Here is a 55,775-nt window from a genome sequence, read left to right as displayed (position 1 = left end):
ACAGCTGGAAGGGCACCCCGGCCACGGCCAGCCGCAACGCCAGGTCAAGCCGGCGCTCGCCGGTAACGAAGACGGGCCTGCCGCGCAGGATGCGATAGTCGACGTCCCACAGCCAGGAGGTGTCGCGGCCGTCCGGTCCCTGCGCGTTCACCGACAAGATGATCGGCAGCGCCGGGTCGGCGACGTCGAACGCCTCCAGCCAGCCGGCCGGGTTCTTGGCCAGCAGCAGCCGCAGCGAGCGGCCGTCCCGCTCGACGGTCGTGTAACGCCCGGCGACGGAGGTGACCGCGCGCAGCCGGGGCAGCGCCCGGGCCGGGTCGAGCCCGAGCGTCTCGGCGACCGCCAGCGCGACGGCGGCGTTCGCCCGGTTGGCCTGGCCGGGAAGCTGCAGGTCCAGGCGCCAGTGCTGCCCGCGCGGGTCGGTCACGTACTCCCCGTCGAGCAGCCAGCTCGGCTGGGGCCTGCGGAAGGTGCACTCACGGCACGCCCAGTTGGTGTCGGCCACCTGGGCCGGGGTCAGCCCCTGACCGCCGTTGCCGAACCCGGCGCGGTCGAGCGGGCCGCCGCACTCGGGGCAGCACCAGGAGTCCTCCCGCCAGCGCTGCCCGGCCGCCACCCAGGTGACCCGGGCGGCGGTCGACGCGCCCCAGGTGACCAGTGGGTCGTCGCAGTTGGCGATCACGTGGACGGGCTTGCCGGCGAGCGCGCGCCGCCACTTCTGGGCCAGCAGCCAGATCTCGGCGGCCCGGTCCATCTGGTCGCGGCTCAGGTTCATGAGGCAGACGATGCCGGCGGCGGTGGTGTCGAGAACCTCGGGGAGGTACTTCTCGTCGACCTCGAGCACGCCGTACGGCGCGTCCTTGTTGGAGGCGAGCGCCGACACGTGCCCGGCGGGCATGTTGGCGCCGAACGCGTTCGTCGCCACGTCGCCGAGCTCCTGCAGCGCCGAGGTGATCAGACGCGTCGTCGTGGTCTTGCCGTTCGTGGCGCTGACCAGGACGAGCTTGCGGTCGGCCGCGAGCTTGCGCAGCAGGTCGGGCTCCAGCATGAGGCCGACCCTGCCGCCGATCACCGAGCCGTCGCCACGCCCGGTGGCCCTGGACAGCGTCGCGGCCGTGCGGCCGAGGGCGCTGGCGAGCTGCGCCCGCAACGGAAGCTGACTCATGACGCGATCCTAATGCCCCTCCTCAGGAGGGCGATTCCGCGCAACTGCACGATCACGTACGGCTTTCGCCCAGGCAGACGGGGCACCGCCGCGGTTTGTGCATGATCACGGAAGGTTCGGCCCCAGGTCAGGGGCCATGCGTACGACAACCACACGATCACGCGTCGAAGGTGATCTCGGCGGGGGCGTCGCCGTCGAAGGGCAGCACGAAGCGGTGCGGCCAGGACAGCACGGTCTCCAGCCAGCCCGCGCTCATCGTCTGGGCCACGTACTTGACCCGCTCGCGCGGCTCGACCCCGATGGCGACCGTCGTCACGTCGCGCTGGATGCCCTCGTGCTCGTCGTCGCCCAGGATGACCCGCCACGCCAGCGCGCGGTTGCGGTCCACCTCCATCGACAGCGGGTGGTGGCGCAGCGCCTTGGCGCGGTGACCGAGCAGCTCGGTGCGCACGCCGACCGCGACCCCGCCCTCCGCCGGCGCGGCGCCGTTGACCCCCTGGTGCGGGTACGGCCGGCCGGCGGGGTCGGTGCCGAACAGCGGATACTCCATCGCCGGCGCGGGGCTGCGCAGGTTGGGCGCGGCATGCCCGAACGGGAACAACCTGTCGACCTCGTGCAGCCAGCGGACCTGCGGGATCACCCAGGCCGCGCCCGGCCGCTCGCCCGCCCGCATCGGCGGCTCGCTCTCCGCGCCGTCCGCCTGACCGGCCGCCAGCAGCCCGGCGGCGACCTCGGCGGCCTTCTCGGTGAGCAGCGCCGGGTCGAACCACGTCCGCAGCGACCAGGCGCGGCGCGACACCGACCGCTCGACCAGCGTGGCCAGCAGGCACTCGCGCCGCTTGGCCGGCAGCTCCGCCCAGATGTCGGCGAGCACGCGCGGCACGCCCGGCAGCGACCGGTTCGTCACGAACGCCAGCACGACCGTGTCGGTCCAGATCCGCAGCCAGGCCCACTCCGGTGCCACCGCGAGCAGGTCCGCCTCGCGCAGCTCGACCAGCGTGCACGCCTTGCCCGTACGGCACTCGCGCCCGCAGGCGGCCGAGCGGCGCCCGCAGATGGGCGGCACCGGGCCGAGCGTCTCGCGCTCGCGGTCCTCGCCCAGCGGCACCAGGATGCGCAGCGGCCGGTCCATGCCGTCGGCGAACACCGCGGCGTACCCCGGCTGGAGAGACACCACCTGGCGAGACTGGTCCTCGCTCAGGTTCATCGCCGCGCCGACGAGCGCGCGGTCGTCCTCGGCCGGGAGCCGGTGCACGACCTTGAGCGCGGTGTTCTTCACCACGTCGGAGACGAGCTTGGTCGGGATCTGCTCGGCCACGATGATGCCCTCGCCGTACGCCCTGATCTCGGCGAGCATCCCGGCCAGCAACTCGACGGCGTGCGTGGAGGCCCGCTGGGAGCCCCGGTCGCGCAGCAGCCGGTGGGCCTCCTCGATGACGATGACGTGCCGCAGGCCGCCCGCGCCGTCCTCGCCCCGCGGTTCGGAGCGGGCGCGCATCCGCAGGTGCTCGACGATGCGGATGATGAGCGTGCCCATGAGGAACGCCTTGTCCTCGTCGTTGGCGACGTCCTCGATCGCGAGCACCACGTTGCGCTGGAGCAGGCCGCCGATGTCGGCCGGGTGGCCGCCCTCGAAGAACCGGCCCGCGCTGCCGACGCGCAGGCTGCGCAGCCGCAGGCTGATGAAGCCCTCCACGTCGGCCTGGACCTCGTTGCCGTACCCGATCTCCTGGATGACCTCCAGCGCGTGCTGCTGGAGCTGCTCCAGGGTCGGTACGGCCGGCTGCACGGCGGCCCCCGGGATCCCGCCTCCGGTGACCACGTCCCAGCCGTTGGCCTCGTAGACACGCTGCAACGCCAGCGACATGATCTGCGGGAACGGCTCCTCGGCGTCGAACGCCGCCATGAACAGCGCCCTGACCATGTCGATGTGGGCCTGCACGGGATAGCCGGGCTCGGGCGCGAGCGGGTTGATGCTGATCGGCACGTTGTCGGGCGCCGAGGGGTTGATGACGGTCAGCGGCGCCAGGTGCTCGACCCGGCCGGCCATCGCGGCGTACTCCGACTTGGCCGGCTCGATGGCCAGCCACGGGATGCCCGCCTTGGTGAGCTGTTCGAGCAGGTGACGCACGGTCTGCGACTTGCCCGAGCCGGTGGCGCCGGTGACGAAGGCGTGACGGTTCAGCGTGGCCAGCGGCACCCGGAACGTTCCGACGGCGCGGTCCTGCCCGTCGACGATCGCGCCGAGGTCGACGGTCTCCGCCGAGCCCTCGACCTCGGCCTCGCTGGTCACGTCGAAGAAGCCCGCGTCGAGCACCCGGACCCCCGGCACCTCACGGCGCGGCAGCCCGGCGAGCGCGGCGAGCGCCCCGGCCGTCGCCGCGAACGGCGCGGCCGCGCCGTCGGCCGAGTCCTGCAGGTTGACGGCCAGCGCCTCGCCGAAGCCGTACACGGACTCACAGGTGCCGTCACCGCTGAGGGCGGGCAGCGACATCGCGCTGCGCAGCCGGTAGGGGTGGTGGCTCATCTCCACCGAGCCGACCAGCACCGGCGCGATCTGGCGCAGCTCGTCGGGGCCGGCCGCACCGGCGAGCACCCGGACGTTCCACAGCCCGGCCTCGCGGAAGGCGTCCAGCTCCTGCATCCTGCGCTCGGCCCGCTCGGCGTCGAAGCGCGACCGCTCGGAGGCGTCGCCGTACTGGCGCAGCACGTTGAGCTGGGTGCGCAGGTGGGCCACCTCGGCGTCGAGCAGGTCGGTCGGCTCGGCGACCACCACCCACGCGAACGGCCGGGACATGAGCGTGACCAGCGTCGACTCGAACAAGGTGGGCCGCTTGGTCTCGTCGGGCTCCGGCTCGCGCCTGCCGTACAGCGGCGGGGCCTGACGGCCGGGGCACGGCGTCCAGACGAGGTCGGCGAGATCGGCCAGCCACTCGTCGCCGATCTCCACGCCGCGCGCGCCGCCGGGGAACAGCAGCGGCTGCGGGCCGGTGACCGGCGGTTCGGGCGTGGTCGCCGCCCGCTTCGGCGGCTTCGGCGGCGTGAGCGGTCCCGCGTTCGTGATGAGCTCCAGCGGCGCACCCGAACCCCGCGACAGCCAGCCGATGACGAACGGCCGGTTGCGCTGCGCGGCGGACAGGACCGCGGGGAGCACCGCGACGAAGTCCCACTCCGCGGACGAACTACGCGATGGGGCGGTGATCGCCTGAATCCGGTACCACGGCCCGCTCAGGGGAAACGGCTGCATCAGACCCCTCAGGTGACGACGAACAGGGGAGAGACTCTTTCAACGATCACGCCCGCACACCCCGGTTGACGATGCCCTTACCCGCAACGGACGGTGTCATGGCCGCCTGCGGCGTTGGGACGCGGTCATGACCGCCTGCGCCAGTCGAGGCGGGGCGGCGGGGGTCCCACCGGTGGGAAAACACAGCGGGGAACGTCGGGCAGCGCACCCGGCACGCTCATGACCGCCTGCGCCAGTCGAGACGGGGCGGCGGGGGTCCGAGGTTGGGAGGAACGTCGGGCAGCGCGGTCTCCTCCGGCTCCGGCTCAGGCTCGGGCCTCCTGGGCGCCAGGGCGGCCCGGCGGATCTCCTCGAACTCCCCCAGCGTCGTCTTGGGAAAGGTGAGTATCGCGGGGTTCGCGTCCGCGAGGCGCACCTGGCGTCCCTCCGCCGTCGAGTAGGTGATGATCACGGAGGTCGTGGGAAGCTGCTGGAGCTGGTGCGGCTCGACCAGGAACTCCCGTGACCGCTGCAGGACCCCGTCGGCGACCGTGGGCGCGCGCCGCCCCCACTCGGTCGACTCGGTGATGTCCTCCCGCAGGTCGCCCTCGCCCTTCTCCTCCCCCTCCGTACGGCTCTCGCCGACGGTGGAGGTGTAGAAGCCGCTGGGTCCGTTGACCGCCGAGCTGAACGTCTCGGTGAGCTGGGCGAGCTCCAGGCGGTGTTCGGTGCCGACATGCTCGCTGGCCACCCGGGCGTCCTCGGCGTTGCCCAGGCGCATGAACGCCACCGCCGCGTGCCCCCGGCCGAGCCGCTCCCGCACCGTCGGGGTGAGGCTGCGATAGGTCAGCACGAGCCCGGTGCGCGAGGTCTCGCAGGCGTCCATGAGCCGGTCGAGCACGTCGCCGCGCAGTTTGTCCGCGCCCGCCACGATGATCGTGTGATACCAGGGCCGCTCGCTGGCCGGCGACTGGCGCAGGATGTGCGTGAGCGCGGTCGCGACGTACGTCCCGAGCACCCGGTTGCCGAAGACCCCCGCCTGCCGGTCCATGCTGACCACCCGCAGCCGCGCGGGCGGCAGCCGTACGGCCTCGGAGCCGAGCGTCTCCAGCTTGCGCAGCTGGGATTCCAGCGCCCACGCCCGCTCGATGACCACACGGTCGGCCACGCCCCGGCCGAACAGCGTGCCGATGCGTTCGAGCTGCGACGCCGTGAGCAGGCCGCACCTCATGTCGTCGCGCGGGTCGCCCACCTGCGCGAGCGCCCGCAGGGCGGCGGTGACCTGGCTGATAGTCGCGTTCTCGCCGAGGACCTCCAGCACGCGCTCCAGGATCGCGTTGTCGAAGCCGATGTCCCTGCTGGTCTCCTCGCTGACGCTCACCACGTGGGCGAGCACGTCGGCGAACGCCTCGGGCTTGAGCGTGGCGCCCAGGTCGAGCCGGGGCAGGTCCACCGGGAGCACCCAGACGAGCGGATCGTCCCCGCCCCGGCGCGCCAGCTCGATCAGGTCCTTGGCGATCGCGCCCTCCGACAGGTCGAGCACGGTCAGGTGGCCGCCGCTGTAGAGGCGGGTCGCGCCGATCAGCGTCACCAGCGCCGACCAGCCGGTCAGCGTGCCCCCCGCCACGTCGACCCGGTCGATCTCGTCGGGCACCGCCACGGCGTACCAGGTGATCTGCTGGTCGAAGCGGCTCTTCTTCTCGGCCCAGTCGCGATATTTCGCGGCGTGCTCCTCCTGGGCCGTGACGATCTCCCGCTGCCGGCGCTCCTGCTCCCGCAGCGCCTTGCGGCGGCGCTCGTCGAGCCGCTCGTTGACCGTACGGTCGCCCTGCCGGATGGCGTAGGTGCAGATGGCGGCCACGCCGCCCGCCGCGACCAGGCCGAGCATCACGAACGACCAGGTGAGCAGGCCGGTCACACCCAGGACCAGGATCCCCGCGGCCACCACGGCCATGAACGTACGGAAGATCTTGACCGGGCGGTTGAGCAGGTCCTTCTGGAGCCGCTCCCGGTGGACCCACTCGGTGTCCACCGCGGGCTCGGTGACGTCCTCCCTGGCCGGTCGCTTCGGCGGCGGCCCGGGATCCGGGTACAGCAGCGCGTACTGCCAGCCCAGGTAGATCCGGTCCGCCTGCAACTGGGCATGCTCGGGGTGCGGGTCGCCCACGGGCCCTCCATGTCCGCCTCCGTCACAGCGTAGGAGCTGGAAGCCCTGTCAGCGCGGGCTTCTCGCCATTCGGACGCATTTCCGCACGGGGGACGAACCATTGCGACCAATGGGGCAAGTGAGGTCGTACTACCATCGCTTGCCATGACGTCATCCCCCAATGGCGCCCGCCGACGACGCCCGGTCCTCGTCCCGGTCGCCTCCGCGCTGGCTGTGGTGGGCATCGGCGTCACCGCCGCGTTCGGCGGTTTCACGGAAGCACCGGAGAAGCCCCCGCCCACGGCCTCGCCGGGGGAGACGATCGACCAGGGGCAGTTCCGCACCCAGTTCATCAAGGCGATCGACACCACCGAGCAGGGCGACTTCGGCACCACGAAGCGCTATCTGGAGCTCGTCCTCAAGGTCACCAACATGGGCAAGGAGACCGCCTCGGTCGGCATCATGCCCGAGCCGGGCAAGGGCTTCCGCCAGAGCACGACCTTCGCCAGCTCGCTGCTGCGGACGCGCCCGGAGATCAAGACCAAGTACGGCCCCCAGGTCTCGGTGTTCAGTCTCGGCGTCGAGAGCCGGCAGCTGCATCCCGGGATCACCACCACGGTCGTGGTGAAGTACGAGCTCGAGCCCACCGCGGCCGCGCCGCCGGAGATCAGTCTCGATGTGGGCTCGTTCGAGTACCAGAAGATCGGCTTGCGCGACCAGACCCACTACTGGATGCTCGCGGGCGAGCGCGAGGACGACAAGGGCGCCTTCGAGCCTGAGGTGGCCGCGCGGATCACCCTTCCCGTACGGAAGGAGAGCGCCTGATGGCGGTCACTCAGGCGGAGAGCCGCACGGCGCGGCGCGCTGCGCGGGAGAAGCGGCCACGGCGCGGCGTAGGGCGGCGTATCGCGGCCGGCGCGGCGGGGATCGTGCTCGCGGCGGCAGCGGTCTACGTACAGCAGAACTTCTCGATGTCCTTCGAGCAGCGCACCTCCTACCTGACCTACAAGGGCCGGATCGGCGAGACGGTGGAGACCAAACGCTTCAGCGTGAAGGTCCTGTCGGTCGCGGCGGCCCATGCCGTGGACACCACGGACTACTCCAACAAGGTGACCAAGGTGGCCACGGGCAACCTGTTCCTGCTGGTCGACGTCTCGGCGACGAGCACGCGCGAGCCCATGCGGCTGAGCGAGTCGAGCCCTCCCCTGCTCCTGACGGCGGACGGCCGGCGCTACAGCCCGACGGACAAGGTCAACACCGCGCTGACGCTGTTCAACAAGTACATCCAGCCGGGATTCTGGTCCAGCGGACTACTCGTCTTCGAGGTGCCGAAAGACGCGGTGCCGGGCGCCGGCCTCGTCTTCATCCCTCCCAACAACGCGTTCGTCCACGACGCCTACGCGCCCGAGGCGCAGATCGACCTGGGCCTGTCCGGCACCGCCGCCGACCGGCTGATCTCGCAGGCGGAGGACTACCACTCACTCGTGAGCGTGAGCCGATGACCGAGACGCCCATGGACGGAACCCCGCCGAGGAACGACCCGGACGCGCGTGACTGGTTCGCTCCCCCGGCCGAGCAGCCCCCCGACTTCACGGACATCACCTACAGCGGGCCGGTTCCCCCGCCCATGCCGACGGCGCCGCCGTCGGTGCCCATCCCCGGCACGCTGGCGCCGCCGAGGGACCTGCGCGTGTGGCCGCCCCTGGAGCCGGAGGAGCAGGACAGGTCCACCCAGCCGTTCCCCGCCCTCCGGACGAACCGGCAACCCCCGCCCGCGGCGCCGGCGCTCCCTCCCCTGCCGCGGGAGGCGGCCCCGGAGCCGCCCGCCGACGTGCCCGCGGCGCCCGCACGGCGGAAGGGCCTGCTGGTGGGCGGAGCCGTGCTGTCCGTGGTGCTCGCCGTCGGCGCCCCCACGCTGTTCGGTTATCAGGCGTTCAGGTACGGCAGGCCGGACTACACGGTGCACATCGTGCCGCGTGGCCAGGCGGGCGTCTGGCAGCACGTGTCGTGGCGGGTCACCGTGGAGAAGACCGAAGACCCCAACGGCAAGCCGGAGCGGTCCGACCGTCAATGGCTGAAGGTCGTGGCCACCAGAACCGCCCTCGACGCCGAAGGCGCCATGCGCCATGGGCAGCCGGCAGAGGTCAAGTTCACCGACCGGGCCGGGCGCACGTGGCAGGTGGAGAGGGTGAGCGACGAAACGCCACCCGACGTCAAGGACAACAAGATCGGCACGCCGTACCGGATCGAGATGATGGGGGTGGTCCCGCCTCCCGTGGCCGACGAGGTCGAGGTCACCCTCCGTCCGAGCGGCTACCGGGACGTGCCCGATCAGTCCGCCGAGGACTTCATGAAGGATGCCTTCACCTCGACGGAGAAAGACGATCACGTTCTCCGGTTCCGCCGGTGAGCCTGCGGCGAGTCGCGGCGATGTCGAAGGTGGCGGCGATCAGGCACATCGTCACCAGGGTCACGACCAGGTCCACCACGTAGGCGAGCGGCTCACCGGTCGCGAACCACAGGTAGGGCTCCTCGCTCGCGGTGAGGTAGCGGCCCGCCCTGAGCAGATAGTCGCCGCCGATGTGCAGGCCGACGTAGCAGAGGGCGAACAGCCCGAACAGCGGGGCGCCCCCGTGCACCGTCAGGCGCAGGGAGTTGAGCAGCGGGATCCAGCGGGCGGTCCAGCCGGCGCTCAGCTTGGCGAGCGCGAGGCGCGTCCAGTTGTGGGTGCGCTCCAGGTGGACCGCCGCCTGCTCCAGGGGGGTTCCTCTGATCGTGGTGCGGGTGTCCTCCGCGTACGCGCCGTAGACGAGGATGCCGACGGTCAGCCACACGAGCGGGACGGCGAGGGCGTCGATCACGTGCGGCCAGACCTCACCCAGCCACTCCGAGACCTGTTTCCATCCCGGGACGTTCTCCTCGGCACCGGCCGCGAAGTCGTGCCAGGCGGCGACGGCCGACCGGTGGCCGATCCAGTCGGAACGTGCTCCCACGGCGGCGGCGACCGCGTTGAGCCCGTAGAACGCGAACGCGAGCTCCCCGAACGTGGCCAGCATGCCCGTGAAACGGCCCTCTCTCTCCTCGTGGCGGCGGCCGAAGTACCACTTCACCACGTAGGCGACCACCATCGCCCCCAGGGAGACCTTCGGGTCGAGGTCGAGCAGCCCGCGCGCGACCCCGCTGTTGTCGCCGCTGAAGGCGTCCACCACGAGCCGGTCCGGCTGCCGCAGGATGTCGATGTCGGCGAACTCCCGGGCGTCGTCGGCGACGAACCCCCAGCTCGTGTAGATGCCGGCGAAGACGAGAGCGGTCCGGTTGAGGGCGTTCGGCAGGCTCTCCTTGGCCTCGCCGCCCGCGCGTCTGGCCCGGGTCTCCAGCAGCGCCTCGCGGACGACGTACAGCATGCCCACGGTCGTGGCGAGGGACGTCATCACGACGAGTGTGAACAGGAACATCACCAGGACGAGGCGAGCCTGGTACCACGAGCCGTGCGAGACGGTCGCGGCCAGCAGGAGCAGCGCCCAGCGCACCAGCCGTCCGGCCGAGAACCAGAGGATCAGCGGGAGGGCGCACTTCGCGAGGATCCGCAGGGCGTTCAGCGGCAGCGCGTACGGCGACAGCGTCCAGGAGGCCCGGCGCGGCGCGGCATCCTGGCGGGGGGCGGCAAGTGCGGGCGTTCCGGACACCTGCCGCATGTTATCGGCTCCCGCCCTCCCTACGGTGCGATGAGCTCGACTGTGGGGAAGTAGGTCCGATACCGGGCGGTGTCCCGGGTGAGCAGCCGGTATTTCCGCACGGCAGCGTGCGCGCCGATGAAGAAGTCGGGCAGCGGCGACCTTTTCCCGCCACCGCGCCTGCGATAGGCGAGAAAGGCCTTGCCGGCCAGGAAAGCCGCCTCGAAGGGAACGTCCTCACGCTCGTAGTCCTCGGGCGGCAACGCCTCGTCGAGGCTCTCGATGCTCTCGTAGCCGACCGACACCTCGGAGTACACGACCGGATTGACGATCAGCCGTCCTCCGTCCAGCACCCGAGCCAGGGCGTCGGCGGACCAGGCCCCCCATTTGGGATCATCGGTGGCGACGTCGAGCAGAACGCAGGAATCCACGAGAGTGACCTGCTCGCGGACGACACGCAAGGTGTTACTCGTCACGCAGCAGTCCCATGATCTCGTCGGTGGTCATGGACGTCGTCGCGCTGCCCCGGAGTCGCTGCGCGGCCCGCTGCCCCCGCGTGCTGCTGCTCTCCCGGCGCACGATCCGCAAGGTGTTGCCCACTTCGATCACGTCGACCTCGTCGCCGGGGTGCAGGCCGTACTTCTCGCGGATCTCGGCGGGAATGGTTACCTGTCCCTTGCTGTTCAGTCGCATCGCGCTCGCCCCCATCACGTATTACATGTAGCACGTAATACTAGCTGTCCACAGGAAAACGCAGAAGGCCGGTGCGTTCGCGGGAACGCACCGGCCTTCTGGTGGAGCGACTGGATCAGACGGCGACCGAGATCTGGGCGACCTCGCCGAGCTTGGCCTCGACGGGGACGTCCTTGGTGACGCCGCCGCCGGCGATGATGCGGACGGTCCACTGACCGGGAGCGGCGAAGAAGCGGAAGATGCCCTCGTCGGAGACGACGACCTCACCGGTGAACTCGCCGCTGTGGTCCAGCAGACGGGCGTACGCCGTGCCGGCGCCGGAGACGACGCCCTGGATCACGGCCTGGTTGGACAGGTCGATGCCGGCCGGCAGCGCGACGGTCTGCTCAGGAGCAGCGCAACCCTGGATGGTCATCAGCGGGCCTCCCCCAGCTCGATCGGCACGCCCACGAGCGAGCCGTACTCGGTCCACGAACCGTCGTAGTTCTTGACGTTGGGCTGGTCGAGCAGCTCGTGCAGCACGAACCAGGTGTGCGCGGAGCGCTCGCCGATGCGGCAGTAGGCGATGGTGTCCTTGCCGAAGTCCACGCCGGCACCGGCGTAGAGCTCCTTCAGCTCGTCGTCCGAACGGAAGGTGCCGTCGTCGTTGGCCGCCTTCGACCACGGGATGTTGCGGGCGGTGGGCACGTGGCCGCCGCGCTGCGCCTGCTCCTGCGGCAGGTGGGCCGGGGCGAGCAGCTTGCCGGTGAACTCGTCGGGCGAGCGCACGTCGACCAGGTTCTGCTTGCCGATCGCGCTCACCACGTCGTCGCGGAAGGCGCGGATGTCGTTGTTCGGCTCCGAGGCCACGTACTGCGTGGCCGGGCGCTCGACGACGTCCTTGACCAGCTCGCGGGACTCCAGCTCCCACTTCTTGCGCCCGCCGTCGAGCAGCTTGACGTTGTCGTGGCCGTAGACCTTGAAGTACCAGTAGGCGTAGGAGGCGAACCAGTTGTTGTTGCCGCCGTAGAGGACCACGGTGTCGTCGTTGGCGATGCCCTTGGCCGACAGCAGGGCCTCGAAGCCGGCCTTGTCGACGAAGTCGCGGCGGACCGGGTCCTGCAGGTCGGTCCTCCAGTCGATCTTCACGGCACCGCGGATGTGACCCTTGTCGTAAGCGCTGGTGTCCTCGTCGACCTCGACGAGCACGACACCCGGCGTGTCGAGGTTGGCCTCGACCCAGTCGGCGTCCACCAGGACGGCGGAGCGGCTCATTGGATTCTCCCAGGTTGTAGACGGCGAATGAGCAGGTACGTTTCGCAGCCCAGGCAGAAGCCGAACGCTGCGTTGAGGAAGGCGGCCAGCAGTGCCGCTGCTGTCGCACCCAAGGCCAGTGGGGTGATCCCCGCCGCGAATCCGATCAGTCCCACCACCGCGAACCCCAGCCCGGCGGCCTGCGCGAACCGCGGCGCCGCCGCGTCCTCCGTCTCCGCCGGCGGGCCCAGCCTCGGCCGTACCAACCGGCGGAAGACCAGCCCGTACGGCGACGCGTCGGCGGCGCCGAGCGCGAAGACGATCGCCTGTGCGGCGAGCAACCAGGGGCTTTGCGTGACCAGCGCAACCGCGAGGACCACAGTGGTCACCGCCGCGCCGAAACGCGGGCCACGAGGGTCGATCTGCATCGTGGGGATGCTCCTGAAGGATTCTTGGAACGCGGCACGAAGCCGCAGGAATCACCCTCAGGCCATGCGACAGAGCGAGGTCGCGACGCGGCAGAAGTCCACCGCGCGCCGCTTCGTGAGCAGCTCTGTCGTGGGAGTCATGACCATGACAGTACCTTCCGTCTCGGCATCTGTCACACCTTGTCCGCTGGGTGAGACGGCCCGTGAGACGCGCCGTCCACGGCCGCGCCGAGGGCGGCGATGACGTCCACCTTGCGCGGCTGGCCGGACGCCCGCTTCACCACGTTGCCCGCCCCGTCGAGGACGAGCACGGTGGGCGTGCGCAGCACGTCGAAGCGCCTGACCAGGTCCAGGCGCGACTCCGCGTCGATCTCCACGTGCCGCACACCGGGGACCAGGCCTGCCACCTCGTCCAGGATGCGGCGGGTCGCCCGGCACGGCTGGCAGAACGCGGTGGAGAACTGGACCAGCGTGGCGCGCTCGCCGAGGTCCGCGCCGAGATCCCCGCTCGTCACCGGGACGTGTTCCACGGCCCGTATCCTTCCGTCGCGCCGTTTCAGGAGCAGCCCGAGGAGCACGCCCGCAACGAGCGTGGCCACGAGGGTTGCGATCCCTGCCATCACCGACTGCAACCGTACGCCGGGCACGGCCGATTCCCGCGCCGGCTCACGACGACGTCACAGCCAGGTCACAGCGTGGCGGTCACCAGGATGCGGCCGCCCGAGTCGGCGAGCTCGAACCGGTCGATCTGGCCGAGGCGCAGCTTGGTGGAGCCTTCGAGGACCATCTTCTGCCCGCGATACTCCCCCCTCCCCACGGTCCAGCTGCCGATGGTCGAGGCCGTGCCGTTCTTGGCGACGGCGCGCAGCGTGCAGACCGTGCCGGCGGGGACTCCGGCGACCCTGGCGACGATCTGCGTCCGTCCGCCCTGCGGATCGAGCCGTACGGCCATGGTCACGTCGCCGTGGCGCCCGCGTGCCTCGGGCGCCGCCGTGACGGTCGCGTCGGCGGGCGGCGGCTGGACCTTCCTCGCCACCGCTCCCTTCGACGGCGCGGGCGAGGCCGGTGCGACGAGGGGCGCCACGGGTGCGTCCGTGCCCGCCGGCTCGGCCTGACCCGCCTGAGCCTGGTCCGCCCGGTCTTCGGCCGTCCGGCCTTGGCCGGCCTCGTCCCGCATGGCACGGCTCGCCTGGTCGGGGGCCGCGGCGGCGCCCGCCACCGTCGTCTCACCTCCCGGCGCGTTCTGCGCCGCCGACAGCCACGCCGTACCGCCCACCGCCGCGACGACCACGGACGCGGCGAGCGCCAGCAGCACGCGGGAGCGGCGTCCGCGCCCGGCGGGCGTCACGGCCGGACCCGCGGTCGATCCACCCGCTGAGCCGCCGGTTGAGCCACCGATTGATCCCCCGGCTGATCCCCCCGCGACATCCGCGACGACACCGTCGAGCACGGCCCGCGGCGGCGCGGCGGCGCGCTCGATGTCCTCGGCGGACACGAGGGCCAGCAGCGGCGGCAGACCGGACAGCTCGTCCAGCTCCTCCCGGCACGCCGCGCAGGTTTCCAGGTGGGCCTCGACCTCGGCGGTCTCCTCGGCGTCGAGCGCCCCCAGCACGTGCGCGCCGAGCGAGATCCGCACCTCCTCGCAGGTCATGGTGCCAGCCCCCGTTCCTCCAGGGCGAGTTTCAGTGCCCGGAGGGCGTAGTAGGTCCGCGACTTCACCGTTCCCGGCGGAATGCCGAGGATCTCCGACGCCTCCTTCACCGATCTCCCCCGGTAGTACGTCTCCAGGAGCACCTCGCGGTGCTCCGCCCTGAGCGAGGCCAGCGCCTCCGCCACCCCCCATGACTCGACGGCCCGTTCCAGCTCGTCGTCGGCGGGCAGCACGGCGAGCGCCTCGTCCCCCATCTCCTGCGGCCTGGACTTGCGGGCCCGATGCTGGTCGACGACGAGATTGCGGGCGACGGTGAACAGCCATGCGCGAACCGGGCGTCCCTGCAGCCCGGAGGGGTGCCGCCAGGCCCGGAGCAGCGTCTCCTGCACCACGTCCTCCGCCCTGCCCGGATCACCGGTCAACCGCAGTACGTAGCCGTACAGCGGCCCTCCGTGATCCTCCCAAAGTGCGCGTATGAGCTCCTCGTCGGCGGTTCCGGCTGGACTCACACCCTCATCACGTACGCCGCGGCGCGACGGTTCATCGGAGGGGGACATCGGACGCGGTGCCCTGGACCGCGAGCCCTTCACTCGTCGACTTCACCCGGGTGATCCTGAGGTTGAGCGGCAGGTTCTTCACCGGCACCGTGAACGAGATGAGCCGTTCGGGGTTGGGCACCGGGATGGCGCCGGCGAGCTTCACGCTCTTGGGCGTGAGACGGATCCCGCCCTGCACCACCTGGATCTTCATGTCGGCGGTGACCGGCACCTGGTTGCCGAGCACGGTCACGTTGCCCGAGACGCGCAGCGCGTCGTCGCCCGCGCCCTCGACCTTGATGCCGCGCGGTGCACGGGCCGACAGGGTCTCCCGGGAGATGACCACGGTCCCCGTCACGCGCTCCGCCCTGATGTCGGTGGCCGCGGCGTTCTGGATCAGGTCGGAGAGCGGGGCGGTGACGCCGTACAACGTGGCGTCGATGCGTTCGAGCCGGATGCCCTCCCGCTCCACCTGCCCGATGCCGATGGCGATCTCCCCGTACCGGCCGGAGACGGCCTGGGTGAGGAACGGTATGCCCTTCACCTGCACCGACGGCGTCTGCGACAGGTCGTACTTCGCCTCGATCTGCCGGGCGATCTCACGCTGCACCCCGACCACGGCCACCCGGTCGAGCACGACGAGCAGGATGGCCAGCAAGGCCACGGCCACGACCAACTTGCGCATCCGACCCCTCCGAAGGCGCCTTTGCGATCAGGGTAGTGCCTTGACCGGCAAGATTTGCCTGATTGACGGGAGAGGCACTTGGGCCTCATCCCCCGGCGAAGGGGGGTAAAACCTCGACAACGGCGCCCTCGGGAAGGTCGATCGTCGCCGGGTCGCGCGTGCCCACCGGGGCGCCGTCGACGAGGAAGGAGCACCGGCGGAGCACACGCTCGACGGCCGGGTTCCGCGAGACCCGCGCGAGCAGGTCTCCCAGCGTCTCGGCGTCGAACGCCTCCTCCGGCAAGCCGGCGGCCTCCTTGGCCGCCGCCCAGTAGCGGATCGTTCCCCTGGCCATGACGCGCCGCTCCCCTCGATCTTCCGTCACCCTTGGACAGCTCTCCGTCACCGTCACGTTACGGTGCCAAACCACGTGACGTGTTGTTCACACGGGTGACGCACATTGGACGCAAATCTCGTGTGGGCTACCCTACGAATCAATGGACTCGGGCGATGTGGCCCCCGGGTCCTTACGTGTTTGTACGGCTGTCGCGGTTTCCAGTGCTGCAAACGGCGCCGAGCCGACATGGTGCGAGGAGGCTCACATGAGCAATCTGCTCCTGTTGACCAACGCTCTGGAACCGTCGGCTGAAGTGCTCCCGGCACTCGGACTCCTGCTGCACTCGGTGCGTGTCGCTCCCGCGGAGGCCTCCGCGCTGATCGACACGCCCCCTGCGGACGCCATCCTGGTGGACGCGCGCCGCGAGCTCGTGCAGGCCAAGAGTCTGTGCCGGCTGCTGCGCACGACCGGTGTCACCTGCCCCCTCATGGCGATCGTTACCGAGGGCGGTCTGGCGGCGATGACGGCCGAGTGGGGCGTGGACGACGTGCTCCTCGACAGCGCGGGCCCGGCCGAGGTCGAGGCCCGGCTGCGGATGGCGGTCGGGCGGCTGTCGCTTGCCGCCGTGGAGGAGGTTCCGGACGAGATCCGCAGCGGCGACCTGTCGATCGACGAGGCGACCTACACGGCCCGGCTGCGCGGGCGCACGCTGGACCTCACGTTCAAGGAGTTCGAGCTGCTGAAGTATCTCGCGCAGCACCCGGGCCGGGTCTTCACCCGGGCCCAGCTGCTGCAGGAGGTCTGGGGCTACGACTACTTCGGCGGCACGCGGACCGTGGACGTGCACGTACGGCGCCTGCGCGCCAAGCTGGGCGCCGAATACGAGGCGCTCATCGGAACGGTCCGCAACGTCGGCTACCGCTTCGTCCCCGACCGGGGTGGCGAGCAGCAGAACGAGGCCGAACCCGCCAGACACTAGTGGCCCGTCCCCGAGGGGGCGGGCCACTGCTTTTCGCGTGATCACCTGATGAGATTGATCCGGCCGGTGGCCGGCGGCTCGATCGGCGAGTGCGCGCCCATGTAGGCGACGAACGCGTCTATGTCCAGCGGGCCGCTCCACAGGTCGGTGCCCTGGGTGAAGACGGTGAAGCCGTCGCCGCCGCCGACGAGGAAGTTGTTGGCGGCCACCCGGATCTGCTGGGTGTCGGTCACCGCGGCGCCCTTGATCTTGATGTCGGAGACGCGTGAGCCCTCCGGCTTCGTCGTGTCGAAGGTGTAGGTGAGCGACGAGGACGGCTGGAGGATCCGCTGGGTGATGCCGCCGGTCACCGGGTCGACCTTCCAGATCTGCTGCTCGAGCAGCGCCTTGAGTTGGGCCCCGGTGAGCGTGACGACCTGCATGAGGTTGTTGAACGGCTGCACCTGGAAGGCCTCGCCGTACGTCACGACGCCGTCGCCCTCCGAGCCGCTCTGCGGGTAGGTCAGGTCGGTGCGGACGCCGCCCGGGTTCATCAGGGCGATCTCCGCGTTGCCGCCGTCCTCGGTCGCCTCGAGCTGCGCGTCGGCGATGAGGTCCCCGAGCGGGGTCTCCCCGACGTTGCCGCCACGTCCGATGCTGGCCGTGATCTTGCCGATCGGCCTGTTCGCGACGGTCGAGACCCGCTCCTGCCAGGTCTTGATGTACGCCTCGGTGTCGGCGTCCGGGGTGACGGTGCGGGTCACCACGTTGTTCCTGGCCGCGACGCTGGAGCGGACGACGTCCTTCGTCTTGAGGTCGACCCGGAAGTCGATCTGCGTGATCGCCCGGCCGAACGACGAGCCCTGGGTGTAGACGCGGTCCTGACCTGCCGGGTCCTTCACCTTGCAGACGTACGCCTGGTGGCTGTGGCCGCTGACGACCAGGTCGACCTGCGGGTCGAGCCCCGTGGCGATCCGCGAGCCGTTGCCGGGGACGACCGGGCACGAGCTGGGGTCCTGGTTCGGGGTGATGTTGTCGCCCTCGTGGACCAGCACGACCTGGGCCTTGACGCCCTGCCTGGCGAGTTGCTTGGACACCTTGTTGGCCGCCGCGACCTCCTCGGTGAACTGCAGGCCCTTGATGCCGGCGGCGGTGACGATGCTCGGGGTGGTCTGGGTGACCAGGCCGATGAAGCCGATCTTCACCCCGTGGATCTCCTTGACGAAGAAGGGCGGCAGAGCGTAGTCGCCGTCGCCCTCCTTGATCACGTTGGCCCCGAGGTAGTCGAACTTCGTGCCCTTCCACTGACCCGCCGGGGAGCAGCCGTCGACCGGGTGGCAGCCGCCGTTCATGATGCGGTTGAGCTCGTCGATGCCCTCGTCGAACTCGTGGTTGCCTGCCGAGGAGGCGACCAGGCCGAGCTTGTCCAGCAGGGCGGCGGTCGGCTCGTCGTGGTAGGCGGCGGACAGCAGCGGCGAGGCGCCGATGAGATCGCCCGCGGCCACCAGGAGGGTGTTGGGGTCGCGCAGCCGCTTGAGGTGGGCGGCCAGGTAGGACGCGCCGCCCGCGATCGAGTACTTCGCTCCGGCGATGCCGGTCAGCGAGCCGTCGGTGTCGGTGTTCGCGCCGTTCGGGTCGAGGATGCGGGAGCTGGACCCGGTCGGGGGCTCGAGGTTGCCGTGGAGGTCGTTGATGGTCAGCAACCGGACGGGGACGGAGGGGCCGGGCTTCTTGTCGTGCTTGCCGGGCTGGGGCTCGCCGGGCCGGTGTTCGCCGGGCCCGTGCTCGCCCGGCTGGGGCGTGCCGGATTGGGGAGCGGGAGATGCGGCGGCCGTGCCCATCGTGAGGGCCGCGGCGCCCACCACGGCGGCGCCGGCGACGGCCAGTCGCGTCAGTGTTGCTCGGGTCATGACCTCCGACAGTAGAGCGGGGATCTGAGCGGGAAATGGCGCAAAGATAACGATTCAGGGAGCGCACCCCTGGCGTGTATTGCCGAAGCCCGGTGCGGGAGACCGCCGGATGCTCACCTATCGTGCCAGACATGGACGTACGCGCGGAGATCACGGAACGGCTCGATGACGAGCAGGTGGCGGCGGTGCTCGCCCTGGTGGAGGCGGCCGCCGAGGCCGACGGTGTCGGCCCGGTCAACGAGCACGTGATGCTCCAGGTGCGCCACGGCGCCGAGCCGGGTGCGAGAGCCGTACTGCTGTACGAGGACGGGCACGTCGCGGGCTTCGCGCATCTGGATCCGGCGGACCCGGAGGAGGGACCGAGCGGCGAACTCGTGGTGCATCCCGCCTTCCGCCGGCGCGGGCTGGGCCGGCAACTGCTCGGCGACGCGCTGGAGGCGAGCGGAGGCGGGCTGCGCCTGTGGGCGCACGGCGACCTGCCCGGCGCCGCGCGTCTCGCCGCGAGCGCCGGCCTGACCCGGGTGCGGTCGCTGTGGCAGATGCGCCGCCCGCTGTCCGAGCCCGTGCCCGCCGCCGTCCTCCCCGACGGCGTACGGCTGCGCACGTTCGAACCGGGACGTGACGAGAAGGCGTGGCTCGCACTCAACGCCCTGGCCTTCGCCACCCACCCCGAGCAGGGATCCTGGACGATGGACGACCTCGAACTGCGGGAGCGCGAGTCGTGGTTCGACCCCGCCGGCTTCTTCCTCGCCGTACGGGGAGACGCGCTGGCGGGGTTCCACTGGACCAAGGTGCACGACGGCGACGAGCCGATCGGGGAGGTCTACGTGGTGGGGGTCGCGCCCGGCGAGCGCGGCACGGGCCTCGGCCGGGCACTGACGCTCGCCGGCCTGGAACACCTGCGCGCGCTCGGCCTCGCCCAGGTCATGCTTTACGTGGACGAGGAGAACGCCGCGGCGGTCCGGCTCTACGAGTCGCTCGGGTTCACCCGGTGGAACACCGACGTGATGTACCGGCGCTGAAACGCCAGACGGGCCGGTCCCCATGGGGGCCGGCCCGTTTTCGTATGGGGGCGTCCTCTATCCGAGGATGAGGTTGAGGATGTAGTAACCGATCGCGGCGGCGATGGCCGCGGCCGGGATCGTCAGGACCCACGCGGTCACGATGTTGCCGGCGATGCCCCACCGCACCGCCGACAGGCGCCGCGTGGCGCCCACGCCCATGATCGCGGAGGTCATGGTGTGCGTGGTCGAGATCGGGGCGCCGAACCCGATGGCGGCCGTGTAGAGGACCGACGAGGCCGCCGTCTCGGCCGCGAAGCCGCGTGGCGGGTCCAGGTGGATGATCCGCCTGCCCATCGTCCGCATGATGCGCCAGCCGCCGGAGTACGTGCCGAGGGAGATGGCCGTGGCCGAGGCCGTGATGACCCACTCGGGGATCTCGCCCTGCGGGGAGGCGTATCCGCCCACGACGAGCGCCAGGAAGATCACGCCCATCGTCTTCTGCGCGTCCTGCAGTCCGTGGCCGAGCGCAATGGCGGCCGCCGAGATGGGCTGCACGTAACGGAACCCGCGGCTGGTGCGGTGCGGGTTGGACTTACGGAAGATCCACAGGAGAATCGTCATGATGATGCCGCCCAGGACGAACCCGATGACAGGCGACAGGACCATGGGGATGACGACCTTCTCCACCACCCCGGACCAGTGCACGGTCGCGCTGGCGGCCAGGGCGGAGCCGACCAGCCCGCCGATCAGGGCGTGACTGCTCGACGACGGCAGGCCGAAGTACCAGGTGATGAGGTTCCAGACGATCGCCCCGATGAGAGCGCCGCCCACGATGATGAGCCCGTGGGCGCCGTCCGGAGCGTCGATGATCCCCTTGCCCACGGTGTGGGCCACCGCGGTGCCGAGATGGGCGCCGATGAAGTTCATGACCGCGGCGAGGAGCAGCGCGATCCGCGGCGTCAGCGCGCGGGTGGAGACGGAGGTGGCGATGGCGTTCGCCGCGTCGTGGAAACCGTTCGTGTAGTCGAACACCAGCGCGATGACGATCACGCCGATGACAAGCGCGAGCTCCACTTAGCTTTCCTTGACCGCGATCGTCTCGATCGTGTTCGCCACGTGCTCGAAGGCGTCGGCGGCGAGCTCGAGCTGCTCGATGACCTCGCGCATCTTCATGACGGTCAGCGCGTCGTACTCGCCGCTGAACAGCTTCGCCAGCAGCCTGCGGTAGACCTGGTCGGCCTGGTTCTCGAGCCGGTTGATCTCGATCCAGTACTCGTTGAGATGCTGCATCGAGCGCAGGCGCGGCATCGCGTCCGCGGTGAGCTCGGCGGCCCGTTCGAGGACCTCCACCTGGCGTACGACCTCCTTGGGCAGGTGGTCGATCTGGTAGAGGACGATCAGGTCGGCCGCGGCCTCCATGTAGTCCATCACGTCGTCGAGATTGGACGCGAGACGGTAGATGTCCTCGCGGTCGAAAGGCGTGATGAAGCTCTCATTGAGCCGGTTCATGATCGCGTGAGTGCGCTCGTCGCCCGCATGTTCGCAGGCACGCATCTTCTCGGCCAGACCCTCCCGGTCCGAACCGTCGCTGATGATCTCGACCAGCAGCCGCGATGCGGTGACGAGGTTGTTCGCCGAGTCGGCGAACAAGTCGTAGTAGCTGTCCTCACGGGGCGTGAGACGCAGGCGCACGTCGTTTCTCCAGATGTGCGGGGACGGTCCGCAGAGAAGAGTACGGGTTACCAGTGGAAATGCGAAGTTCAGGCCACGCAGGCCCGCTTGTAACCTACTCTTCCCCTTCCCGCTGCCCAGAACGTCTCCCGTGACACACTTGTTGCCTGAGCCGCTTCAGATCTTGGTGCGGTGGAAGTTCAGGAACGACCTACTCGGAGTCGGCCCCCGCTGGCCCTGATAGCGCGAGCCGTACCGGTCCGAGCCGTACGGGAACTCGGCGGGCGAGCTGAGCCGGAACATACAGAGCTGGCCGATCTTCATCCCCGGCCACAGCTTGATCGGCAGCGTGGCGACGTTGGACAGTTCGAGCGTGACGTGCCCCTCGAAGCCGGGGTCGATGAAGCCGGCCGTCGAGTGCGTCAGCAGGCCCAGCCGGCCCAGGCTCGACTTGCCCTCCAGTCGCGAGGCGATGTCGTCGGGCAGGCTGATCACCTCGTACGTGCTGGCCAGCACGAACTCCCCCGGATGCAGGATGAACGGCTCGTCTCCGTCCGGTTCGACCTGCCGGGTGAGGTCGGGCTGCTCCGTCGCGGGGTCGATGTGCGGATAGCGGTGGTTCTCGAACACCCGGAAGTAGCGGTCCAGGCGCACGTCGACACTGGACGGCTGGATCATCGCCGGGTCATAGGGGTCGAGCTTCACCCTGCCCGACTCGATCTCGGCGCGGAGGTCACGATCGGAAAGCAGCACGGGTGCAAGGCTAGTAGGCCATTTCAGCGGCGGGTGTCGCGGATCTTCGCGTCGGGGCTGCAGGACCACGCCCCGGATCCGCTACAGTAGGGGCAGCGACGGGCACCACAGCCGGTCACGCGGGTGTAGTTCAATGGCAGAACATCAGCTTCCCAAGCTGACAGCGCGGGTTCGATTCCCGTCACCCGCTCCACCCACGAAGGCCCAAGTCAACGAATGTTCTTGCCATGGTCGAGCCTCGTGCGTCTCAGTTCGACCGGTGAGAATGCCTTGGGCGAGAACTCGGGCCAAGGTCACCAATGGCAGCCGCAGTGTGCGGGACCGTGCCCGCACACTGCCATACAGCAGTTCCCTCCACCAAGGCAGCATGTAGGCCAAGCCGGTGCTCGGGACAGGTAGGCCACACTCCCCAGATGTGCTCCATGACGACGTCCTGAACCGCGTCTGCGATCTCCACAAGCGCGACGCCGGCGTCTCTACCGCTGCTCGGCCAGACGTGAGGGCCGCCACAACCGCCGCAGCACCCCACCCTCGCGCAGCCGCTGTCATCCCAGTCCGGGATCGTTAGGTCCAGCACTGCATCGATACCCGAGGCGCGGACATCGCCTTCCACGACCTTCACGGCTGTCTCCAATGTGGCCCACAGTCGATCGAAGCCTGTCAGCGTAAGCAGGTCCCGTCCGAGCTGGGCCACTTCCTCAGGTGTCAGCTCCGCTGCCGGGCGTTCCAGGATCTCCCTCACCGGAGGGCAGCCTGAATCGAGTTCCCCTATCAGACATGCGAGCTCGACCACCGGCTCGGTGCCAAGGTCGCCCTCACGCAGCCCCCGGTAGATCTGGGCGGCGAACCGCCCGGCGTCGCTGCCGTCCTGGTAGATGGAGTACACGTCAGGGATTGTCCCCTGCTCGGCTCGAACGACCAACGCGAGCCCAGATAGAGCAGCGGCCAGGACACGACCTTGATCACGTGCCAGTGATGTCATCGCGGGCAGGCGGTACGAGGAGGCGCGCCTGGCTCGGAAACCAGGCCCCAGGCCATGTATAGGCGAGCGGGCACGGGAGGCACTCACAGCCGTCAAAGTGGGCACCCGGACCCCAATCGGCGACAGCCACCGTGAAATCCACCACCCCCTGACCGGCGATATTCAGGCAGGCGAGGCCTTTACCCTCCGCCTCGATAAGCCCAATGGAGCGAGTCAGGCAGTCACCGAACCCAACGCGGCCCCGTAGTCCCTCCCGTCCAGGAGACAAACCGAACCGCAGCCCTCCACCTCCATCCGCTTGATGTGCACGGCAGGGGTCTCATCGCTGCTCATAGACGCGACGCATAGAGTTCGTCCGCGACAATTTCGGCTACTCGGCAGGTCGGTCGTTACCGGGCACGGGACGCGCTTGGTCCCCGAAGAGACCCACTTGTCGTCACGGATCACTTATCCGCGGCTTACGGGAATGATGTCCTTGCCCAGCGGCATCAGTGAGATCGGGATCATTTTGAGGTTCGCGATCCCCAGCGGGATGCCGATGATCGAAATGAACAGCGGGATCGCGGTGACGATGTGCCCGATCGCTAACCAGATCCCGGCGACGAGCAGCCAGATGACGTTGCCGAGCACCGACCACGCGCCGGCGGACGGCTTGTCGGCGACGGTCCTTCCGAACGGCCACAGCGCGTAGCCCGCGATCCGGAACGACGCGATGCCGAACGGGATGGTGACGATGAGGACGCAGCAGATGATCCCCGCCACGACGTAACCTAATGCGAGCCACAGGCCAGCGAAGATCAGCCAGATGACATTAAGGACGGTGTTCATAGTGCTCACTGTCCCATCCGGCCGGCTCAGCAGGTAGTGGACCGTCCTTGAACCTCGATAGTGACCGCCTGGCGGTCAAGGGGCACGCGACGCGCGATTAGCGAACTCAGCCCTCCGGTGGAGGCGCTCCGGCTCCGGGGTGATCACTGGGGCGTGCTCACCGTGGCCCGGCCATCGATGGCTGAGGTAGGGGTCCGATCACCCGCCCGTCATCGGGTCGGGACAAGCCGGGCAGACCAAGGCCGCTACCCTTCGGGCGGGTCGACGGCACACGGGGTGATCAGGCAGGCGTAAGCGCGCGCGACGCGCATACTGGCGGGCTACGAGCACTGGCCGACCATCTCCGCCGGTCCGCTTCCGGACACTCGAAACAGACAAAGAGGTACATTGACCCTGCATCGCCGAGCATGATGTTCCGTGCAATTAGCGTGCAATTCACTAGGCGGGTACTCGGTTGGGTGGCTCACGCTGATTTTGATCAATTCCGGGTTAGCCCAAGCCAAGGGAAGGAGCGGCCTCAACTGGTGGCTTCTCTCGCTACTCCTTGGACCGATCGCAACCTTCCTGATCGTCTTCCTTGATTCACTCAAGGAACCACGACCATAAGGCCGCGATTGGGATATGCCTGGAACGAGCTCGCCTCGCATGAGCTCGTTGTACGCCTCAATCGCGGACCAGGGCGCTGGAAGTCGAAACCCTCATGCCCTGTAAAAACCGTCAGCAATCGATACAGCACTTACGATCGCCTGTCGTGGGCGAGATGTGCGCGTCCGCGCCGGGCCATGTATGGGGCTGTGGAAAACGCCCACCGGCCGGTAGGGTCGGCCGCGTGGATCTTGACGACATCGCCGCCCGGCTCGGGGTGCCCGTCGAGGACGTCGATCGCGTGCACCGGCTCGCCGGCGACCTGCCGTCGGCTCCGCTGCCTGCCAAGGCCGACGCGCCCGCGATCCTCGACCGGCTCGCCGTACGGCCGGACGACGCCGCCGAGATCATGGAGGGCTGGCCCGACCCCGACTCTCCACTGTGGACTCCAGAGCTGCGCTGGCTGCTCGACCGCTCGATCGCCCTGGTCCGCGCCGATCTCGGGGGCTATGACTGGCTGCCGCCCGGGCCGGAACTGCCGCGCGAACGGGGCCCCGCCTGGCGGCATCTCTACGTGTACGCGTATTTGGCCTTGGTCGACGTCGTCACGAGGTACCACCGCGCCCACGGAATCGCCGATGCCGTGTCGTGGGCGACCCTCGCGGACCTGGGCCGCAACCTCGCGATCGACCGGCGGATGCACCGCGAGGGCTGGCCGGTCATGCAGAGCTGGCTGACGCTGCACGCGCGCGGCGGCCTTTACGAGCTGGGCCGGCTGCAGCACCAGCGCGGCGACGACGCCATCGGCCTGCACATCCCCGATACGGGGCCGTTGACCCCTGAGGCGGTCGCGGCGTCGCTCGACGAGGCCCGCGCGTTCTTCCCGCGCCACTTTCCCGACGAGCGTTACACGGCGTTCTCCTGCGGCTCGTGGCTGCTCGACCCGCAGCTGCTGGAGTACCTGCCCGAGGGCTCCAACATCGTCCGGTTCCAGCAGAGGTTCGAGTTGGAGCCCTACGAAGAGCCTGAAGGAATTGACGCCGACGTCGAGGTGCTGCGGTTCGTGTTCCGCACCCTGACCACGCCGCTCGACCGGTTACCGCGCCGCACCGTGCTCCAACGCGCGATCGTCGACCACTTGAAGGCCGGCCGCCACTGGCACTGGCGCCGCGGCCGCTTCCCGATCTAGTGCGGTGACCGCACACGTTCAACGGGTCGGGTGATTACGCGACATGAGTAGCTGATCGCCCCCAGCAGCCCTGCAACGGGTGCCTCGGGGTCAAGAAGCACAAAGGCATGCCAATCGGCGAATGTCGGCGCGGATCGACCACCGCAGCAACCATCTCAGCGCCGGCTCAAGCGACTTCTCAGAGGTCACGCGCGGGGTGACGCGCACGTGGAAGGTGAAGCGGCACCGCTCCTCGCCGAGCGACTCGACCAGCCTGCCGCCCTCGGCGTCGATCCCCGAGGTGGTGCGCCAGGCAAACGAACGACCCAGCTCCACCTGGATGACCTCGCCGCCGTTGCGATAGGTCCGACCCGCGAACCGCATCACCTCAGCAGTGGTCGTGCCCACCTGGACGATGCCTTCGGGTCGCGGCGCCATCGTCTTGACGCCCTTCCGCCAGCGTGGATCCTGGCCGTAGTCAGCGACGATCGCCCACACCAGCGTGGCCGGGCAGGCGATTTCCCCGTCCTCTCGAAGCTCGATCATCCGGCAATGCTAGAAGGCTGGTCGAGCGACAACTGAACCCAGTGAACGTTTGCGGTCACCGCACTAGCCACGCCGCTGGGTTCTGCCCCGCCGCATCCTCGTACGCCCGCGCGATCATCACCGTGCGGTCGGCGGCGTCGATTGGCGCCTTCGCTGCCACCATGGCCACTCAGGGGAGGCATACGGGTCCGGCGACGTCCGGGAGAGAAACCGTCTGTCCAACGGCAGAACCAAGGAGTACAGGTAGGGCCTGGCCCATCGCGGCAAGGCCGTGAGGGCTTGTTCCAGCCTCCAGCGTGGGGCCACTCCGCGGCATTCGGGGCATATACACGTCGGTGCGATCCGGTCGGCGGTTCCGGGGGTCACTGCCTGTGTCCACGCGAGCAACGCCTCCGCTACCTCGCCTGGCCGCATTCTGGTGTGTTCAAGCCTGATCACCGCGGCCATGGGACGACGGCCGAGACCAGGGACCTGATGGATCGAGACTCTGTGAGTTCCGCACACCGACCCACGTGCACGAACCCGAGAGGGGCGCCTACGCGGCATAGCCCTTTCTGATCGACGTCATAGTCAGGATGATCGCATCCGCGGGCCCCGTTATTCCACATGCCTCGGCGTGAGACTTCGCGATCGACGCGATCCCGATCATCACGTGATCGCCGGGGATTTCAAGGGCCGGCGGGGATGACCGCGGCCCGGCCCGCGGTCTCGCGGTGCCGGGCTGCGGGTGAGACTGGTTCAGACGGTTCTGAGCGCCTCTGTCGGCTGCATGCGGGCCGCGCGCAGCGCCGGCAGCAATCCGGCGATCGCGCCGATGAGAACAGCCGAGCCGAGGCCGCCTCCCCAAGCGATCGGCGGCACGACCGTGGCCCATCCCTTGATGAGGGCGTAGACAGCGGTGACGGCGACGCCGAGCACGACTCCGGCGATGCCGCCCATGGCGGCCAGCAGGACCGCCTCGGACAGGAACTGCAGGCGGATGTTGCCCCGCGTGGCGCCGAGCGAGCGTCGCAGCCCGATCTCCGAGCGGCGTTCGAGCACGGAGATGACCATGGTGTTGGCCACGCCGATGCCACCGACGAGCAGGGCCACCGCCCCGAGCCCGAGGAACAGTCCGTTCAGCGCGGACTGGGCCACGGCGCGGGCCTCCAGCGCGGCCGAGGGCTGACTGACGACGACCTCGTCCGCGTGCTCCGGGTAGGCGGTGGCGGCCAGCACCTGCTGCACCGCTTTGACCTGATCGGTCTGGGCGCGGATGTATATCTTGGTGGGATGGCCGTCGAAGTGCAGGTATTTCTCGGCGGCCCCGTACCCGACGAGAACCGACTCGTTGATCTCCTGCACGAGGCTCGCCTTGTCGAGTATCCCGGCGATGTAGAACCACTGTCCGCCGATCCACAACCGGGCACCCGGGTGGACCTTCGAGATGCCCAGCCTGCCGGCGGCGGTCCAGCCGAGCACCGCGACCGGCTGGGCGGCGGTCGCGGCGTTCAGGTACCTGCCCTGGGCCACCTTCATCCGCAGCGCGGCGGGCAGGCCGAGGCTCGCGGCGCTGACCGTGAGCGCGTTGGTGTTGATGCTGGGGATGTAGGGCGAGCGGTAGACGCCGGCCGAGGTCTTGCCCGTGCTCTCGACCGAGTCGACCGGTCCGATCCTGGCGATCATCCCGGGCGCCTCGCGGGGGAGCTTCGAGTCCTTCCCCGTCAGAGTCTGGCCTGGGGTGACGGTGAGCAGGTTGGTGCCCAGCTTGTCGATCTCGGCCAGCAGTCCGGCCTGCGACGAGGCGGACAGCCCCAGCACCGCCACCATGGCGGCGACGCCGATGGAGATGCCCAGCGCGGACAGAAGGGCCCGCATCCGCCGGGTACGCAGGCCGACGGCGGCGGTCCTCGCGATGTCGGCCGGGTGCATCCGGGTGGAAGCCGTCATGGTGGTCACAGCAGGGCCTCCTCGTCGGCGGTGACCTGAGCCACGATGTGACCGTCGAGCACCTCGATGCGGCGGTGCAGCCGCGCGGCCAGCGAACGGTCATGGGTGATCATGACGATGGTGGCGCCCTCGCGGTTGAGCTCCCGGAGCAGCTCGAAGATCCCGCCTCCGGAGACGCTGTCGAGGTTGCCTGTGGGCTCGTCCGCCAGCACGATCGCGGGATTGCCGGCCAGGGCCCTGGCGATGGCGACCCGTTGCCGCTCTCCTCCGGAGAGCTGGGACGGGCGGTGGTGAAGGCGGTGGCCCAGGCCGACCCGTTGGAGCGCGGTCTGGGCGGCGGCGAGCCTGGCGCGGTGACGCGCGCCGCTGTACAGCAGCCCGTCGGCGACGTTCTCCAGCGCGGTGGCGTGCTCGGCGAGGAAGAACTGCTGGAACACGAAGCCGATCCGGGTCGCCCTGACCTGAGCCAGCGCGCGGTCGGACATGTGAGCCACGTCCTGTCCCACGATCCTGACCCGTCCCGAGGTCGGGCGGTCGAGCGTGCCCATCACCTGCAGCAGCGTTGACTTGCCCGAGCCCGACGGGCCGACGATGGCCACCAGTTCGCCCCGCCTGATGGTGAAGGTGGCCCTGTCGAGGGCCACGACCGGCGACGCGCCCGGGTAGACCTTGGTCACGTTCTCGAGCTGGATGACCGGCTCGCCCACGTGGTGCCGGTCGCCCGCGGCCGTCGTCCGCGCCTCCTGGCTGGTCATGACGCCGGCACCACCACGTTCTGGCCGACCCGCAGCCCATCGCCGCGCACCTCGACCGTTCCCGCCGCGTCGTCGAACAGGCCCACCTTCACCGGGATCAGACGGCGGGCGCCGTTCGCCTCGACGACCTCCAGCGCGTACCCGCCGCCGGCCAGCGCGAGCAGCGCGTTCACCGGCACCGACAGCACGTCGGCGGCGGTGTCCGTCACGATCGACACCTGGACCGGCGCCTGGTCGAGCCGGCCGGTGTCCTCCGGCTTGGCGGGTTTGATCCGCACCGTGATGGTGGCGCTGTTGTCGCTCTTCTCCACCGCCACCTTCCCGACCGACGACACCACGCCCGGCGTGGTCTTGCCGGTGGGCAGCGTGATGAGCACCCTGTCGCCGGTCGCGACGTCCGACTGCTGGTAGGCGTTCAGCGCGACCGTGACCTCCCGGCGGGTGGAGGAGCCCTCAAGGACCACCGAGCCGGGCATCGCGGGCGTGCCGCGCACCCCGGCGACCTTGGTGACCCTGATCTTCCCGGCCGGCAGGAACAACGCCTGCCCGAGCGGCAGCGTGCCTGTCTGCTTCAGGCCCGTCTTCTTCTGCAGTCTGAGCAGGGCGTAGTAGGTCCGCGCGCCGAAATAGTCGGACTTGGGGCTGAGCTTCTTCTTGTTCGCGTACTTCAGCGCCACAAGCGCGGCGTTGAGCTGCCGCACGTCGGAGCCTTCCATCCCCCACTTCAGCTCCCGGTACGCGGGGGTGACCGTGCCCTTCAGGAAGATCACCGGCTTGTTGTCCAGCCGGTAGAGCGGCTTGCCCTGGCGGATGATGTCGCCCACCTCGGGCAGCCGGGTGATCGTGCCGCTCGCCTTACCGACGATCCGGTATGTGCCGGCGTAGCCGAGCGTGCCGTTCTCCATGGTCCTGGCCGACAACGTGCCCCTGGTCACCTGGGCGAGCCCGGTCGGCGGGGTGTTCCGGATCGTGCCGCCGGCCGCCCGGTGGTCGAACGGCTTGACCACGGCGACCGTCACGCCGGCCGCCGCGACGACGGTGACGACGATGATCGCTGTACGCCACCCCCTTCTCCCGCGAGCCGCGGGCGGAAGGGCGGCGGGGGGACCGGCGTCCAGGGCCTGCCTCGGCATCTCGGTCGTGCTCATGAAGCAGCGCCTCCCTGCGCAGCGGGTCCGCCGGGGCCGGCGGGACCGGGCTGCCTGAGGTTCTGGGGCTGATATATCGCGCAGGCGCTCGATGCCTGCCGGAACTGCGGCGACTGCGGGTCGATGCCGCTGTCCCGCATGAAGGCGAAGCCGCCGTTCTTGTCGGGGTCGGGGAACTTCGGGATGCCGTTCTCACGCATGCACTGGGCGTACTTGAGCTTGTCGGTTGTGGACCAGCCGGCGTTCGGGTCGGCGTCGTTCTTGGCGTCGATCCGCGGGCCGGCGGGAACGTACTGCTTGCACTTCTCCTCGGCCTTCTTGAAATCCGGAGACTGCGGGTCGATGTCACCGCCCTCGGGGAAGGCGATTCCCCCGCCGGGCTTCGGGTCGGGGAAGTTCGGGAGGCCGTTGTGGCGCATGCAGTCGGCGTACGCCACGATGTCTCCCGCCCCCGAGGGCTGGGGAGTGCCATTGCCGCCGCCGCTGTCGCTGACGGAACTGCGGCCGGCCACGGCGCGGGCCTCCGGTTCGCCCGAGCAGGCGGTGGAGAGCAGGGCGACGGCCGCCGTCGCCAGGACGACCGGGACAGCCCGGTAGAGACGCCCATTCAGGTCGTTTCGCCGACCGGCACGGCTGGTTATAAGGGACATTGAATACTCCATAACTCGCGGGATTTCCCAGTAACCCCATTCCTAACGGGTGAGCGGTTTCGACGGGGTTTCGTCAATACGAGTCGAAACCCCGGAGGTCCGTTTGGATGAAACGTTGCGGAAACCGCGACTGGACGATGATGGAGGGACTTGTCAAGGTTGAATCGCCTGACAGGAAACGGGGATGGACGAGTGCGAGTGCTGGTGGTGGAGGACGACGAGGAGATGGCGCAGACCGTGGCCGTCGGCCTCCGGCGCGCGTACATGGCGGTGGACGTCGCGCTCGACGGCCCGTCCGGCCTGGAGCGCGCCTTGTGGCACGACTACGACGTGATCGTGCTGGACCGGGACCTACCGGGGATGCACGGAGACCAGGTGTGCGCCAAGCTGGTCGAAGCGGGCTGCCGGAGCCGGGTGCTCATGCTGACGGCCGCGGCGACGACGGAGGACCTGGTCGACGGCCTCAACCTCGGAGCCGACGACTACCTGCCCAAGCCGTTCGACTTCCCCGCGCTGCTGGCCAGGATCGGGGCGCTGGCACGGCGGTCGCACCCGGCCGTGCCTCCGGTGATCCGCCATGGTGATCTCGTGCTGGACACCGCCAGGCGCACCGTGACCAGGAGCGGCCGGATGCTGGAGCTGGCGCCCAAGGAGTTCGGCGTGCTGGAGCTGCTCCTGGTCTCCAGAGGTCGGGTCGTGTCCGCGGAGGAACTGCTCGAACGCGTCTGGGACGAGGCCGCCGACCCGTTCACCAGCGCCGTCAAGATCACCATCAGCCGGTTGCGTACGAAGCTGGGAGACCCGCCGATCATCCGAACCGCGGCCAAACACGGCTATCACATATCGGAAAGTCCATGAGTGGAGTTTTCGGATTCGCCCGGCGGGTGGCCCTCAGGTACCTGCCGCGCCGCACCGTCCGGCTGCGGCTGACCTTCCTGTACGGCGGCCTGTACCTGATCTCGGGGGCGGCGCTGCTGGCCGTCACCTACATCCTGGTGCACCACGCCGTGTCCGGCCAGGTCGTCTCGGGTCAGACGCTGCTCGCCCCCCACGACGGCGGTGGTCTCCACCCGAGGGACGCGCCGGCGCCGGGGCCGGGCAGCTCCGGGGGAATGGTCATGGAGATGCTTCCGCCTGAGGCGGCGGAGGCGATGGAGCGTCAGCGTTCCAACCTGCTCTACCAGTTGCTCGTCCAGTCGGGGATCGCGCTGGGGATCATGTCGTTGATCTCGCTCGCGCTCGGCTGGATCGTCGCAGGCCGCATCCTGCGCCCACTCCGTACGATCACCGCGGCCGCCCGCGACATCTCGGCGACGAGCCTGAACCGGCGCCTGGCACTCCCGGGCCCGAGCGACGAGCTCAAGGAACTCGGTGACACCATCGACGACCTGCTGAGCCGGCTTGAGGCGAGCTTCCAGGCGCAGCGGCACTTCGTCGCGAACGCCTCGCACGAGCTGCGGACGCCACTGGCCCGGCAGCGAACACTGGGCCAGGTCGCGCTGTCGGATCCCGAGGCGAGCGTGGAGTCCCTGCGCGCGGCGCACGAGCGGATCCTCGTGGCGGGTGCCCAACAGGAGCGGCTGATCGAGGCGCTGCTCACGCTGACCCGCGGCCAGGCAGGCATCGAGGTGCGCCAGCCGTTCGACCTGCGGCAGCTCACACAGGAGGTGGTCGGCTCGCGCACGCAGGAGGCGGCGCTGCGGTCGGTGACGCTGCGGGCGAGGACCGAGCCGGCGACAGCGGCCGGCCACCGGAACCTGGCCGAGCGTCTCATCGTCAATCTCGTCGACAACGCGATCAAGCACAACGTCGAGGACGGCTGGGTGGACGTATCGCTCCGCATGGTGGCCGATCAGGCGGTGCTCACGGTCGCCAACAGCGGGGCGATCGTGCCGCCCGAGGCCGTCGAGCGCCTCTTCCAGCCGTTTCAGCGGTTCGGCACGGCCCGTACGGGCGGGCGACGGGACGGGCTCGGCCTCGGGCTGTCGATCGTGCAGGCCATCGCGGCGGCCCACAAGGCCCGCCTCACCGTGGTGGCGCCACCCGAGGGCGGCCTGGTCACCACGGTCTGCTTCGCCGCGGCGTCGATGCAACAATGCGAATCATGAATTCCGAGGGGGAAGGAAATCGGGGCGTCCCAGGCCTGATCCTGATTACGGTCATCTGGCTGGTCGGCACACCGATCCTGGCCTGCCTGGCCTTTGTCTTACTCATGGGCAGATCGGTTTGGGACAGCACACCAAGCAACCCGTCACTCGCACTGCCGCTGTTCATAGCCATCGCCGCTCTCGGCTTGGGCATGCCTCTGATCGGGTCGTTGGTGGCCTTGGCATGCGGAAGAAGGATTGTCGCCGGTCTTTTCGCAGCGGCCCTGATAACGCTCCTGATCGCCGCGGGAAGTGCCGGACTGCTTCCGGTTGGGCAGATCTTTTCGTTTCACACGTCTCACGAACCGGAGGTCTGCACGGCACCGCCTGAAGCCTCGCAAGGCGTGCCCGGGTGTTAGGTCGTGTCCCGTTCCGCTCGTCCAGAGCGCGGGGCCACTTCGCGGCATTCAGGGTACACAGAGATCAAGGCGGCGCCAGGGCTACCTAGAATCCACGCATGACACGCACCACACCCGCTCCACCCGTCGACGTCACGAAGAAATTCCCGGAGCTGGTCGAATACGCGCGAACCACCGTACGGTTACACCCCCGGCCCGGAACACCGGCCGTCAGGGACAGCCACATCGGCGGCCCGCTCCTATGGCCGGCCGGCGAGGCGTGGCCCACGTGCGACGCCCCGATTCTCGACGTCGCCGGGAATCTCAATCAGTGGCGTCCGGATTCCCCCATACCTCTGGTCGGGGTAGCCCAGTTCTTCAAGCGAGACATCCCCGAGATCCCCTTTCCCGAGGACAAAGATCTCCTTCAACTGCTTTGGTGCCCGAACGAGCACCAGCAACACGACATCTCGGGCCCGGCCATCCAGCTCATCTGGCGGCGTACGGCCGACCTCATCGATGTCGCGACCGGACCCATCGGCCTGGACATGCCAGCCATCGCCGAGAAGGACTATCTCCCCCGGCCCTGCGTTCTGCACCCCGAACGGGTCACCGAATATCCCTACTCGGAGGAACTTCCCGAGGATATCGAGGCGGCTGTCGACGAATGGGATGAGGAGACCGAGGGCCACTATCAGTCCCTGCTCTCCATAGCTCCCGGATGCAAGATCGGCGGATGGGAGTCCTGGCACCTCACCGACATGTACGAATTGCCGTGCCCCGTCTGCGGGACCGAAACCGAACCGCTGCTGAAACTCGCCAGCTCCGAATGGGACGGCGGCAGCGGCCCACGGTGGCAGCCCTGCGAAGAACGCCACCTCGTCTCCGGCGAACCCGAATACCGGGACGCCCACGAGCCCACCGCACTGAATCTCGGCCGATGGGGCGATCTGACCATCTTTGTCTGCCCGATGTCCTCCGAACACGGCTTCCGCATGACCATCCAGTGAAAGACCGCTGCGGCCGAGCCGTAGGGCCAGGACCCGACGGCAGACGTGGCGATCAGGTCGCGGCCAGCGGTGCGCCGATCTGGATGTCGAGATACGCCACCAGATCATCGCCGTCGACGGCACCCCGGCGCGCGTCGATGATCACGACCGTCCCGGCCACGATGCCGGCGAAGCCGGTGCCGGATCGCCGGGACTGTTCGATGCGCTCCGTGACCGGGCCGCGAACCGCCTCGGTGAGAAAGGTGAGGCCATGCGGGAACTCCTCGCTGAGCAGGTGGCGTTGCCGCCCCGACTCGATCAGGCTGCCGATGCCGAACTGGGCCGAGACGATCTGATCACCACGGAGTGAGACGCGGAAGTAGCCGTTCGACCGGGTGCGGTCGCAGCTCTGCTGAGGTGGATAGAAACAGTCGTACCCACCGGCCAGAAGATCGTCGACAGCCGAGCTCATCGTGGTCGCGTAGTGCTCGGAGCCGAACGGCCAGCGCCGCACGGAGGTGCCTCGGGCGGTGACGACAAGTCCGTTGTGCGCGTCGTAGCCGTAGTCCGCGTGCGTGTCCCGCCACCTTGTCCGGGGGATGTCGTCGGTCCGCCGCGTCGTACGGGCCTGGAAGTCGTCGATCTCCCGCCGCACACGATCACCGGCGTCGGGCCAGATCGCGGTCAGCGCCGGCGCCGCGGCCTCGGCGACCTGATCGTCCTCGTGATCCGCCTGGGTGGACGGGAACCACGCCCAGGCGAGCCGGTCGTCGCGGTCGAGCAGGAACTGCGCCACCTGCGACTGGACCGCTTCCGCCTCGTCGCGGCGACCGATCCGGCACCACACGGCGCGGCCGTCCGCGTTGGCCCGGACCCGCGCGCAGAACCAACCTGCCTGCCGCAACGGCCGGGTGAGATCCCCTGCCGCGCCGTCGGCCGGGGCCGGCTCGGCCTGCGAGTTCTCACCCGCCGCGTCATGCTCGTACACACCGGCGGGCGGCAGCGACGGCGGTTCGTCCGATTCGGTGCAGCCCGTCAGCGCGAGCGAACCGAGGCACATGACCATCACGACGATGACACGCGCTCGACGAATCGGCCGATGTCGGTATGCGGGCGCACCAGAAGACACGGAGGCCATAGAAGCCGCTACCTCCTGGGTCGGCAACTTCGGGCCGGCTCAAAGATCCCCGGTCTTCACAGGCGCTCTTCGTCCCAGCCGGCGCGATCTCGCCGCGGTCCGCCGCGCGTACGAGACCAGATCGTCCAGGCTGTCGGCCGCTAGCTCGGCGCCGGCGTCAGACCAGGCAGAACTCGTTTCCCTCCGGGTCGGCCATCACCACGTGATCGGGCCTTCCCCGCAGGTCGTCCTGACGAATCACTGTCGCGCCCGCGGCGGTCAAAGCGAGTGCCCAGAACCTCGCCAGCTTCGCCGGCTGCCCGCAGTCGATCGTCAGACTCCATCTGGCCTCCACGGACTCTCCTCTGTTTCTCAGGTCCAAAATTGAATCTTGTACAGCTCGACCTGGGCGACCGCTGCGGGAAAGCCGGCTTCCCGCTCCGTCTGAAGAATCTTGGTGACCACCCGTACGGACCAGGTCGTATCGGCTTGCCCCAGATCGAACTCCACATCGTGCGGATAGCAGGCCGCCCAGGCTTCGACGCCGACCAGTCCGGATTCGAGTCTGAGCCGGCCGGTCCACAGTTCTTCCCAGGTGCCCATTGGTGGAGGCCCGTCCCACCGCTCCAACCGGCCATGAACCGTATAGGACTCGTAGGGGTGTGCCGTCTGGATGATGAGCCCGTCGTGACCAGCGGCGACCCTGCCGCCTGGCGGTTCCATCCGCCCATCGGCCGCCGAACCTGTCATGGCGCCGTCAACGACGCCGGCCACAGCGAAGAGTCCGTGTTCGGGCCGCACCGCGTCCGTGACCGCACGGAGGATACCGCTCATCGTTCTGCCTTTCTCGACGAACTCCGTGGGTCCCATACGGTAGAAGAGCGCACCGACAGAACGAGATGCCCGCTCTACCGATGCTGATCCTCCTTTCGCTGATTCAGGTGTTCAGCCGGAACCTGTGGAGCAACCGTGTCTCATCCCCCCTTCGACCCGCCGGGGCACCCACCCATCGACAACCCGGCCCGTTCTGTCCCGGCTACCTTCCACCGGCCCAAGAACGTGAATGCCACAATGCGCAGGCTGACCGATCGGGGGCTCGCCGATTTGAAGAAGCTGGCTCCGCATGCAACCGGCACAGTGGTCGCCTTCTACGGCGACCCGAGGGCCAAGGATATGGTCATGATTCTCGGCGTGTCGGCTCCCGTCTCCGACCCGGGCGCCACGAGCAAGGGATTCGCCGCCGGTATGGGCACGAAAGTCGGCCGCATGAAGCGGGTTCAGCCGGGACCGCTCGGTGGCGTCGCGCAATGTGGTGATGCCACGTTCGTCGCGAACGTCACGAGCGGCGTGTGCACCTGGGCCGACGGCGACACCAGGGGCATGATCGTCACGTACTACGAGTCCGGCGACCGGGCCGCGAGGGATTTCGTGAAGATGCGGAATGAGATCGAGCGGCGCGGCTGACCCGCCGGGAGTCGCCGGTGGAGTGACCGGAGAAGCGGCCGGGTCGCGGCATGCCCACGCCGCTCACCGTCTAGTGCGGTGACCGTTCACCCGGCTGCCGTACGTGGCGAGCGATGATCTGCGCACACGCCAGGGACTCGGTGCGCGTGGTATCCACTTCCAGGTCGTAAATCACACCTTCGTGAACCACCTTCGCCTGTGTCACGGCCATTCCCGGGGTTCGGTCTCCCCGAGCCCTCTCGCGCTCGGCGGCGATCGCGCCGTCACATCTGACGCCGACCCACAGGACGTTCACTCCGCCGAGGAAACGCTGCCAGCGTTGCTGGGACGCCGATCCACCCAGGAAGACGTCATCGACGATGACCCCGGCTCCGGCGCGCGCCATCGCGGCGATTCCCTGCATCCACGCCGCCTGCAGCGCGTCGAACTCCGGCCCGACAGTCACACCGCCGTCGGGGGCGAACTCGACTCCCGCGTCCGACCCCTGCATCGACCGGGGCATCGCCTCGATGAGTGAGTCGACCCCGAAGGCGAGCCACGGCTGTGGCAGGACAGCCTGCAGGTGCCGGACGATCGTGGACTTGCCCGCACTGGATCCACCGTTGAGCACGATCATCTGAGTCGTCACGGCGTATACGGTAGAGGGTCGGGTTCCACAACGAGAACCCATTTCCGGCCGACGCTTCCCTATGCGGACGCCGAAGGTGAGAACGGGGCAGGTGGCTCGGCGAAGCCTAGACTTGCGCCATGCCGATTCACCTGAGCCTGCTCGACGGCGTGCGGTGGCGGGGGCGGCCGGTGGTCGGCGAGAGGGCTCAGGCGCTGCTCGCGGCCCTCGCGCTCGCCCGCCGGGCCGTGAACGCGGACCGGCTCGTCGCGGAGGTGTGGGGGGACGGCATACCGGCCAACCCGGCCAAGGCGCTGCAGGTCCTGGTGTCCAGGACCAGGTCGGCCGTCGGCCCGGAGGCGCTGGTCACTGAAGGGGGCGGCTACCGGCTCGAGGTCGCGCCCGACCGGGTCGACGCCGACCGGCTGCACGCTCTGGCGGACCGGGCACGGGCGCTGCTCGACGAGAACCCCGCCGCGGCGGCCGCGGCGGCGGAGGAGGCCCTCGCGCTGGGCGTCGGGGCCCTGCCGCCCGAGGGCGGCGGCCCGCTGGCAGAGGTGCGCCGGCGCGCGGGACGCGACCTGGCGTCCGCGCGGGTCGTGCTCGCCCGGGCCCGGAGCCGCAGCGGTGACCACGGCCCCGCCCTGCCCGAGCTCGAGGAGGCCGTGCGCGTCCGTCCCGAGGACGAAGGGCTGCTCGCCGACCTCCTGCACAGCGAGGCGGCGGTGCGCGGAACGGGCGCCGCGCTGGACCGCTTCGAGCGCTACCGGTCGGGCCTGCGCGACCGGGTCGGCGCCGACGTCGGCCCGGAGCTGCGGCGGGTGCATCGTGAGCTGCTGGCGCTCGACAACCCCGTGCGCGTGGGTGTCCGGTTCGACGCGACGCCGCTGCTCGGCCGCGACGATGACCTGCGGCGGGTACGGGCCCTGCTCGCCACCTCCCGGGTGGTCTCGATCCTCGGTCCTGGCGGGCTCGGCAAGACCCGGCTCGCCCATGCCGTGGCCCGCGAGGCCCCGCAGCCGGTGGTGCACTTCGTCGAGCTGGTCGGCGTGACCGCGTCCGAAGACCTGGTCGGCGAGGTCGGGTCGGCGCTCGGCGTCCGCGACTCGGTGACCGGACGCCGCACGCTCACCCCGCAGCAGCGCGCCGACGTCCGGGCCCGGATCGCCCAGCAGCTCGATCTGGCCCCGGCGCTGCTGGTGCTCGACAACTGCGAGCATCTGGTGGAGGCGGTCGCCGACCTGGTCGCCTATCTGGCCGCGACCACACGGGAGCTGCGCGTCCTCACCACGACCCGCTCGCCGCTGGCGATCGCCGCCGAACGCGTCTATCCGCTGCCCCAGCTGGGAACCGGCGACGCCGTCGAGCTGTTCCGCGACCGCGCGACCGCGGCCCGGCCCGGTGTGCACCTCGACGAGGACGACGTACGCGCCCTCGTGGCCCGCTTGGACGGCCTGCCGCTCGCCATCGAACTGGCCGCCGCGAAGGTGCGGGTGATGTCACCGGCCGAGATCGCCCGGCGGCTGGAGGACAGGTTCGCGCTGCTGCGCGGCGGCGACCGGAGCGCCCCCTCCCGGCACCAGACGCTGCTGGGCGTGATCGACTGGTCCTGGAACCTTCTGGGCGAGCGGGAGCGCCGGGCCCTGCGGCGCCTGTCGGCCTTCCCGGACGGTTTCGCCCTCGACGCCGCGGAGGAGGTGCTCGGCGACGACGCTCTCGGCGACGTCGAGGAGCTCGTGGAGCAGTCCCTGCTCACCGTTGTGGAGACGGGGGGCGGCGTCCGGTACCGCATGCTCGAGACGGTGCGCGAGTTCGGCCGGGTGCGGCTGGACGCGGCCGGCGAGACCGACGAGGCGCGGGCCGCCGTACGCGCGTGGGCCGTCGGGTACGCCGGCCGGCACGGCGCCCGGCTGTACTCGCCGGAGCAGGTCGACGCGATGGACCGGTTTCGTGCCGAGGAGACGAACCTCGCCGACATCCTGCGCGAGGCCATCGCCGACCCCGACCCCGAAGCGGTCGTGGTGCTGTTCTCCGCTCTGGGCGGCTACTGGACGATCTGCGGAGACCACCCGCGCAGCATCGTTCTCACCCCCGCCGTCGCCGCCGCCCTGGACGGCTGGACGCCGCCGCCCCGGCTCCACGACCGGACCCGGGCGGCCCTGAGCATCGCACTGTTCAACACCATGATCGTCCCTATGGACGAGTCGGGGACGTTGGCGCGGATGCTGTCCGGGCTGGGCGCCGACACGGCGAACCCCGACGTCCGTGCGACGGTGACCGCCCTGCTCGCCTCGGTGTCGGATCCCGAGCACGGCCTGGACAAGCTGACCGCCGATCCCGACCCGAAGATACGCCGGATCGCGCTGCACTGGCTGAGTCACGGCCGGGAGAACGCCGGCGACCCGGTCGGCGCGGTCGAGGCGGCCCGAGCCGCCCTCGAACTCGTCGGCGACGACGGCGGCCCCTGGCACCGAGCGGTGCTGCACACCCAGCTGGCCGGCCTGTACGCGCAGCTCGGCGACTCCGCGGCGGCCTCCCGGCATGCCGTCGAGGCACTCCCGGTGCTCGAACGCCTCGGGGCGGTGGACGACGCCGTCCAGATCCGTGCCACCTGGGCCATGACGGCGCTCGCCCAGGGGCGCCGCGACGAGGCCGCACGGATGCTCGAGGACCTGGAGGCGCTCGCCCCCGAGGGCACCTACGGCGAGGTCATGTCGGTCGCGGCCGGCAGAGCCCAGCTGGCCCTCGTCGACGGCGACATCGCCGAGGGACTGCGGCGGCACCGCGAGACCGCGGAGGCGCTCCGGACCCTGCGCGTCCCCGGCGCGCCGGACGGTTTCACACCGTGGGCCATCCTGGGCGAGGTCATCGCGCTCTCGGCGTTCGCACAGTACGGCGAGGGCGACGACGGCGCGGACCTCTTCGAGTCGGTGCGGGCCAAGGTCCGGATCGCGTTCACGCCGGACCGCACGTTCCCTGACTTTCCGGTGATGGGGATGGTGCTCGCCGGGCTGGGCATCTGGGGCCTGCGGAAGGGGGCGCTGCCCGCCGAGGAGGCGGTGCGGCTGCTCGTGCTCGCCGACCGCTTCGCCTACAACCGCTTCGTCCCGACGTTGCAGTGGTCGGTGCTGTCCGCGGACGCCGAGCGGATCGCCCCCGGCGTCATGTCCCGGATCGAGGCCGAGTACGGCGAACGACGCGGCCCCGACCTGCTGGCCGAGGCCCGTACCGTCCTGAGACGGCTGTCCTGAAACTGCCGTCCTGGCACCGCTGACCTGGCACCCGCTACATCTTGCGCGAGTACGAGCGGACCGCCAGCGGAGCGAAGACCGCGACGACGGCCGCGCAGCCGATCACCGCCCAGCCCACCTCGGCCGTCACGGCCCCGTCGTTGAGCAGGTCGCGCACCGCGGAGACGACGTGTGACACCGGGTTGACCTTCACGAACGCCTCCAGCCAGCCGGGCAGCGTCTCGGCGGGAACGAAGGCGTTGGACAGGAAGGTGAGCGGGAACATGATCATCATCGAGATGCCCTGGACGCTCTGCGCCGAACGCGCCATCGTGCCCAGCCAGGTGAAGATCCACGCCAGCGACCAGCCCGCGATCACGGTGAGCGCGACACCGCCGACGACGCCGAGCACGCCGCCGCCGGGACGGTAACCGATGAGCAGGCCGGTGACGACCGTCAGCACCGACGCGATGCCATAACGGATCAGGTCGGCGATCATCGGGCCGGCCAGAGGGGCGATCCTCGCGATCGGCAGGGACTTGAAGCGGTCGAAGACCCCCTTGTCCATGTCCTCACGCAGCTGCACGCCCGTCGCCATGCAGACGGTCAGGGCCGTCTGGGCGAGGATGCCGGGAATCAGCACCGGAAGGTAGTCCGACACGCTGCCGGAGATCGCGCCGCCGAAGATGAACGCGAACATCGCCGTGAACAGCAGGGGCTGGATGAGCACGTCGAAGAACTGCTCGGGCTTGCGGCGCATCTTCTTCAGCGCTCGCCATGCCATCGCCAGGATCTGGACCCAGGTCTCCTGGAGCGAGCTGCGGGACGTGGTGCGGGCGACCACGGCGGACGGGTCGACGCGCCGGGGGCCGCGGGTGGCCGGGGTCAGGGTGCCTGTGGTCATCGGGCCGCCTCCATCTGGGGCTTCGTCTGGGATTCGTCGTCGGCGCCGTGGCCGGTCAGCGCCAGGAAGACCTCGTCCAGCGTCGGCTTGGCGACGCTCATCGAGGAGATGCCGAGGCCTGCTTGTCTCAGGCCGATCAGGACGTCCGCGGCCCGGTCGGGGTCGGGAAGGGGGATGTTCATGCGTCCCGACTCCGGAGTCAGGACCGGCTCCTCCCCCAGCAGCCGGCGTACGACGTCCGCGGCCAGGGCGGTGTCGGAGCCCTCCGCGAGGTTGAGCTGCAGCGTCGAGTCGCCGACCTGGGTCTTCAGGGCGTCGGGGGTGTCCTCCGCGACCTTCCGGCCCCGGTCGATCACCGCGATCCGGTCGGCCAGCTGATCGGCCTCGTCCAGGTACTGCGTGGTGAGGAGGATCGTGGAGCCGTCCATGACCAGCTCGCGAATGGTGTCCCACATCTGGCCCCGGGTCCTCGGGTCGAGACCGGTTGTGGGCTCGTCCAGGAAGATCAGGGGTGGGCGGGTGATCAGGCTTGACGCCAGGTCGAGGCGGCGGCGCATGCCACCGCTGAACTGGGACAGGGGACGGTCGGCCGCCTCCTGGAGGTCGAAGCGTTCGAGCAGGTCACCGGCGATCGTCTTGGCCCGGCTGCTCGCGAGACCCTGCAGGCGGGCGAACAGCCAGAGGTTCTCCCGGGCGGTCAGGTCCTCGTCCACGGAGGCGTACTGGCCGGTGACGCCCACCAGTTGCCGGATTCTGTGGGGTTCCCGCCGCACGTCGACGCCGAAGATCTCCGCGTGGCCGCCGTCGATCGGGAGCAGGGTGGCGAGCATCCGGAGCGTGGTGGTCTTTCCCGCTCCGTTGGGGCCCAGGACTCCGAAGATCTCGCCTTGCCGCACGTGAAGGTCGATGCCGTCCACGGCCCGGAAGTCCCCGAAGCTCTTGACCAGACTGTCGGCCCGGACGGCACTGAGGTCCGCCATGACGCGTCTCCTCTCTCCGCCGGGTACCTCCCGGCGTACGAGAAGAGCGTCCGCGATGGCGGCTTCATCGCGGCTTCACGCCGGTTTCACCCCCGATCTGGCGGTTTCACCGGCGGCTCGCGCGAGGATCCCGGCGACACGGCGACCGGCCTCCAGCGCGTGCCCGTCGGTGGCCGGAACACATCGCCCCAGGCCGGGGTCGTACCGCGTCATCACGATGCCCGCGTGATTCGTCTCCAGCTCGTGAAAACGCACGGGCCAGGAATGGTCGCGCAGCACCTCGGCGAACTCACGTGAGTGCTTCACGTCCACCCGTTCGTCATCGGTTCCGTGCAGGAGCCAGAAAGGAACGGGGTCCAGGTCGCCGCGCGCCACCGCTTCACGCGGCACGCTCGCGGAAGTGAGAGTCGGCCGGTCGAAGCCCGTCGCCAGGCACGCCACCGCAGAAGGCCGCCAGCCGTCGGCGGCGGAGACATCCACGGCCACTCCCGACGCCGCCCGCGCCCCCAGCGACCACCCCGCGAGAAGCACGCGGTGTGGATCTCCGCCGAACGCCTCAGCGTGGGCCCGCACGAAGGCGATCGACGCCAGCAGATGAGCGCGTCCCCCGTCCGGGGCGTCAGAGCGCCAGTCGGGCACGAACACCACCACGCCGAGCACCGCGGTGGCCCGCGCCAGCGGCTCCAGGACGGTCCGCTCATCGGGGCCCCTGCCGTGCCAGAGCAACATCACCGGGTCCGACTCCGCGTTCGCGCGGCGGTAGACGTCCACCGATTTGCCCGTCGCCTCGTAAGCGATTCCGCGATCGATACGAAGAGTCACATCACCAATCATGGCGCGGTTGTCCCCCGTGAGAGCTACCCGCGATTGTCCACCGCGCGGTGACGATTCAAAGCCGCGCAATCCCTAACGTTTCTCCACGTAGCCGCGGCGCTCCGGTCGCGGAATCTCCCAGCGGTATTTCCAAGGAGTCGTCATGCGGCTGTTGAAGCAGTTCGTGCCTGTCGCGCTGGTCGCCTTCGCCGGCAGCGCGATCATGGGCGCGGTGCAGGGGAACGCGTTCCTCACCCTGATCCTCGGTGTCGCGACAGCCGTACTCGCGATGGTCGTGTTCCGCTGGGCGGTGCGGTGGTCCGAGCGCCGCGCGCCGGTGGAGGTGGCCGGACAGGGCGCCGTCCCCGCCGTCGGCCGGGGGCTGCTGATCGGCGTCGGGATGTTCGCGGCCGTCATCGTGAACCTCGCTTTCCTGGGCTACTACCGGGTCGACGGCCTCGGCTCGGTGACGGGCGCGGTCGGGCTGCTCGGCTTCATGGCCGCCGCCGCCGTGACGGAGGAGCTGATGTTCCGCGGCGTGCTGTTCCGGTTCGTCGAGCAGTGGGCCGGCACGTGGATCGCACTGGTGCTGACCGGCCTGGTGTTCGGCCTGATGCACCTGGCCAACGAGCACGCCACTCTGTGGGGCGCGATCGCCATCGCGATCGAGGCCGGCGGTATGCTCGCCGCCGCCTACGCCGCCACCCGCACCCTGTGGCTGCCGATCGGCCTGCACTTCGGCTGGAACTTCGCCGCGGCCGGCATCTTCAGCACCGAGGTCTCCGGCAACGGCGCGACGCAGGGGCTGCTGCACAGCGTGACGTCGGGCCCGGCCCTGCTCACCGGTGGCGATTTCGGGCCGGAGGCGAGCCCGTACGCGGTGGTGTTCGGCCTGGCGCTGACGGTCGTGTTCCTGTGGCTGGCCCGCCGGCGCGGCAACCTGGTCCCCATGCGGCGCGGCGCCCGGGCGGACGTGACCGCTACGCTCGCCCAGTGATCGACTTCAGGCGGGCCACCGACCTGTGGCAGCGGTGCGACGTCGTGGTCCGGGACGCGCCGTTCGGGCTGCTGCTGGCCGCCGTGTCGCTGATGCCGGCGCTCTACGGCAAGGGGACGCAGGTCGGGGACATGCCGACCCGCCCCGTCGACGCACTGGCGCTCGTGGTGATCGCTCTGGAGTGCCTTCCGCTCGCCGTGCGCCGCCGGTGGCCGGCCGTGTGCCTGGCTCTGGTGACGCTCGGCTTCGTCCTCGACCAGATCCGCGCCTACCACGTCTTCGCCAGCAACGCGATGTCCGTCGCGCTGATCAGCACGGGCGCCCATCTGGAGCGCCATCGGCGTGCCACCGTGATCCTCCTCTCCATGGCGTACGTGCCGCTGGCGGTCGCGCTCGACCGGCTCGGCGCGACGGAGAAGGTGGAAGGGTACGTGGTGTTCTACCTGACGCTGGTCCTCGCGTGGGGCATCGGGGCCTGGCTGCGCTCCACCCGGGCCGCCGAGACCGAACGCCGCCGCCACATCGCCGAGGCCACCCGCGCCGCCGAACGCACCCGCATCGCCCGCGAGCTCCACGACGTCGTGACCCACCACGTGACGGCCATGGTCGTACAGGCCGAGGCGGCGCGCTACCTGACCGCCGCGCCCGATCGCCTCGACGCGGCCCTGAGCGCCGTCACCGACACCGGCAGGCGGGCCATCGCCGACCTGCGGCACCTGCTCGACCTGCTCAACCCCGACCACTTCGACGTGAAGATGCCGTCCGTCGGTGAACTGCAGACACTGGTGGAGCAGACCCGCCAGGCCGGGCAGCCGGTGGATTTCGCCGAAGAGGGAACGCCGGCGGAATCGGGCGGCAGCGCCGAATTCGTGGCCTATAGGGTCGTGCAGGAGTCCCTGACGAACGCTCTCAAGTACGCCCACGGCAGCCACACCGTGGTCCGCGTGCGCTATGGCAAGGAGATCATCGTGGAGGTCAGCACCGACGGTTCCGGCTCGCGGGCCGGCTCGCCCGGCGGGAGCGGCCGTGGCCTCGCGGGGCTCCGCGAACGGGTGAACGCCCTGGGCGGCGAGTTCACCGCCGACCGGCGGCCGGGCGGCGGCTTCCTCGTGCGGGCGCACATCCCCGCGGGGAGCCCGTCGTGAACGCGCCGATCCGGGTCCTGGTCTGCGACGACCAGGCGCTGATCCGCACCGGCTTCGCCACGATCATCGACGCGCAGCCCGACCTGGAGGTGGTGGGCGAGTGCGGGGACGGTCGCGCCGCGGTCGACCTCGCCCGCCGGCTGAACCCGGACATCGTGGTGATGGACGTGCGCATGCCGGTGCTCGACGGCATCGAGGCGACCCGCCTGCTGGCCGGCGCCGGGGTGGAGCATCCCGTCAAGGTGCTCGTGGTGACGACGTTCAACCTCGACGAGTACGTGTACGAGGCGCTGCGCGCGGGGGCGAGCGGGTTCCTGCTCAAGGACGCCCCACCGGCGCAGCTGCTGCACGGCATCCGCACCGTCGCGTCGGGCGCCGCGCTGCTGGCGCCCGAGGTGACGCGGCAGCTCGTCGGCAGGTACGCGGCCCGCATTCGTCCCGCCGAGGACACACCGGACGACCTCGCGCTGACCCCGCGCGAGCTGGAGGTGCTGCGCCTCATCGCCGACGGCCAGTCCAACAGCGAGATCGCCGCGACGTTGGTGATCAGCCAGGAGACCGTCAAGACGTACGTGTCGCGCATCCTCACCAAGCTCGGCCTGCGCGACCGCGTCCAGGCGGTGGTCTACGCCTACCGCAGGGGCCTGGTGACCTGAGGCCCACCGGCCCGCTCGGAGCGCGCGGGCCGGCCGGGCGACGCCATGAGGTCAGTGCGAGTGGCGCGGCGGGGCGCTGCCGCTGCCACCGGTGAGGAAGTCCAGGTCCGCGCCCCTGTCGGCCTGCAGGACGTGCTCGCTGTACAGACGTACCCAACCCCGGTCGGCGGCCGGTCCCGGGGGCTGCCACGCGGCGCGACGGCGCTCGAGTTCCGCCTCGTCGACCAGCAGGTCCAGACGCCGCGCCGGCACGTCGAGCCGAATCACATCACCGGTACGCACGAGTGCGAGGGGACCGCCCACCGACGCCTCGGGGGCCACGTGCAGGACGCAGGTGCCGTAGCCGGTGCCGCTCATGCGGGCATCGGAGATGCGCACCATGTCGGTGACCCCTTCGGTGAGCAGCCGCCGCGGCATGGGCACGTTGCCCACCTCGGGGAAGCCGGGGTAACCGCGTGGCCCGGCGTTCCGCACCACGATGACGGTGTCGGCGGTGACGTCCAGATCGGGGTCGTCCGCCACGGCGACATAGTCCTCGATCCGGTCGAACACGAGCGCCGTTCCGGTGTGCCGGAGCAGGTCGGGCGAGGCGGCGGAGACCTTCAGCACGGCCCCGGACGGCGCGAGCGACCCGCGCAGCACGACGGTCCCCGACCCGGCGGGCTGGAACGGCTCCTCCATCGTGCCGATGACCTCCCGGTTCCAGCACTGGGCACCACTGACGTTGTCGGCCACGCTCTTCCCGCTGACGGTGACATGGTCCAGGTGCAGCAGGGGGGCGATCTCCTTCATCACCGCCGGGAGCCCGCCCGCGTACGCGAAGTCCTCCATCAGGTATGTGCCGGAGGGCATCAGGTTCACCAGCATGGGCACGTCGGCGGTGAGCGTGTCGAAGTCCTCCAGCGACAGGGGGACGCCGAGGCGCCCGGCGATCGCGAGCAGGTGCACCACGGCGTTGGTGGAGCCGCCGATCGCGGCGTTCACTCGGATGGCGTTCTCGAAGGCCTCCCGGGTGAGCACGGTGGACAGCCGCTGGTCCTCTTCGACCATGGCCACGATCCGGCGCCCGGCGGCGTGCGCGAGCGCGTACCGGCGGGAGTCGACCGCGGGTACGGCGGCGGCCCCCGGCAGCTGAACGCCGAGCGCCTCGGTCACGCAGGCCATCGTGGAGGCGGTCCCCATGGTCATGCAGTGCCCGCGGCTGCGGGACATGCAGACCTCCGCCTCGGCGCAGTCTGCCGCGGTCATCCGGCCGGCGCGCTGCTCCTCGGTGAAACGCCACACGTCGGTGCCCGAGCCGATGTCCCGGCCGCGGAACTTGCCGTTCAGCATCGGGCCGCCGGTGACCATCAACGTGGGCAGGTCGACACTGGCCGCGCCCATGAGCAGCCCGGGCGTGGTCTTGTCGCAGCCGGACAGCAAGACCACCCCGTCGAGCGGGTTGGCCCGGATCAGTTCCTCCGCCTCCATTGCCAGCAGATTGCGGTAGAGCATGGTCGTCGGCCGCATCAACGGCTCCCCCAGGCTCATCGCCGGGAACTCCAGCGGCAGGCCGCCGCTCTCCCACACACCGCGCTTCACCGACTCGGCCAGGTCACGCAGATGGGCGTTGCACGGCGTCAGCTCCGACCACGTCGTGGCGATGCCGATCACCGGCCGGCCGTCGAAGACGTCGTCCGCGAACCCCTGGTTGCGCATCCACGATCGATGGATGAATCCGTTGCGGCCCTCCGCGCCGAACCACTCCTGACTGCGCAGCGGGCGATTCGTCATCGACATCGGCACACCTCTCATTTCGATTGACTGCTGGACGACCGGCCGCGGCTACCTCAGGCCTCCGACGGACAGTCCGCCGCGCCAGTGCCGCTGGAGGGTGAAGAAGGCGATGATGAGCGGGATCACCGAGATGAGCGCGCCCAGGATGATGAGGCTCCAAAGAGAGGTACTACCCGCGTTGTTCGCCGAGGCGATTCCCTGCCAGAGGCCGAGCCCGACCGTGACGGGGAAAAGCCGGTTGTCGGAGAGCATGGCGAGGGGCAGGAAGTAGTTGTTCCAGGACGCCACGGCGGACAGGAGCAGCACCGTGACCACCGCGGGCCGCATCAGCGGGAACGCGACCTGGAGGAACGTCCGCAGTTCGCCCGCGCCGTCGACCCGCGCCGCGTCCAGGATCTCGTCGGGAACCGCGTCGCGCGCGTACACGTGCATCAGGTAGACCCCGAACGGGTTGAGCAGCGACGGGAGGATCACCGCCCAGATCGTGTTCGTCAGGCCGAGCCCGGAGAACATCATGAAGGTGGGGATCACCAGGGCGGTCGCGGGCACCATCAGGGCGCCCAGCAGGACCGAGAAGCTGAAGCGCCGGCCGGCGAACCGGTATTTGGCGAATCCGTAACCGGCCATGACGGCCAGGATCGTGGCGCCGATCCCGCCCGCGAACGCGTACAGCGTGGAGTTGAGGATCCACCTGCCGTAGATGCCGCCGTCGTAGGTGAACAGTCGCTGAAGGTTGCCGAAGTAGTCGACCTGGTCGGCGAACCACAGGGTGTTGCTCCCGCCGAACAGGCCGGGAGCGTCCTTGGAACTGTTGACGATGACCCACCAGAACGGCACCAGGAAATACACGACCAGGAAGCCGAGGAAGATCTGCAGGGGGAGGTGGCGCTGGGGACGGCGGCGTGCGCCGGCGCTGCCGGTCATCAGAAGAAGCTCCTCCGCTTGCGGGTGAAGAACAGGAAGGCGTAGACGCAGACGAACACGACCCCGCCGAGGGCGAAGGAGATCGCCGATCCGTAGTTGAAGTTCGCGAGCCCGAACGCCTGCTGGTACGCGTACATGTTGGGAGTGAATCCCGGTGCGATCGTGCCGGCCGCCAGGTATCGCAGGATCTGTGGCTCGTTGAAGAACTGCAGGGTGCCGATGAGCGAGAAGACCAGGATCAGGAGCAGCGCGGGGGCGATCAGCGGAATTTTGATCCGAAGCGCGATCTGCCATTTGCCGGCGCCGTCCATGCGGGCGGCCTCGTAGAGCGACGGGTCGATGCCCTGGAGCGCCGCATACAAAATGATCATGTAGTAACCGGCCCACTGCCAGGTGACGACGTTGATCAGGCCGTAGAAGATCAGGTTCTTGCTGAAGAAGTCGGGCGCGGGAGCGCCGAACAGCCCGAAGATGTCGGTGAGCGGCCCGAAGCTCTTGCTGTACAGGAATCCCCACATGACCGCCCCGATGACCGTGGGAATGGCGTAGGGGAGGAAGATCATGAGGCGGGAGAAGCGGGTGAACAGCGAGGTCACGGCGTCCACAATGAGGGCCATCGCGAGCGCGATGAGGATCTGCAGCGGGATGGCGACCAGGGAGAAGCGGACGACGAACCACACCCCGGAAAGGAACGTCGGGTCGGTGAACGCCTTCACGTAGTTGCCGAGGAAGACGAAACTGGTGCCGCCGATCAGCTTCTTCTGCCAGAGGCTGAGGTAGAGCGCGTACGCGAGCGGCGCGATGAGAAACGCCAGGAAGACGAGCCCGAACGGCCCGACGAAGAGCCACCCCATCAGGTGCTCACGGAGGCGCACCTTGCCGCGAGCCTTGTGCGCTTTCTCTTGAGTGCTCGATGCACTCTCCTCGATCAGGAGGGTCATTGTGGGCTCCGCAGAGTCGATGCCGGGGGTCACGGGTGGGCCGGCCGGAGACGCCCGGCCCACCCGTTGTTGTCACTGAACGGTGAACCCTTGCTCCTTGGCGTAGCCCACCACGTCCTCCTGAAGCCGGTCGGCGGCCTGAGCACCGGTGACGGAGCCCTCGATGACCGCGCTGACCTGCTTCGTCATGGCGTCGAAGTAGTACTGGCCGAACGGCGCGTAGGTCATGCCCGTGTAGGCGTTCGCCGCGGGGACGTAGACCTCCTTGTTCGCCTGCTGACCGTCGAAGAATTTCACCTTCAGATCCACGAACTCGGGACTGTTGAGCGCCTTGAGGTTCAGCGGGAAGATGATCTGGTTGGTCCAGCCGTCGGTGAGCGACTCGTCATCGGCGTAAAGGCCGTAAGCCACCTTCGCCGCGAGTTCGGGGTTCTTCGCCTGGCTCGTCACCGAGAAGGCCGACCCGCCCCAGTTCACCTGCACCGGATTGCCGGGGTCCCACTGCGGGAGCGGCGCCACCGCCCACTTGCCGGTGTCCTTGCCCTTGCCGACGCCGGCGCCGGTGAGGTATCCGGGCGCCCAGGCCGCCGAGATGTACGTCGCGTACTTACCGTTGACCACACCGGCGATGTATTCCGGTGTGAACTGGTCCTGCGTCCCGACGAGGCCCTTCTTGGCGAGGCCCCCCCAGTAGTCGAGCACGTCCTTGGACGCCTGGTCGTTCAGCTTGATGCCGATCGACTCCGGCTTCGCCGGGTCGTAGGTGAACGGACTCGCGCCCTTCTGGATCTGCAACGCCATCAGGACGGCCGGCACGTTGGCGCCCAGGTCGCCGAACAGCGGGCCCCCCGCGTCCTTCACCTTCTGCGCCGCCTGCTCGTACTCGGCCCACGTCTTGGGCGGTGTGATCTTGTACTTGTCGAAGATGTCCTTCCGGTAGATCATCGCCATCGGGCCGCCGTCGACCGGCACGCCGTAGACCGCGCCACCGATCGAGACGTCCTTCCACGCGCCGTCGCTGTAGTTCGCCTTCACAGCGTCGAAGCCGTACTGCTTGATGTCGACGAGCGCCTTCTGGATCTGGAAGGTCGGGATCCGGTCCGCCTCGATCATGATCACGTCGGGCGCGCCGGTGCCCGCCGAGATGGCCGTCTGGAACTTGTCGTACTCGTCACCGCCCTGGCCGACGTTGGTCCAGCAGACCTGCACCTCGTTGTTCTGCTTGTTGAAGTTGTCGACGACGAGCTGCATGTTGGGGTACCAGCCCCAGAAGGTCACGACCGGCAGGTCCTTCTTGCTGATCGTGTTCGTGCAGTTGCTCGCGTTGTTTCCGCCTGCGTTGTTTCCGCCCGCGTTGTCCGCGGGCGCGGCGCTTCCGCCCGCTGCGCTTTCGCCCGCTCCCGCGTCGGGGGCGCAGGCGGCGAGCGCACTCGCGGCGGCGAGCATGGCTGCCGTGACAAGCAATCTTTTCGTCTTCATTGACATGTTTTCCCCTTCGGGGTCACAGCGCACAAGGGTCCATGCGCCGCCGCTGAGGCCGAGTGCTGTCGGCCGGGACGGGGCGCGGATGACACGTTCCGCGCCCTGTCCCTCCTGCCGATCCTCGTGTGAGCGCTCACACGCTCACGTGCGTGGCGAGCATCACCGGGACGGGAACCCCGGGAAACCGGTGGTGCCGCCTTTGACGGGCCTGATCAGCGCTTGAACAAGCGCGGCGCCAGGTCGATGAGGTTCTTCTGCCACACGTCCCAGCCGTGCGGTCCGGGCGTGACCCCGTCGAACTCGTAGTGGACGCCGAGGTTGTCCATCGTGGTCAGTCCCGACATGAACGACGGGTAGACGAAGTCGGTCACGTCGCCGACGTACATGCGCAGCAGCTTGGTCCCGTTGTTGATCGCCGCCACGTCGACGCCGGTGCCTCCGCCGAACCCGGCCGAGAACGCCGCGATGTAGGCGAACCGGCCCGGGTACGCCTTGAGCATCCCGATCGTCTGCCCGCCACCCATCGAGAGGCCGGCGAGGGCCTGCTGCGACGGGTCGCTGGAGACGTTGTAGCGGGCGTGGACCGCGGGGTCGATGTTCTCCAGCAACTCCTTGTTGAAGTTGGACACGTTGCCGTTGCTCATCACCACCACCATCGGCACCAGGTTCCCGTCACGGAAGTGGTTGTCGAGGATCTGCTTGGCGCGTCCCATCTCGGTCCAGTCGGTGTAGTTCTGGCCACCACCGTGCTGGAGGTAGAAGACGGGGTAGGGCTCCGCGCGGTTCGGGTCGTAACCGGGCGGGGTCCAGACCAGCGCGGTCCGGTCCGCGTTCGCCACGTTGCTCCGGTACGTCAGGCTCTCGACCTTCCCGCCCTGACCGGCGGGAACGTCGGTGAGCATGCGTGCCCTCTCACCGGGGACGAGGAAGGTGCTCCAGGCCGGCTCGGAGGTCACCTTCGTCGGGTTCGACGCGTCCTTGACCGCGACCCGATCCACGATGAGCCGGTAGTAGTAGAACCACGGCGCGAACGGGCCCACGGTCGCCCGCCACCGGTCGCCCTCACGGGACAGCGGGACGCGCAGCCAGCTCCCGCCGGGAGCGATGTTCGCCCACACCGTGACGTGCTTGGCGTCCTTGAAGTCCGTGGTGGTCTCGAAGGTGACGAAGCCGTCCTGCACGAACGGCGTCGGCGTGGTGCCGGGCGCGGGCGGGGTGAACTCGCCCTTCAGCGGCCCGTGACCGGCGCTCGGACCGTGGTCCGGCGCCGCGCGGAACAGCCGCGGCAGGAAATCGATCAGGTTCTCCTGCCAGGCGTTCCAGTTCGCCCCGCCGTCGGGGTTGACCCCGTCGAACTCGTACCTGACACGGGCGCGGTCCAGCGCCTTCGTCAGGCGGACGGTCGCGTTGTACGCGGGATCGGTCACGTTCCCGGTGTACAGACGCACCAGCTTGACACCGGGGGCCGGTGCGGGACCGGGCTTCCCGCCGGAGATCTCCGTGAGCAGACCCGAGAACGAGCCGGCGTAGGCGAACTGGCCCGGGCCGCTCAGGGCCGCGCGCAACGCCTGCGACCCGCCCTCGGACACACCGGCGATCGCCTGGTGCTCCCGGTCGTGATGGACGCGGTAAGCGTCCCCGACCGCCTTGCGGAGGTCCTTCAGATCCTTGTCGTCGTCCGGTCCGCGACCGTCGGTGATCACGACCACCATCGGCTCGATGGCACGGTCGGCCGACAAATTGTCGAGGATCTGCTTGGCCCGGCCGAGGTCGAGCCAGTCGGTGGCGCTCCTGTCCGTGCCGGACTGCAGGTACAACACCGGATACGGCTTGCCGCCCTTGGCCGCGTACCCCGGCGGGGTCCAGACCAGAGCCGACCGCTCCTCCTTCTTGACCCGGTAGGTCAGGGTCTCGATCTTGCCGCCCTGTCCCTGCGGCGCGTCCGCCAGCAGGCGCGCGGAGTCGCCGGGAACGAGGAAGGTGCTCCACAGGGGCTTGGACGCCACGGTGGTGCTGTTCGTCGGGTCCTTGAGGCCCTTGGTGTCGTCGCCCGTGACCTGGTAGTAGTACAGCCCCGGCTTGAGCGGGCCGAGGGTTCCCGTCCAGGCGTTGCCCCCGCGGCTCAGGCCGAACTCCACCCAGGTGGAGGAGGGGCCGAAGTTCCCCTCGATGACGACCTGGGACACCTGGCCCATGTTGGCCTGGACGTCGGCCGTCGGAACGCTGAACGACGCGTAACCGTCATCCGAGACGCTCAGCCACGGCGTGGCCGCCGCAGCCGGCCGCGGCGCGAGTAACACCGCCGCGAGCGCCATGACTCCGGCGACGATCATCGCCGAGAGCCGTCGTGCGTCCATGGGACGCGACCTGCCGTGATACAGTAAGGTCATACTGAAAACTCCTTGTGATGGTCGGCAGCGGGTAGGGCCGCTCAGCCGACCTAACTTGGTGCATGTGACGCGGTCTTTTAGCTTTACCTCCGTTCGTCACTGGTTCGATGTGTTTTCCTGAGCGCCAGGTGCATCTGGGTGGTGCACCTGTGCGTCGTGTCAGGCTCTCGTTGTGATCTGCGGTGTCGTGATCCGCGGTGGCGCCGTGGAACCGCGGGCCAGCAACCGGGTCGGAAGCAGTATCTGACGGGGGCCCTCCCACTCGCCGGTCACCAGCGACTTCAGCATGCGGGCGGCCTCGTATCCGAGGCGGTACATCGACTGGTCCACCGTGGTCAGCCCCGGCTCGGCCAGCGCCGACTCCGGAATGTTGTCGAATCCCACCACCGACAGATCGCCGGGAACGCCGAGCCCCAGTTCCCTCGCGACCTCCAGAACCTTCAGCGCCATTCCGTCACTCGCCGCGAAGATCGCCGTCGGCCGGTCCGGCCTTTCCAGCAACGCGCGCGCCAACGGGATCGCGGACTCGGGATTGAAGTCCCCTCTGCCGATCAACGTCGGATCGACCGGAACTCCCGCCTGGGCCAGCGCCGTACGGTACCCCTCCTCACGCGACCATGCCGCCGCGAGGCTGGAACGGCCGGCGATGAATCCGATGCGCCGATGGCCCAGGCCGAGCAGATGCTCGACCACCCGGGTGGCGCCTCCGAGGTTGTCCGCCGTCACGGACGGCGCGGTCGAGTCCCGCACCGGATCGATGACCACGACCGGAGTGCTGCTCCGCACCTCGCCCCAGGGCGTGACCACGATGCATCCGTCCGTGAGCGTGCCCGACAGGCGGGTCAGATGCCGCTGCTCCCAGCCCTCCGAATACGTGCCGTAGACGTCGCTGTTGGCATAGATGATCAAATCGAAGCCCGACTGGGTCAGGGCCTCCATCACGCCCTTGAGCACCTCGGCCGTGTAGGACTGGAAGCTGTGGGTGACCAGGCCCAGGACGTTGGTGCGGCTGCGCCGCAGGCTCGTCGCCACGAGACTCGTCTCGTAGCCCAGCCGCTCGATGGCCGAACGGACCTGCGCGATGGTGCTGGCGCTGACGCCGTAACGCCCGTTCACCACCCGCGACACCGTCGCGGTGGAGACGCCCGCCAAACGCGCGACATCACTCATCGTCACCGGCGAACCGCCGTCGGCCATGCCACCCTCTCTACGTTGCAATCGTTATCGGTTACGTTTCCAACGCTTAACGTAGGCGATAACGAATGCCAACACAAGACCCATTTCGGCCTCGCAGCACGCCGACCAAATGCCCGAAAAGGACATGGCCGGATCGCGCCGATCCCCCACTCCACCTGCGCGGAATCACGGCTACGACTCCACGGCCGCCGACGGCACTTCCCTGACGCTGACCGTGCCGGTGTAGGCCTTCGGCACGTTCGGCCGGCGAGCGTCGCCGACGACGGTGAACGTGCCCGCGAGGGTATGGGCGTCGGAGGAGAAACCGACATACACCTCAATATGTCCGGCTTCCACGATGTAGTCCATGTTTCTGTCGTAAAAGCCGAGCTGACCTGTGGGCAGATGGAACCGTAGGGCTATCCGCTGCCCCGGACCGGCCGGCACACGGGCGAAGCCCTTCAACTCGAGCACGGGCCGGGTCACCGTCGCCTGCGGATCCCGGATATAGAGCTGGACCACTTCCTCGCCGGCTCGATCGCCGGTGTTGGCCACGGTGACCTCCACGGCGACGCTGTCCCCGGCGGCCACTTCGGTGCGCTCCAGCGTGGCCTGTTCGACGACGAACGGGGCGTACCCCAGTCCGTGACCGAAGCGGTATCGCGGGCTGACGGGCGAGTCGACGTAGTCGCCGTGCCAGTGCGACCGCCCGCCGGACACCTTGTGTCCGTAGAAGACGGGTATCTGGCCCACGGAGCGCGGGTAGGAGATCGGCAGCTTCCCGCTCGGGTTCACCTCGCCGAGCAGCACCTCGGCGATCGCCCGCGCCCCGGTCTGCCCGGGCAGCCAGGCCATGAGCACCGCGGCGCACTCCTCGTGCAGGAAGTCGCCGCCGACCGGCCGGCCGGCGACGAGCACCGCCACCACGGGGGTACCGGTGGCGACGACGGCACGAACCAGGTCCTCCTGGACACCCGGGAGCTCCAGACTGGAGCGGTCCCGCGACTCTCCCGTCGTGGCTACGGGCGTCAGCCCCGAGCGATCTCCCAGGACCAGCAC

Annotated in this window: 54 protein-coding genes and 1 tRNA gene (2 of these 55 only partly in view); 16 read left to right on the top strand and 39 right to left on the bottom strand. The window is 69.5% G+C overall.

Going from position 1 to position 55,775, the window contains the following annotated elements:
- The 3 genes from ACQPZZ_RS05315 to ACQPZZ_RS05305 all read right to left on the bottom strand — a co-directional run.
- On the bottom strand, nt 1-1,165 hold the 5' portion of the coding sequence (locus tag ACQPZZ_RS05315) for a MurT ligase domain-containing protein (RefSeq protein ID WP_432929496.1). It extends 110 nt beyond the left edge of the window; the window shows 1,165 of its 1,275 coding nt (coding positions 1-1,165); it begins with the start codon at nt 1,163-1,165; its stop codon lies off the left edge, out of view.
- A gap of 157 nt (nt 1,166-1,322) precedes the next feature.
- Nucleotides 1,323-4,412, bottom strand: coding sequence for an ATP-binding protein (locus tag ACQPZZ_RS05310; RefSeq protein WP_432929494.1), 3,090 nt, complete (start codon nt 4,410-4,412; stop codon nt 1,323-1,325).
- A gap of 217 nt (nt 4,413-4,629) precedes the next feature.
- Nucleotides 4,630-6,558, bottom strand: coding sequence for a hypothetical protein (locus tag ACQPZZ_RS05305; protein WP_432929492.1), 1,929 nt, complete (start codon nt 6,556-6,558; stop codon nt 4,630-4,632).
- A 144-nt stretch (nt 6,559-6,702) separates the two neighbouring features.
- On the opposite strand from ACQPZZ_RS05305, the gene ACQPZZ_RS05300 reads away from it, so the two are divergent.
- Genes ACQPZZ_RS05300 through ACQPZZ_RS05290 form a run of 3 tightly spaced genes read left to right on the top strand, consistent with a single transcriptional unit; the run spans nt 6,703 to nt 8,947 of the window.
- Nucleotides 6,703-7,362: a hypothetical protein gene (locus ACQPZZ_RS05300; protein ID WP_432929490.1), complete on the top strand. Its 660-nt coding sequence runs from the start codon at nt 6,703-6,705 to the stop codon at nt 7,360-7,362.
- Entirely contained in the window at nt 7,362-8,039 is a 678-nt protein-coding gene (locus ACQPZZ_RS05295; RefSeq protein ID WP_432929488.1) for a DUF4352 domain-containing protein, read from the top strand. The genes ACQPZZ_RS05300 and ACQPZZ_RS05295 overlap by 1 nt, the downstream gene beginning before the upstream one ends.
- Nucleotides 8,036-8,947: a hypothetical protein gene (locus ACQPZZ_RS05290; RefSeq protein ID WP_432929486.1), complete on the top strand. Its 912-nt coding sequence runs from the start codon at nt 8,036-8,038 to the stop codon at nt 8,945-8,947. Before ACQPZZ_RS05295 ends, ACQPZZ_RS05290 begins: the two co-directional genes overlap by 4 nt.
- Here ACQPZZ_RS05290 and ACQPZZ_RS05285 read toward each other — a convergent pair.
- From ACQPZZ_RS05285 to ACQPZZ_RS05235, 11 genes are all read right to left on the bottom strand, one after another.
- Nucleotides 8,901-10,223, bottom strand: coding sequence for a hypothetical protein (locus tag ACQPZZ_RS05285; protein ID WP_432929484.1), 1,323 nt, complete (start codon nt 10,221-10,223; stop codon nt 8,901-8,903). The genes ACQPZZ_RS05290 and ACQPZZ_RS05285 overlap by 47 nt on opposite strands.
- Before the next feature lie 29 nt (nt 10,224-10,252).
- Nucleotides 10,253-10,687 (bottom strand): type II toxin-antitoxin system VapC family toxin, encoded by a 435-nt coding sequence (locus tag ACQPZZ_RS05280; protein WP_432929482.1) that lies wholly within the window; start codon nt 10,685-10,687, stop codon nt 10,253-10,255.
- Nucleotides 10,677-10,904 (bottom strand): AbrB/MazE/SpoVT family DNA-binding domain-containing protein, encoded by a 228-nt coding sequence (locus ACQPZZ_RS05275; protein ID WP_169987366.1) that lies wholly within the window; start codon nt 10,902-10,904, stop codon nt 10,677-10,679. Before ACQPZZ_RS05275 ends, ACQPZZ_RS05280 begins: the two co-directional genes overlap by 11 nt.
- A gap of 115 nt (nt 10,905-11,019) precedes the next feature.
- The gene (locus ACQPZZ_RS05270; RefSeq protein WP_363641983.1) at nt 11,020-11,319 is read right to left on the bottom strand and encodes a DUF1416 domain-containing protein; all 300 of its coding nucleotides are present in this window, start codon (nt 11,317-11,319) and stop codon (nt 11,020-11,022) included.
- Entirely contained in the window at nt 11,319-12,158 is an 840-nt protein-coding gene (locus ACQPZZ_RS05265; RefSeq protein WP_363641985.1) for a sulfurtransferase, read from the bottom strand. Before ACQPZZ_RS05265 ends, ACQPZZ_RS05270 begins: the two co-directional genes overlap by 1 nt.
- Nucleotides 12,155-12,565 (bottom strand): DUF4395 domain-containing protein, encoded by a 411-nt coding sequence (locus ACQPZZ_RS05260; protein ID WP_432929479.1) that lies wholly within the window; start codon nt 12,563-12,565, stop codon nt 12,155-12,157. Before ACQPZZ_RS05260 ends, ACQPZZ_RS05265 begins: the two co-directional genes overlap by 4 nt.
- Nucleotides 12,566-12,738: 173 nt before the next feature.
- A complete protein-coding gene (locus tag ACQPZZ_RS05255) occupies nt 12,739-13,164 on the bottom strand; it encodes a thioredoxin family protein (protein ID WP_432929477.1) in 426 nt (141 codons plus the stop codon).
- 89 nt (nt 13,165-13,253) lie between these two features.
- Nucleotides 13,254-14,216: a zf-HC2 domain-containing protein gene (locus ACQPZZ_RS05250; RefSeq protein WP_432929475.1), complete on the bottom strand. Its 963-nt coding sequence runs from the start codon at nt 14,214-14,216 to the stop codon at nt 13,254-13,256.
- The gene (locus ACQPZZ_RS05245; protein WP_363641993.1) at nt 14,213-14,773 is read right to left on the bottom strand and encodes a sigma-70 family RNA polymerase sigma factor; all 561 of its coding nucleotides are present in this window, start codon (nt 14,771-14,773) and stop codon (nt 14,213-14,215) included. The genes ACQPZZ_RS05250 and ACQPZZ_RS05245 overlap by 4 nt, the downstream gene beginning before the upstream one ends.
- On the bottom strand, nt 14,757-15,437 hold the full coding sequence (locus tag ACQPZZ_RS05240) for an LmeA family phospholipid-binding protein (protein WP_363641995.1): 681 nt from the start codon (nt 15,435-15,437) through the stop codon (nt 14,757-14,759). Before ACQPZZ_RS05240 ends, ACQPZZ_RS05245 begins: the two co-directional genes overlap by 17 nt.
- 85 nt (nt 15,438-15,522) lie before the next feature.
- On the bottom strand, nt 15,523-15,771 hold the full coding sequence (locus tag ACQPZZ_RS05235) for a MoaD/ThiS family protein (RefSeq protein ID WP_432929472.1): 249 nt from the start codon (nt 15,769-15,771) through the stop codon (nt 15,523-15,525).
- A 247-nt stretch (nt 15,772-16,018) separates the two neighbouring features.
- On the opposite strand from ACQPZZ_RS05235, the gene ACQPZZ_RS05230 reads away from it, so the two are divergent.
- Nucleotides 16,019-16,732, top strand: a complete 714-nt coding sequence (locus tag ACQPZZ_RS05230) for a winged helix-turn-helix transcriptional regulator (RefSeq protein ID WP_363641999.1) — start codon at nt 16,019-16,021, stop codon at nt 16,730-16,732.
- Nucleotides 16,733-16,773: 41 nt separating this feature from the next.
- Here ACQPZZ_RS05230 and ACQPZZ_RS05225 read toward each other — a convergent pair whose 3' ends face one another.
- Nucleotides 16,774-18,621, bottom strand: a complete 1,848-nt coding sequence (locus tag ACQPZZ_RS05225; protein ID WP_432929470.1) for a bifunctional metallophosphatase/5'-nucleotidase — start codon at nt 18,619-18,621, stop codon at nt 16,774-16,776.
- A gap of 131 nt (nt 18,622-18,752) precedes the next feature.
- Between ACQPZZ_RS05225 and mshD the strand changes: the two genes are divergently transcribed.
- Entirely contained in the window at nt 18,753-19,643 is an 891-nt protein-coding gene (mshD, locus tag ACQPZZ_RS05220; RefSeq protein ID WP_432929468.1) for a mycothiol synthase, read from the top strand.
- A gap of 57 nt (nt 19,644-19,700) precedes the next feature.
- Here the strand turns inward: mshD and ACQPZZ_RS05215 are convergent, their stop codons facing one another.
- The 3 genes from ACQPZZ_RS05215 to dcd form a co-directional block, all read right to left on the bottom strand.
- A complete protein-coding gene (locus tag ACQPZZ_RS05215) occupies nt 19,701-20,699 on the bottom strand; it encodes an anion permease (RefSeq protein ID WP_432929466.1) in 999 nt (332 codons plus the stop codon).
- Nucleotides 20,700-21,317 (bottom strand): DUF47 domain-containing protein, encoded by a 618-nt coding sequence (locus ACQPZZ_RS05210; RefSeq protein ID WP_030510423.1) that lies wholly within the window; start codon nt 21,315-21,317, stop codon nt 20,700-20,702.
- 156 nt (nt 21,318-21,473) lie between these two features.
- Nucleotides 21,474-22,049, bottom strand: coding sequence for a dCTP deaminase (gene dcd / locus ACQPZZ_RS05205; RefSeq protein ID WP_363642007.1), 576 nt, complete (start codon nt 22,047-22,049; stop codon nt 21,474-21,476).
- Between the two features lie 119 nt (nt 22,050-22,168).
- Here dcd and ACQPZZ_RS05200 point away from each other — a divergent pair.
- Nucleotides 22,169-22,242: transfer RNA gene (locus ACQPZZ_RS05200), tRNA-Gly, on the top strand.
- Between the two features lie 54 nt (nt 22,243-22,296).
- Here ACQPZZ_RS05200 and ACQPZZ_RS05195 read toward each other — a convergent pair.
- Together ACQPZZ_RS05195 and ACQPZZ_RS05190 are read right to left on the bottom strand one after the other, a co-directional pair.
- Nucleotides 22,297-22,935, bottom strand: coding sequence for a hypothetical protein (locus tag ACQPZZ_RS05195; RefSeq protein ID WP_432929465.1), 639 nt, complete (start codon nt 22,933-22,935; stop codon nt 22,297-22,299).
- A gap of 543 nt (nt 22,936-23,478) precedes the next feature.
- On the bottom strand, nt 23,479-23,868 hold the full coding sequence (locus ACQPZZ_RS05190; protein ID WP_432929463.1) for a YccF domain-containing protein: 390 nt from the start codon (nt 23,866-23,868) through the stop codon (nt 23,479-23,481).
- 820 nt (nt 23,869-24,688) lie between these two features.
- Here ACQPZZ_RS05190 and ACQPZZ_RS05185 point away from each other — a divergent pair.
- Entirely contained in the window at nt 24,689-25,633 is a 945-nt protein-coding gene (locus ACQPZZ_RS05185; protein ID WP_432929461.1) for an acyltransferase domain-containing protein, read from the top strand.
- 90 nt (nt 25,634-25,723) lie between these two features.
- On the opposite strand, the gene ACQPZZ_RS05180 is transcribed toward ACQPZZ_RS05185, so the two are convergent.
- The 5 genes from ACQPZZ_RS05180 to ACQPZZ_RS05160 all read right to left on the bottom strand — a co-directional run bounded on the left by ACQPZZ_RS05180 (nt 25,724) and on the right by ACQPZZ_RS05160 (nt 30,640).
- The gene (locus tag ACQPZZ_RS05180; RefSeq protein WP_432929459.1) at nt 25,724-26,158 is read right to left on the bottom strand and encodes an SRPBCC family protein; all 435 of its coding nucleotides are present in this window, start codon (nt 26,156-26,158) and stop codon (nt 25,724-25,726) included.
- Between the two features lie 738 nt (nt 26,159-26,896).
- Nucleotides 26,897-28,087 carry an ABC transporter permease gene (locus ACQPZZ_RS05175; protein ID WP_432934286.1) on the bottom strand — a complete coding sequence of 397 codons (1,191 nt, stop codon included), beginning with the start codon at nt 28,085-28,087 and terminating at the stop codon, nt 26,897-26,899.
- Nucleotides 28,088-28,092: 5 nt separating this feature from the next.
- Nucleotides 28,093-28,842, bottom strand: a complete 750-nt coding sequence (locus ACQPZZ_RS05170) for an ABC transporter ATP-binding protein (protein WP_432929457.1) — start codon at nt 28,840-28,842, stop codon at nt 28,093-28,095.
- A complete protein-coding gene (locus tag ACQPZZ_RS05165) occupies nt 28,839-29,990 on the bottom strand; it encodes an efflux RND transporter periplasmic adaptor subunit (RefSeq protein WP_432929455.1) in 1,152 nt (383 codons plus the stop codon). Before ACQPZZ_RS05165 ends, ACQPZZ_RS05170 begins: the two co-directional genes overlap by 4 nt.
- Complete coding sequence (locus tag ACQPZZ_RS05160; RefSeq protein WP_432929453.1) at nt 29,987-30,640, bottom strand: hypothetical protein; 654 nt, start codon at nt 30,638-30,640, stop codon at nt 29,987-29,989. Before ACQPZZ_RS05160 ends, ACQPZZ_RS05165 begins: the two co-directional genes overlap by 4 nt.
- A 192-nt stretch (nt 30,641-30,832) precedes the next feature.
- On the opposite strand from ACQPZZ_RS05160, the gene ACQPZZ_RS05155 reads away from it, so the two are divergent.
- From ACQPZZ_RS05155 to ACQPZZ_RS05140, 4 genes are all read left to right on the top strand, one after another.
- Nucleotides 30,833-31,498 (top strand): response regulator transcription factor, encoded by a 666-nt coding sequence (locus tag ACQPZZ_RS05155; protein ID WP_363642033.1) that lies wholly within the window; start codon nt 30,833-30,835, stop codon nt 31,496-31,498.
- Nucleotides 31,495-32,748 carry a sensor histidine kinase gene (locus ACQPZZ_RS05150; RefSeq protein ID WP_432929451.1) on the top strand — a complete coding sequence of 418 codons (1,254 nt, stop codon included), beginning with the start codon at nt 31,495-31,497 and terminating at the stop codon, nt 32,746-32,748. The genes ACQPZZ_RS05155 and ACQPZZ_RS05150 overlap by 4 nt, the downstream gene beginning before the upstream one ends.
- Nucleotides 32,745-33,146, top strand: a complete 402-nt coding sequence (locus tag ACQPZZ_RS05145; RefSeq protein ID WP_432929449.1) for a hypothetical protein — start codon at nt 32,745-32,747, stop codon at nt 33,144-33,146. The genes ACQPZZ_RS05150 and ACQPZZ_RS05145 overlap by 4 nt, the downstream gene beginning before the upstream one ends.
- A 98-nt stretch (nt 33,147-33,244) precedes the next feature.
- Nucleotides 33,245-34,135: a hypothetical protein gene (locus ACQPZZ_RS05140; RefSeq protein WP_432929447.1), complete on the top strand. Its 891-nt coding sequence runs from the start codon at nt 33,245-33,247 to the stop codon at nt 34,133-34,135.
- Nucleotides 34,136-34,187: 52 nt separating this feature from the next.
- On the opposite strand, the gene ACQPZZ_RS05135 is transcribed toward ACQPZZ_RS05140, so the two are convergent.
- From ACQPZZ_RS05135 to ACQPZZ_RS05125, 3 genes are all read right to left on the bottom strand, one after another.
- Nucleotides 34,188-35,180 (bottom strand): hypothetical protein, encoded by a 993-nt coding sequence (locus tag ACQPZZ_RS05135; protein WP_432929446.1) that lies wholly within the window; start codon nt 35,178-35,180, stop codon nt 34,188-34,190.
- A 229-nt stretch (nt 35,181-35,409) separates the two neighbouring features.
- On the bottom strand, nt 35,410-35,586 hold the full coding sequence (locus ACQPZZ_RS05130; RefSeq protein ID WP_432929444.1) for a VOC family protein: 177 nt from the start codon (nt 35,584-35,586) through the stop codon (nt 35,410-35,412).
- Between the two features lie 17 nt (nt 35,587-35,603).
- Complete coding sequence (locus tag ACQPZZ_RS05125) at nt 35,604-36,065, bottom strand: hypothetical protein (protein ID WP_432929442.1); 462 nt, start codon at nt 36,063-36,065, stop codon at nt 35,604-35,606.
- Between the two features lie 237 nt (nt 36,066-36,302).
- On the opposite strand from ACQPZZ_RS05125, the gene ACQPZZ_RS05120 reads away from it, so the two are divergent.
- Nucleotides 36,303-36,695: a hypothetical protein gene (locus tag ACQPZZ_RS05120; protein WP_432929440.1), complete on the top strand. Its 393-nt coding sequence runs from the start codon at nt 36,303-36,305 to the stop codon at nt 36,693-36,695.
- A gap of 70 nt (nt 36,696-36,765) precedes the next feature.
- Here the strand turns inward: ACQPZZ_RS05120 and cpt are convergent, their stop codons facing one another.
- Nucleotides 36,766-37,323: a chloramphenicol phosphotransferase CPT gene (gene cpt / locus ACQPZZ_RS05115; protein WP_432929438.1), complete on the bottom strand. Its 558-nt coding sequence runs from the start codon at nt 37,321-37,323 to the stop codon at nt 36,766-36,768.
- 119 nt (nt 37,324-37,442) lie between these two features.
- On the opposite strand from cpt, the gene ACQPZZ_RS05110 reads away from it, so the two are divergent.
- Nucleotides 37,443-40,553 (top strand): ATP-binding protein, encoded by a 3,111-nt coding sequence (locus tag ACQPZZ_RS05110; RefSeq protein ID WP_432929436.1) that lies wholly within the window; start codon nt 37,443-37,445, stop codon nt 40,551-40,553.
- 34 nt (nt 40,554-40,587) lie between these two features.
- On the opposite strand, the gene ACQPZZ_RS05105 is transcribed toward ACQPZZ_RS05110, so the two are convergent.
- The 3 genes from ACQPZZ_RS05105 to ACQPZZ_RS05095 form a co-directional block, all read right to left on the bottom strand.
- A complete protein-coding gene (locus ACQPZZ_RS05105; protein ID WP_432929434.1) occupies nt 40,588-41,436 on the bottom strand; it encodes an ABC transporter permease in 849 nt (282 codons plus the stop codon).
- Nucleotides 41,433-42,416 (bottom strand): ATP-binding cassette domain-containing protein, encoded by a 984-nt coding sequence (locus ACQPZZ_RS05100; RefSeq protein ID WP_432929432.1) that lies wholly within the window; start codon nt 42,414-42,416, stop codon nt 41,433-41,435. The genes ACQPZZ_RS05105 and ACQPZZ_RS05100 overlap by 4 nt, the downstream gene beginning before the upstream one ends.
- 75 nt (nt 42,417-42,491) lie before the next feature.
- A complete protein-coding gene (locus ACQPZZ_RS05095; protein WP_432929430.1) occupies nt 42,492-43,238 on the bottom strand; it encodes an alpha/beta hydrolase in 747 nt (248 codons plus the stop codon).
- Between the two features lie 154 nt (nt 43,239-43,392).
- Between ACQPZZ_RS05095 and ACQPZZ_RS05090 the strand changes: the two genes are divergently transcribed.
- From ACQPZZ_RS05090 to ACQPZZ_RS05080, 3 genes are read left to right on the top strand one after another with little or no spacing between them, the layout of a single operon-like run.
- Nucleotides 43,393-44,226: a lysostaphin resistance A-like protein gene (locus tag ACQPZZ_RS05090; RefSeq protein ID WP_432929428.1), complete on the top strand. Its 834-nt coding sequence runs from the start codon at nt 43,393-43,395 to the stop codon at nt 44,224-44,226.
- Nucleotides 44,223-45,371 (top strand): sensor histidine kinase, encoded by a 1,149-nt coding sequence (locus tag ACQPZZ_RS05085; RefSeq protein ID WP_432929426.1) that lies wholly within the window; start codon nt 44,223-44,225, stop codon nt 45,369-45,371. The genes ACQPZZ_RS05090 and ACQPZZ_RS05085 overlap by 4 nt, the downstream gene beginning before the upstream one ends.
- Nucleotides 45,368-46,027: a response regulator gene (locus tag ACQPZZ_RS05080; RefSeq protein WP_432929424.1), complete on the top strand. Its 660-nt coding sequence runs from the start codon at nt 45,368-45,370 to the stop codon at nt 46,025-46,027. The genes ACQPZZ_RS05085 and ACQPZZ_RS05080 overlap by 4 nt, the downstream gene beginning before the upstream one ends.
- 51 nt (nt 46,028-46,078) lie before the next feature.
- Here ACQPZZ_RS05080 and ACQPZZ_RS05075 read toward each other — a convergent pair whose 3' ends face one another.
- The 7 genes from ACQPZZ_RS05075 to ACQPZZ_RS05045 form a co-directional block, all read right to left on the bottom strand.
- Complete coding sequence (locus ACQPZZ_RS05075) at nt 46,079-47,806, bottom strand: IlvD/Edd family dehydratase (RefSeq protein WP_432929422.1); 1,728 nt, start codon at nt 47,804-47,806, stop codon at nt 46,079-46,081.
- 45 nt (nt 47,807-47,851) lie between these two features.
- Nucleotides 47,852-48,727, bottom strand: coding sequence for a carbohydrate ABC transporter permease (locus tag ACQPZZ_RS05070; RefSeq protein ID WP_363642067.1), 876 nt, complete (start codon nt 48,725-48,727; stop codon nt 47,852-47,854).
- A complete protein-coding gene (locus ACQPZZ_RS05065) occupies nt 48,727-49,668 on the bottom strand; it encodes a carbohydrate ABC transporter permease (protein WP_432929420.1) in 942 nt (313 codons plus the stop codon). Before ACQPZZ_RS05065 ends, ACQPZZ_RS05070 begins: the two co-directional genes overlap by 1 nt.
- Nucleotides 49,669-49,740: 72 nt before the next feature.
- A complete protein-coding gene (locus ACQPZZ_RS05060; RefSeq protein ID WP_432929419.1) occupies nt 49,741-51,153 on the bottom strand; it encodes an ABC transporter substrate-binding protein in 1,413 nt (470 codons plus the stop codon).
- A gap of 209 nt (nt 51,154-51,362) precedes the next feature.
- Complete coding sequence (locus ACQPZZ_RS05055; RefSeq protein WP_432929417.1) at nt 51,363-53,540, bottom strand: alpha/beta hydrolase-fold protein; 2,178 nt, start codon at nt 53,538-53,540, stop codon at nt 51,363-51,365.
- A gap of 159 nt (nt 53,541-53,699) precedes the next feature.
- Nucleotides 53,700-54,737: a LacI family DNA-binding transcriptional regulator gene (locus ACQPZZ_RS05050; protein WP_432929415.1), complete on the bottom strand. Its 1,038-nt coding sequence runs from the start codon at nt 54,735-54,737 to the stop codon at nt 53,700-53,702.
- A 171-nt stretch (nt 54,738-54,908) separates the two neighbouring features.
- Nucleotides 54,909-55,775, bottom strand: partial view of a glycoside hydrolase family 3 N-terminal domain-containing protein gene (locus tag ACQPZZ_RS05045; protein WP_432929413.1) — the final stretch only. Its footprint extends 1,500 nt past the window's final position; the window shows 867 of its 2,367 coding nt (coding positions 1,501-2,367); the start codon falls outside the window, past its right edge; the stop codon is at nt 54,909-54,911.

Source organism: Microbispora sp. CA-135349 (genome assembly GCF_050947365.1).
Lineage (GTDB): Bacteria > Actinomycetota > Actinomycetes > Streptosporangiales > Streptosporangiaceae > Microbispora.
The sequence above is the reverse complement of the archived record's forward strand: the minus strand, read 5'-3'. Positions and strand labels throughout refer to the sequence as shown.

Coding starts and splice junctions, on each gene's coding strand:
- ACQPZZ_RS05170 (WP_432929457.1), bottom strand. CDS start 28,842: ATGACCAGCCAGGAGGCGCGGACGACGGCCGCGGGCGACCGGCACCAC.
- ACQPZZ_RS05120 (WP_432929440.1), top strand. CDS start 36,303: ATGCGCAGGCTGACCGATCGGGGGCTCGCCGATTTGAAGAAGCTGGCT.
- ACQPZZ_RS05165 (WP_432929455.1), bottom strand. CDS start 29,990: ATGAGCACGACCGAGATGCCGAGGCAGGCCCTGGACGCCGGTCCCCCC.
- ACQPZZ_RS05300 (WP_432929490.1), top strand. CDS start 6,703: ATGACGTCATCCCCCAATGGCGCCCGCCGACGACGCCCGGTCCTCGTC.
- ACQPZZ_RS05105 (WP_432929434.1), bottom strand. CDS start 41,436: ATGACCACAGGCACCCTGACCCCGGCCACCCGCGGCCCCCGGCGCGTC.
- ACQPZZ_RS05060 (WP_432929419.1), bottom strand. CDS start 51,153: ATGTCAATGAAGACGAAAAGATTGCTTGTCACGGCAGCCATGCTCGCC.
- ACQPZZ_RS05160 (WP_432929453.1), bottom strand. CDS start 30,640: ATGTCCCTTATAACCAGCCGTGCCGGTCGGCGAAACGACCTGAATGGG.
- ACQPZZ_RS05145 (WP_432929449.1), top strand. CDS start 32,745: ATGAATTCCGAGGGGGAAGGAAATCGGGGCGTCCCAGGCCTGATCCTG.
- ACQPZZ_RS05180 (WP_432929459.1), bottom strand. CDS start 26,158: ATGATCGAGCTTCGAGAGGACGGGGAAATCGCCTGCCCGGCCACGCTG.
- ACQPZZ_RS05135 (WP_432929446.1), bottom strand. CDS start 35,180: ATGGTCATGTGCCTCGGTTCGCTCGCGCTGACGGGCTGCACCGAATCG.
- ACQPZZ_RS05290 (WP_432929486.1), top strand. CDS start 8,036: ATGACCGAGACGCCCATGGACGGAACCCCGCCGAGGAACGACCCGGAC.
- ACQPZZ_RS05070 (WP_363642067.1), bottom strand. CDS start 48,727: ATGACCGGCAGCGCCGGCGCACGCCGCCGTCCCCAGCGCCACCTCCCC.
- ACQPZZ_RS05265 (WP_363641985.1), bottom strand. CDS start 12,158: ATGAGCCGCTCCGCCGTCCTGGTGGACGCCGACTGGGTCGAGGCCAAC.
- ACQPZZ_RS05175 (WP_432934286.1), bottom strand. CDS start 28,087: ATGACGGCTTCCACCCGGATGCACCCGGCCGACATCGCGAGGACCGCC.
- ACQPZZ_RS05055 (WP_432929417.1), bottom strand. CDS start 53,540: ATGACCTTACTGTATCACGGCAGGTCGCGTCCCATGGACGCACGACGG.
- ACQPZZ_RS05295 (WP_432929488.1), top strand. CDS start 7,362: ATGGCGGTCACTCAGGCGGAGAGCCGCACGGCGCGGCGCGCTGCGCGG.
- ACQPZZ_RS05270 (WP_363641983.1), bottom strand. CDS start 11,319: ATGACCATCCAGGGTTGCGCTGCTCCTGAGCAGACCGTCGCGCTGCCG.
- ACQPZZ_RS05240 (WP_363641995.1), bottom strand. CDS start 15,437: ATGCGCAAGTTGGTCGTGGCCGTGGCCTTGCTGGCCATCCTGCTCGTC.
- ACQPZZ_RS05090 (WP_432929428.1), top strand. CDS start 43,393: ATGCGGCTGTTGAAGCAGTTCGTGCCTGTCGCGCTGGTCGCCTTCGCC.
- ACQPZZ_RS05050 (WP_432929415.1), bottom strand. CDS start 54,737: ATGGCCGACGGCGGTTCGCCGGTGACGATGAGTGATGTCGCGCGTTTG.
- ACQPZZ_RS05250 (WP_432929475.1), bottom strand. CDS start 14,216: ATGACCTGCGAGGAGGTGCGGATCTCGCTCGGCGCGCACGTGCTGGGG.
- ACQPZZ_RS05140 (WP_432929447.1), top strand. CDS start 33,245: ATGACACGCACCACACCCGCTCCACCCGTCGACGTCACGAAGAAATTC.
- ACQPZZ_RS05230 (WP_363641999.1), top strand. CDS start 16,019: ATGAGCAATCTGCTCCTGTTGACCAACGCTCTGGAACCGTCGGCTGAA.
- ACQPZZ_RS05075 (WP_432929422.1), bottom strand. CDS start 47,806: ATGTCGATGACGAATCGCCCGCTGCGCAGTCAGGAGTGGTTCGGCGCG.
- ACQPZZ_RS05275 (WP_169987366.1), bottom strand. CDS start 10,904: ATGCGACTGAACAGCAAGGGACAGGTAACCATTCCCGCCGAGATCCGC.
- ACQPZZ_RS05125 (WP_432929442.1), bottom strand. CDS start 36,065: ATGAGCGGTATCCTCCGTGCGGTCACGGACGCGGTGCGGCCCGAACAC.
- ACQPZZ_RS05260 (WP_432929479.1), bottom strand. CDS start 12,565: ATGCAGATCGACCCTCGTGGCCCGCGTTTCGGCGCGGCGGTGACCACT.
- ACQPZZ_RS05110 (WP_432929436.1), top strand. CDS start 37,443: ATGCCGATTCACCTGAGCCTGCTCGACGGCGTGCGGTGGCGGGGGCGG.
- ACQPZZ_RS05235 (WP_432929472.1), bottom strand. CDS start 15,771: ATGGCCAGGGGAACGATCCGCTACTGGGCGGCGGCCAAGGAGGCCGCC.
- ACQPZZ_RS05225 (WP_432929470.1), bottom strand. CDS start 18,621: ATGACCCGAGCAACACTGACGCGACTGGCCGTCGCCGGCGCCGCCGTG.
- mshD (WP_432929468.1), top strand. CDS start 18,753: ATGGACGTACGCGCGGAGATCACGGAACGGCTCGATGACGAGCAGGTG.
- ACQPZZ_RS05245 (WP_363641993.1), bottom strand. CDS start 14,773: ATGTCCCCCTCCGATGAACCGTCGCGCCGCGGCGTACGTGATGAGGGT.
- ACQPZZ_RS05310 (WP_432929494.1), bottom strand. CDS start 4,412: ATGCAGCCGTTTCCCCTGAGCGGGCCGTGGTACCGGATTCAGGCGATC.
- ACQPZZ_RS05150 (WP_432929451.1), top strand. CDS start 31,495: ATGAGTGGAGTTTTCGGATTCGCCCGGCGGGTGGCCCTCAGGTACCTG.
- ACQPZZ_RS05100 (WP_432929432.1), bottom strand. CDS start 42,416: ATGGCGGACCTCAGTGCCGTCCGGGCCGACAGTCTGGTCAAGAGCTTC.
- ACQPZZ_RS05065 (WP_432929420.1), bottom strand. CDS start 49,668: ATGACCCTCCTGATCGAGGAGAGTGCATCGAGCACTCAAGAGAAAGCG.